This window comes from Bacillus sp. MHSD_36 (assembly GCF_030757775.1).
Classification (GTDB): Bacteria; Bacillota; Bacilli; order Bacillales; family Bacillaceae_G; genus Bacillus_A.
This window is the reverse complement of record NZ_JAVBIS010000002.1, coordinates 747,272-804,942: the sequence shown is the minus strand read 5'-3', so window position 1 is coordinate 804,942 and position 57,671 is coordinate 747,272. Positions and strand designations below refer to the sequence as shown.

The window sequence follows — 57,671 nt, the reverse complement described above, 5'->3', positions numbered from 1 at the left end:
ATTTATGCGCTTCGTCGTAAATTATTCCAAGGTATTCCGGTAATTGGAATGGCAATCGGGTCTACAGTAAATTATCGCTTAACAAGAAACGTAACGGAATTTGCAAATAGATTTTATCAAGTGCGCCATATAGTCGAGAAGGAAAAAAGAGCGTAAAAAAAGCGAGAGGCCGAAGCCTTTCGCTTTTTTAATTTGTTGCATGCTTTTTGGACATTGGAATAGATACTGGTTGCTTTTCTTCTGCTTTTTCTGTTTTTGGATAATAAATTAAATCCAATGTTTTTGCCTGTACGGCAATCGAAAGAATAGTAAAAGCAATTTCTGTCCAATTTAAATAATATAATGAAAGCGCAAGAACAATCGCGTCAAAGACGAAGAAAATTTGCCCAATTGTAAAACGTGTTTTTTTACTTAATACAATTGTTAAAATATCGTCTCCACCGGTTGCACCGCCAAATCGCAATATAAAACCGAGTCCAATACCAGCTAACGCACCGCCAACTACTGCAGCTATAAATAAATTGTTTGATAAATCGACCGTAAATGGAGAATAATTTTCCATAAGAGAATAAAATACTCCGAATGAAATTGAACCTAAGAATGAATAGCCAACCATTTTTCTACCTAACAATGAAGCACATAGTAGAATAATTGGGATATCCATCATTACAGTTGAAATAGATGGTGAAATATCATAAAAATTTTGGATGAATAGTGCGATACCTACAAAGCCACCTTCTGTTAAGTGGTTTTGGAAGTGAATGTGATATAGCGCTGCTGCTAAAATAAATGAACCGATTAAAACCATAAAAACTTCTTTAATAATTTGTCGACTTTGGATGTTCCTCATCGTTATTCCTTCTTTCCGTAGTTAGTAGTCCTTTTTGTGTTGTAAACTAACTACGAGCTCACATGTAGCTTCAGTTAGTTTACGAAAAAAACTAACTACGCTATATGTCGCTGAAGAAATAACGAATAATCCTCTCGTCCATCAATTCTCCCTACTTTCGTTTTAGTTTAAGTCTTAAAACGACTAAACAAAACGTGGAGTAGGATTCTTCATTTAGCAATCCTGCTCTTCTTTGTTTTGTTTAGCTAGTAACAATTAAGTCCTAAACAAAACGCTATGTGTAAGAAGAGTCTTTTTTTTGCCAAATTATCCTTCGGGCAATCATAATTTCCCCACTCTCGTATTTTTTTCGCTAGACTAAAGTATCTGAGCTGAAAAATACGCTACGTGTATGATTCGTCAATACGATGCCACATGCTCCTTCGAGCGATCATGATATCAAAATCCCTTCCTTCAAGATTTATATTATTATATCATACTTTCAAAAAATGTATGCGGATGGAAACCGACAATAAACGGAGGAAATCTACAAAAATTGTTATGTTTAAATATTTTTGTAGAAAAGCCTAAGTTATTTTGCAGAATTGGACAGTTTTTTAGTTTGTCCAATAAGTAAGAAAAGAAGAGTTTTTATTCAGTTGTATTCTTATCATCACTTTTATCTTTAAAAAACGCATCCCAGCTAATCACACTTAAAAAAGTTAAAGCGATAATAACGAAAGCACGCATAAGTTTGAACCTCCTTTTGTACATAGTATATGAATCGTTCACTTTGGAATGTGTCATTTTTTTACAAGTCTTAACTATTATGAGATTATATTAATATAGATGGATGAAAGGGGGAATGAGAATATGCTAAAAGACATGTTCAAAAGAAAAGAATTAACATGTGTTATATGTCAGAAAAGGATTGAATATGAAGAAGAGCTTGTTGCTTTTGTAAAGTTGCCGAAAGAAAGAAGGATATTAGTTGGCCCGTTTGATGTGTGCTTGGCGAAAACAGCACAAGAGATATATTGTAAATCGTGTTACGACAAAAAAGCATGACCCAAAATAATTGAGGGGCATGCTTTTTTTATTGGTGTGCTTTCCCCTCAGATACGTTTTGGGTGAGTCGATACCAAAGCCAAAGGTCATTAATGATGGAAGCGAGATCGGCAATTTCTGAATTCAGTTTGCAAGAAATTTCGAAGTCTTCTTCGTTATTTAAATGATGCTGTTTTGCATTAATATAATGTTCGAGTTCTTTTATACGATCAGGAATCTTTCCGCGAACTTGTTCCCATTTTAATAAAATTGCATGTTGCATTTTTTCGGGGATATCTTCCCAGTTTTCTTGTAAATGCGGAATTTCAATTCCTAGATGTTCATCGTATAAGAAATACTTTTTCATAAGTTCACCCCCGTTTTCTTGCTTATATTGTACATAAAAACAGAAAGAAGTTCGACGGAATTGTTTGAAAAAATTTGAAAATGACTCTTGATACATTTTGTAAAAGGTGTTAAAGTGTGAATTATTATAAAAGAAAATGAATATTTATTCTTTAGGGGGATGCAAAATGGAGAAGAAGAAAGTTGTATTAGCATATTCTGGGGGTCTTGATACTTCCGTTGCAATTAAATGGTTACAAGAGAAGAATTATGATATTATCGCGCTTTGTTTAGACTTAGGGGAAGGTAAAGACTTGGCATTTGTAAAAGAAAAGGCACTTTCAGTAGGTGCAATTAAATCATATATGATTGATGTTCAAGAAGAATTTGCAAATGAATATGCATTGATGGCGATGCAAGCGCACACGTTATACGAAGGGAAATACCCTCTCGTTTCAGCGTTATCACGTCCGCTTATCGCGAAGAAATTAGTAGAGATTGCAGAACAAGAAGGAGCGACTGCAGTTGCGCATGGATGTACAGGGAAAGGGAATGATCAAGTTCGTTTTGAAGTTTCTATTCAAGCGTTAAATCCTTACTTAGAAGTGATTGCGCCTGTACGTGAATGGAAATGGTCACGTGAAGAGGAAATTGCATATGCAAAAGAAAACAATGTACCAATTCCGATTAATTTAGATAGCCCATTTTCAATCGATCAAAACTTATGGGGACGCAGCAATGAATGTGGCATTTTAGAAGATCCATGGGCAGCGCCGCCAGAAGATGCATATGAGATGACATTGGCATTAGAAGATACACCGAATAAACCCGAGTTTGTAGAAATCGGTTTTGAAGCAGGCGTACCGACTACTTTAAATGGTACTGCCTATCCACTTTCAGAACTTATTAAAACGTTAAATGCACTTGCTGGAAAACATGGTGTTGGACGTATCGATCACGTTGAAAATCGCCTTGTTGGTATTAAATCACGTGAAGTATATGAATGCCCAGCTGCAATGACATTAATTACGGCTCATAAGGAACTGGAAGATTTAACACTCGTAAAAGAAGTAGCGCATTTTAAACCGATGATTGAGCAGAAAATAACAGAACTTATTTATAACGGTTTATGGTTCTCGCCTTTAAAACAAGCGCTTAACGCTTTCTTACAAGAAACGCAAAAGAATGTAACAGGTATAGTGCGTGTGAAATTATTTAAAGGCCATGCGATTGTAGAAGGACGTAAATCTGAGTACTCTTTATACGATGAAAAACTAGCAACATATACTGCCCAGGACGAGTTTAATCATGATGCAGCAGTTGGATTCATTTCATTATTCGGTTTACCAACAAAAGTATACAGCCAAGTGAATCAAAAGAAGGTGGAAGCGTGAGCAAACTTTGGGGCGGACGTTTTACAGAAGAAGCGGAAGCATGGGTTGAAGAGTTTGGAGCGTCTATCTCCTTCGATCAACAATTAGTAAATCAAGATATAAACGGGAGTATTGCACACGTAACGATGCTAGCAAAGCAAGGCATTGTTACGAAAGAAGAAGCCGAAAAAATAAAGATAGGTCTTCAATATTTATTAGAAGAAGCGAAACAAAATAAATTGCATTTTGCAGTTGAAGCGGAAGACATTCATTTAAATATCGAAAAGATGTTAATTGAACAAATCGGTGAAGTAGGAGGAAAACTTCATACTGGCCGAAGCCGTAATGATCAAGTGGCGACTGATATGCATTTATATTTAAAAGAAAAAGTAGAACATATTATAAAAGCTACAAAACAATTGCAAACTGTTCTTGTTCATCAAGCAGAAAATAATATTGAAACAATTATGCCTGGTTATACGCATTTGCAGCGTGCGCAGCCGATTTCATTTGCACATCATATTCTCGCTTACTTTTGGATGTTAGAGCGCGATGTGAACCGTTATGAAGATTCGTTAAAGCGTATTAACATTTCCCCATTAGGAGCAGGAGCGTTAGCTGGGACAACATTCCCGATTGACCGAGAATATAGCGCGGAGCTTCTTGGATTTAATGGAATCTATGAAAATAGTTTAGATGCAGTAAGCGATCGTGATTTCATACTGGAGTTCCTAAGTAATTCATCCATGCTCATGATGCACTTATCACGCTTTTGTGAAGAACTTATTTTATGGAGTAGCCAAGAGTTTCAATTTATTGAAATGAGCGACCAATACGCAACGGGAAGCAGCATTATGCCGCAAAAGAAAAATCCAGATATGGCGGAACTAATCCGCGGTAAAACAGGCAGAGTGTACGGTAATTTATTTAGTTTACTTACAGTCATGAAAGGATTACCGCTCGCTTACAATAAAGACTTGCAAGAAGATAAAGAAGGAATGTTTGATACAGTAAAAACAGTAGAAGGCTGCCTTCATATTATGGCAGGCATGCTAGAGACGATGACTGTAAACAAAGAAAAGATGGGGCAAGCTGTGACGCAAGATTTCTCTAACGCAACAGAAATTGCTGACTATTTAGCAAACAAAGGACTACCATTCCGTCAAGCTCATGAAATTGTTGGAAAGCTAGTGCTACACTGCACACAAAAAGGAATTTATTTAGTAGATGTACCACTTGAAACGTATAAAGAAATGAGCTTGTTATTTGAAGAAGATTTGTATGAAGTTCTTTCACCATATGCCGCTGTAAAGCGCCGTAATAGTGCTGGCGGGACTGGATTTGAACAGATTGAAAAAGCTTTGGAGAAGGCGAAGGGGTTAGTTGGAGAGTTTGTTGGAAGTTGATTGATAAGAAAGAAGGTACGCTAACCTTAGTAGAGGAAAGCGTACCTTCTTTGTGATTTTTACAGCTTAAAATGAATCATACTTATGTCGATCTTCCGTAATTCGAATATATTCAATATCCATTAAATCTCGTAGTAATGCACCATTACTTAGTTCCACACCATGTTTCTCTTTGAAATGTGTACGAATTGTATCTAACATTTCAATTTCTTTTCCGTTCACATCTAAAATAATACGTTCAGAATCATCCATATAGCATCCTCCTTTTTTAAACATATATATTTTGTCCGTCTATTTCTAAAAAATGTATGTTAATGTAATGTTAGGAAATAAGAAAGGAATGGAAAATGAGGCGTATTTATTTTATAGGGGTAATTTTGTACACGCTAATCGTATTACACGCTGCATTCCCAAACATCTTTTCATTTGAGGATGTAGAAACAGTACATGTTGGGATATTTATCTTTACTCTATTTATAGTAGATTGCTGTATTTCAATATGGCTTTCGAAAAGAAAACATGTACAAGATAAAAATGAAATGGAACGAAAAAAGAGAAAACGTTCCTTTTGGATGACGACGTATTGTTTTACTTTAGCGATTGCTGCTACTTTTTTTAGTGAGAATATCCCATTAGAAAGATTAAATATTGGATTTGGAGCGTTCGTATTTGCATATTATTTTTTCATGCATTTTCTTCCTTATATGAAAGAAAAGAGAGGAGAAGAGGAAGATCCACTTGTAGAAGAAGCGAGAGAACGAGAGCATAAGAGAATAGAAGAAGACATAAAGAAACTCGGAGAACAAAAATGGTATTTAAAATCTAAAATCATATATGTTCTTTGCTTTATCACACCGCCAATCGGTTATTTGTATGTATTCTTCCTTCGTAAAAAAATGACAAAAGATGCAAAGCAATCTTATTTAACGGTAGCGACGATTATGATGGCATTATGGTCTTTAAAATTTCTTCCACCTTATGTATTAGCAATTACTATTGTTATTGTGGCTTGTCTTGTGTTTATAGTAAAATATGTAAAATAAAAAACACCAAGCCCATGTAGACTTGGTGTTTTATTTATAAATTAAAGATCACCTTGCTCCTCATCACCACGAACAACAAGGACATCGCATTTCGCATAGCGAATAATATGTTCAGAGACGCTACCAATTAGGAAACGCTCAACAGCATTTAAACCAGTTGCACCACACATAATTAAATCTACTTTATGGTTTGGAGCGATTTCTTTTGAAATTTTAGATTTAGGATTACCAAATTCTAATACAGTCTCAATTTTTTCAAGGCCAGCTTCAAGCGCAGTTTTTTTGTAGTCTTCTAATAAGTCTTCTGCAAATAGATTTGCACGTTCAGCAATTGCACGGCTATAAGCTTCTACTGCTGAGTATGCTTTTACATCAACGATATGAGCAATTGTTAATGTTGCATTGTTGCGTTTTGCGACTTGAATTGCTTTTTTAAAGGCTTTTTCTGCTTCTTTAGAACCATCCACCGCGATTAAAATATTTGTATATGTATTATTCATAGTAAATTCCTCCCAATCATTTTTATTACCGTTTACAACTTTATTATAAAACAAATTTTGGTAATGTGCTTGCCAGAAACGTTACAGAATTTCGAAAACTCTGTTTCAATTCATTTTAGTTGTAATTGGTGAGAGAACTTGTTACATATGAACTATAGCAATTTAAAAGGAGGGCATGTTTGTGAGACACGCGCTCATTACAGCCGGTACGAAAGGTTTAGGAAAGCAAGTAACAGAAAAGTTATTGGCTAAAGGCTATTCAGTAACAGTAACATATCATAGCGATATAGCTGCTATGAAAAAGATGAAAGAAACATATAAAAATATGGAAGAGCGTCTACAATTCGTGCAAGCGGATGTCACGAAAAAAGAAGATTTACATAAAATAGTAGAAGAGGCGATAAGCCGTTTTGGCAAAATTGACTTTTTAATTAATAATGCTGGTCCATATGTATTTGAACGTAAAAAGTTAGTCGATTATGAAGAAGACGAATGGAATGAAATGATTCAGGGTAATTTAACAGCGGTGTTTCATTTGTTGAAACTTGTCGTTCCAATTATGAGAAAACAGAACTTTGGCCGTATTATTAATTACGGATTCCAAGGGGCAGATAGCGCACCGGGATGGATTTATCGTTCGGCTTTTGCAGCAGCGAAAGTAGGACTTGTTTCATTGACGAAAACAGTTGCTTATGAAGAAGCAGAATATGGTATTACTGCAAATATGGTATGTCCTGGTGATATTATTGGTGAAATGAAAGAAGCGACAATTCAAGAAGCACGTCAGTTGAAAGAACATAACACACCAATTGGTAGATCTGGAACGGGTGAAGATATCGCAAGAACGATTTCGTTTTTATGTGAAGACGATTCCGATATGATTACTGGCACAATTATTGAAGTAACTGGTGCAGTAGATGTTATTCATAGACATCGATAGAGCAAAATAAAGTGAAGTTTCTAATAATTGGACAGTTTATCCTGTATGCAAAGAGGTGCGGATAATACTGTCCTTTCATGTAAGATTAAATCTATCGGAAAACTTGTATTATTTTTTGTCAAATATTGAAATATTATGTTAAAATATAAGAGCGTAGAAAGCGCTTTAAAAAATGATTCAGGGGTCATTTCATAACTCAAGGGGGAACTAATAATGCGTATCGGTATTCCAACAGAAATTAAAAACAATGAAAACCGCGTGGCAATGACGCCAGCGGGAGCGGTACATTTAGTACAAAATGGTCATGAAGTTTTTGTTCAAAAAGGAGCAGGTTTAGGATCTGGCTTTACAGATGAAGAATACGTACAAGCTGGTGCGAAACTTGTTGAAACTGCTGAAGAAGCATGGAATCAAGATATGGTTATGAAGGTAAAAGAGCCAGTTGCAAGTGAATACGGCTATTTCCGTGAAGGTTTAATTTTATTCACATACTTACACTTAGCTCCAGAGCCAGAATTAACGAAAGCATTAATTGATAACAAAGTTGTATCAATTGCATATGAAACAGTACAATTAGACAATCGTTCACTACCATTACTTGCACCTATGAGTGAAGTAGCTGGTCGTATGTCTGCACAAATCGGTGCACAATTCCTTGAGAAAAACAAAGGTGGTAAAGGTATTTTACTTGCAGGCGTTCCAGGGGTAAAACGCGGCAAAGTAACAATTATTGGCGGTGGTCAAGCTGGTACAAACGCAGCGAAGATCGCAGTAGGTTTAGGTGCAGATGTAACAATCATCGACTTAAGTGCAGAACGTCTTCGTCAACTAGATGATATTTTCGGTAACCAAGTAAAAACGTTAATGTCTAATCCATACAACATTGCAGAAGCTGTAAAAGAATCTGACCTTGTAATTGGTGCAGTATTAATTCCAGGTGCAAAAGCGCCAAAACTTGTAACAGAAGAAATGATTCAATCAATGGAACCAGGTTCTGTCGTTGTAGATATCGCGATTGACCAAGGTGGTATTTTCGAAACAACTGACCGTATTACAACTCATGACAACCCAACTTACGAAAAACATGGTGTTGTTCATTATGCAGTTGCTAATATGCCAGGTGCGGTTCCACGTACATCAACTCTTGCATTAACAAACGTAACAGTACCATATGCAGTACAAATTGCGAACAAAGGCTACAAAGATGCTTGCCTAGGTAACACTGCATTACTAAAAGGTATTAACACATTAGACGGATATGTAACATTCGAAGCAGTTGCAGAAGCGCACGGCTTACAATACGCTGATGCGAAAGAACTTCTTGAAAAAGCTCCTGCTTTATCATAATAGAAATACATTCGAGACCTTCCTTTATGAGGAGGGTCTTTTTTTATGGAGAAATAACATGTGAATAATTGTTATTTATTGGTGTAAATCGATTTTTATTATGATAATTTAGAATTATATAACAAAAAGAGGAGATTCAATGGGGAGCAAAAAGAGGAAGAAAAAGCAAGTTAAGAGACAAAAGTATATGAAGAGAAAACAGGAACAGAACATACCTCTTTCAAAAAAAGTAGTCCTTATGATAGAAAAAGTATTTCGGTATATTTGTATGTTCTTGTATGTAATTTTTTGTGTGTTTTTATGTGGGATGGTTAAAAGTTTGGGGATAACCCCTAATGTTATTGAAGGTATTTTTGGCGTTATGCTTGTTATGGTAGAAGGAATCTTATTCTTTATATTATTTGATAAGGTTTGGCCTAGTCATGAAAGTAAAAAAGATAGAAAAAGAAGCGGAAAATCTTCATCCAATTCAAGCTCATCAAGTGGATTCGGTGACTACAGTAGCAACGATTGTAGCAGCTCAAGTGATGGTGGAGGAGATTGCGGAGGTGGTGGAGACTAAGTTAGTTTTTCAGAAGAACGACTAATGAAAGGGTGAGACGGAATATGGAAACTGTGAACTTAATAGAATTAACAAAGGACATTCAAGATCAACATAAAAACTTCGTCGTTTCAAATATAAATAGTCATTGCTTACGAATCGCTGTATTTACTGGTGAATATGATTGGCACTATCATTCTAATTCAGATGAATTATTTATTGTGTTAGAGGGAGAATTACTTATTGATTTTGAAGATGGAGAAACAGCGGTATTAAAGCCGAATGATTCTATCTTAATTCCAGCATGCAGGATTCATAGAACGAGAGCATTAAAGAGAACGGTAAATCTTTGTTTTGAACATATAGAGGCGGATACGATTAAAGTGGAGCAATTATGAAAAAATTATCTGTAGCCGAGTATAGAAAAATCCTTCCGATTTTAGAAAGCCATACAAAAACGACGACGTTTGCTTATGCGGTATGTGATCAAGTGATAGATGGTGATGTTTTTGTAAACGAGAAGTTAACAGCAGGAATAATTCGTACAGCGAATGGCATTTATTATTTATTTGGTCATACTGATGATCAAAATTACAACGAAGATTTATTTTCTTTTATAAAAAAGGCTATTGAAAAAACAGAGAAGAGATTTACATTGTTCTCTTCGAGTGACGAGTGGGAAATGATGGTTGAAGAGCGTTTTAGTAATGTGCTTCGGAACATTCCACGAATGAAGTTTCAAAGCGTAACCTTTGAAGAGAGAAAACGAGATGCAAACAAAAATACATATGAAGTGAAGCGTATTGATAAAAGTGATATAGAACGAAGTAATGAATTTACAGAGGCGTATTATAAAGAATATTGGGGATCAACTGAGGCATTTTTAAATAATGGCTTTGGGTTTTGTATAGAACAAGATGGGATGATTGTAGCTGAATGTGTTTCGATATTTAACGGGAATGGATTTGCTGAAATTGATATTGTGACGCATGAAGCATATCAAGGAAAAGGATTAGCCCAAGCTGTTGCAACACGGTTCATTGAACATTGCATGCAAAATGATATTACACCGTGCTGGGATTGTTATGTAGATAATATTTCTTCTCAAAAATTAGCTAACAAATTAAGTTTTCATAATCCGATAGAATATAGTTTATTTGTGCGTAAGAAAATGGGGGAATAAAAATGAATGTGGAATTAACGAGATTTAAAGTGAAGCCTGGTAAAAGTCATCGTGTAGATGAATGGATGCAGCTTCTTAATGACAATATGAAAGAAGTGCTTTTGACATTAAACGACGAAAAGATGTACGTTGAGACAATTTTCCGGGAAATAAGAGATGGAGAAGAGCACTTATATTGGTATTCTGTGCAAGGGGAAGGCGGGGCTCTTGTCGGAAATTCTCATCATGAAATTGATAAAAAGCATTTGGAGTTTTGGTATGAATGTATTGATGAAGAAGCACCGTCTGTTGATATGAAAACAGAAGTCGTTATGATTCAAGATGTTGTGAAAGAAGCGATGAAATAATAGAATAGTATTTTTGAGAGAAGCACATCAAAATGGATGTGCTTTTTTATTTTGAAAAAAATTATAGAAAAGCTGTATACATTTTACGCTCTCAAACGTTGAGTATATAGAAAGGAGAGCTAGATGAGCCATGATACATTTGAATCGTTATTAATAGAGAAGTCAAAAGCTGTGTTTGGATACTTAATTAAGATTGGAGCAAATAGAAAAGAAGCAGAAGATATTGTACAAGATACGTTGTATAAAGCTTTATTGCTTATGGAGGAAATACCGTTAGAGCATTTAACACCGTGGCTATTTAGAGTCGCAATCAATCAACACCGAGATTTACACCGGAAAGAAAAAAGACTAAATCCCATTGCGATTGAATCTGTCGTTCTTATTGGTCAAAAGTCATTAGATGAAGTGCTTTTAATAAGTGAATTACAAGGTGAGGTACAAGAAACATTGGAGACGATGACGGAGGATTATCGTCATATTTTACTGTTGAAATATGAATATGAACTATCTTATAAGGAAATTTCCATTTTATTAAGTATGAAAGAAGAAACAGTGAAAACAAGTTTGTACCGTGCAAGAAATCAATTTAAAAAAATGTATAGGAGGAGAAACGATGAGTCGGAAGGACTTTGATTTGAATATGGATGATAAGCAGATGAAAGTTTTGATGAAGAGAGCGAAGCGGAAGCAAATTTGGAGGAATTGGCTTATTTCTATTTGTGCGTCCATTATTGTTATAGTAAGTTTGTTTTTGGGAGCAGCTTACTTTTCTCAGCAAACGTTTAGAAAAATGGAAAGAGAAATGAATGCACTACATATGGTTCAAGGGCCTAATATCCGTTTCAGCGGAAGTATGTATTTAAGCCTTGGTATGACAGGAAGTACAGTAATATATAACTCTTATAAAAATATAGCCGGTCAACCAGTGAAATGGGTAAATGATATATACGAATCTGGTATATGGGATTATAGTATGAAACACTACAATGGTGAGCTTGTTAGTTTAGATGAGGAAAAAAGAGGTGAAGAGACTGTTACGATACCAGATTATAATGTGCAAACAATGCAAAGGGAAATGAGGTTTTATTTACCTTTCGTTACTTATAAAAATTATGTAGATGACCTGAAAAATATTGGGGATTTACAAAATAAAGTTGCAGAAGTAGCCTTATCTTTTGATAAATCGTATACAGCTGAACAAATTACTGAGATGCTTCCGAAAAGTGTACAGCCAGTTTGGTTTTGGGTAGATACATATAATGAACAGAAAAGTGATTCTTATGTAGGGTTAAAAGATCCTAAAAATGGCGCAATATTAAATGCGGAAATGGCTAAAAATGTTTTTGGATTTGAAGGAAGTTATGCAAAAGTAAAAGAAGATGTGAAAAACGATGTAACAATAAACTCAAAAGAGTTTCTATACCAAATGAAGTATTTAGCAAAAAATAGTGAAGGTATACCAAGTGATTATTTTGAACAATATTATAAAGAAATAAAAAATACCGAACCAAAAGACCTACCAATATACGGTGTAGTCGTAACAGGAAAAACAGAGGATTTACAAAGTTTACAAGGAGCACCATATATTAAGGCTGCTGTTAGAGGTGTAACAGTTGAGAAATATTAATTACAGTCTATTAATGTGAATAATCAGAAAATTTATGGTATACTATGTGAAAAGGAGGTTTATATGAGGCAAATACATGGAGCAATTTATATTTATATAACTATGTTTTTCGTGGCGATATCCTATGGATTAGGGCACGTGTATTCGCATCCTATACTAACTTTTTTAAGCGGAGCATGTATGGCGTTTGCGCTTCTTGTCCACCTTTTCTCAGTTTGGATCGTGAAATTTCAATTAAATATTAGTGAAATAGAAGAAGGCACTTTCTAAGTGGCCTTCTTTTTTTAATAATATTTTGGAAGGTCTTGCAGCAATTTTTCAATTTTGCGTTCTGTTTCTTTACATATAGACAGTGTACGTAATCTGAAAAATAGGCTACGTAAGAAAGATTTTATATTTCCGTATAGGTACTCGTACGATTCAGTATGTAATGTCTGTTTTTTGACGGGTAATTGAGCTACTAATTCATGAAGGGCTAATAGGAGTACCTCTTCCTTTAGACCATTTTGTAGCATTGCGACAATCGGATAAACGAGGCGTTCGTCTTCTTTATATTTGTAGTAAATAGAATGGACACAAACTTTGTTTAATAAAGTTTGTAATATTTCTTCGTAATATAAAGTTTCCAGTTTAGGACTACGAACAAGCGCCTCAAATGTATCAGAAGCGTGAGCGATACTATGTGCCCAGCCATGGTCTTGCACATATCCGCGGAAATCATGCTCGTTGTTCATATATAGAACTAATTGATCTTTTGCATATAAAAGATCAGCCTGTGATAAGAAATTATGATTTGTATCGGCATCAATAATGAGTGCAATTAATAATGTTGTAAATGCGCGGGTAAATACCGCATCTTCGTCATCCGAATGAATCTTATACAATAAATATTTGTCACTGATACTTTCTAATAATAGTTTCCGTAAGTGTGTGTGTGAAATATAGTCCTTCTTGATTAGGTGATAAAAAGTAGAGTAGATAAGTTTATCCCTTAAATAGCTATCAGTATCCCCGATATGCTCCAGCATACTGGAACTTAGAGAATCGATATTGAGGACATTATTGATTACGTAATTATTATTACGAATTTCTTCTAACTGTTCTTGTAACATATAAACCTCCTATTTTAGAAAATTCTGTATTTTAATAGTATAATAAGAGGAAGAAATAGACAATAAATAAGCGCTTTTGAATGGAGGGCATGATGAAGAGAGCATTATTCTTTTTCATTAGTATTTTCTTTTTAGGGAGTTGTTCGATTTGGTATGTTACTTTTTCTAGCGAGAGCAAAAGTTGGACGGGACAATATAAGGGGCATATTAAGGACGACAGTGAAGATGGAGTGTTTACGTTTCAGTATAAGGGCGGAGATGGGAATACAGAATTTAAAAATTTAGAGATTACTATTAATGGAGCCTTTAGCACAATGACACAAACGTTAGAAAATCATAAAGGAGCAAAGATTGAAATGAAATCATCTTGTGTAAGTTGTGCGCCTTTATCTAAAGATGAACCGATAGAGGTTGTGATTAAACGGGATGATAAGTATGAGGAGAAGATGGTGTTAAATTTGAAATAGCCTAGAGTAAGGAGTTAAAAATGAATAGGCATATGAAAAAATTAATGTTTTTAAGTGTATTTTTGATCATATTATCAGCGTGCACTACAAAACAAGTAGAGCAAGTAGTAGTAAAAAAAGTACCTGAAGAAGGGTATGTCATAGTAAAAAATGATACGGTATTTTTCGTCAGTGATAAAACGTTTGAAACGAAAGTAGAGTTACAAAATTATATAGAACAACAAATGAATAAAGAGTATCCATCACATATAGTTCTGAGTTTTAAGGTTAAAGATGCATATAATAAACTAAAAACAGGGGATAAAATAAAAGTATGGTCTTCTCAAACACTTGAAAGTTATCCAGCAAAAATGATGGTAGAGAAGTTTGAAGTAGTAGAGAAATAGAAAAAGGCAGCCATCACGCTGCCTTTTTTCTTATTTCACAAATTGTAATTCTTTCGGGAACTTCGTTAAAATTTCTGATCCGTCTTTTGTGATATAAATATCATCTTCAATACGAACGCCACCTACGTTTGGTACGTAAATACCTGGCTCGATTGTGAAGACCATACCTTCTTTTAATGGAGACTCGTTACCAGCTTTTACATCTGGATATTCGTGTACGCTAATTCCAAGTCCGTGACCAAGGCGGTGCGGGAAGAAATCGCCGTAACCTGCATCTGCGATAACAGAACGAGCAGCTTTGTCGATTGCGCCAAGTGTAACACCTGGTTTACATGCTTCAACTGCTTGTAGTTGTCCAGCAAGTACAGTGTTATAAATACGAGTTTGTTCTTCAGAAATGTCGCCGAATGCTACTGTACGTGTAATGTCAGAGCAATAACCATCAATGATTACGCCTAAATCAAATAGTACGAAATCGCCGCGTTTCATTTTGTTTGCACCTGGAATACCGTGTGGAAGAGCAGAGTTTGCACCTGCTAATACCATCGTATCAAATGACATTTTATGTATGCCTTTTGTTTTTAATTCGTGTTCAATAATTGCTAATACTTCTAGTTCGCTACGATCTTCTTTAATTGCATTTACACCAACTTCAACAGCATAGTCTGCCATTTTTGCTGCTTCGCGTAAAATAGAAAGTTCTTTTTCATCTTTAATTAAACGAAGTTCACGAACTTTTTCCTCGGCTGATGTGAAAGCTGCATTTGGGAATAGTTTTGCTAATTCTTCGTAACGCTCTACGTTTAAATGTTCTTTTTCAATTGCAACTGCATTTGCATTAATACCGCGGTCTTTAATTGCTTTTGCAATCATATCCCATGGTCTGTCAGTATCAGTAAATCCGATGATTTCATGTGCCCAGCCAGCGTTACGTGCTTGGCCTTCTTCCATTTTAGGGCAAATTAAAATAGGCTCTTTTTCTTGGAATACAAACATACCAAGAAGTCTTTCATGTGGTTCACAGTGGAAGTTTGTCATGTAGAAGACGTTTGGTGTAGAAGTTAAGAACGCAGCCTCTACGTTTTTTTCTTTTAGCCATTGCATTAAATTTTCTAATCTAGCATTCATCGATTGGCACCCCCGAGATATTTAATTACAAATATAACTTTAACTCGGAAGAAAGCGTTATGACAAGTAAATAGATGTTAGAAAAGACAGGAAATTGAAAAATCATGTAGAATAAAAAGTGAGAATGTGAATAGGGAGGAATGTAATAATGAAAGTATCTTATCATGGGCATTCAGTTGTAAAGATTGAAACGAATGGAAAAGTTATTTTAATTGATCCGTTTTTAACAGGAAATCCAAAAACAGATTTAAAGGCTGAAGATGTAAAAGTAGATGCGATTCTTTTATCGCATGGTCATGGCGATCATGTTGGAGATACAGTGGAGCTTGCGAAGAAAAATAATGCAGTTGTTGTAGCACCATTTGAACTAGCGACATTTTTAAGTTGGCAAGGTGTAAAAACACATCCGATGCATATTGGTGGTTCCCATGAATTTGACTTCGGAAAAGTGAAGTTTACACAAGCATTCCACGGCTCTAGTTATATTGATGAAGAAAATAAGACGATTACATATACAGGTATGCCAGCGGGTATTTTATTTACAGCAGAAGAAAAAACTGTGTATCATGCAGGGGATACTGCTCTATTCTCTGATATGAAATTAATTGGGGAACTAAATAATATTGATGTAGCATTTTTACCAATTGGTGATAATTTCACAATGGGACCAGAAGATGCTGTTTTAGCAGCAAAATGGGTTCAGGCGAAAACTGTTGTACCGATGCATTACAATACGTTCCCAGTAATTGAACAAGATCCATATCAATTTGTAGAAAAGCTACAAAATTGTACAGGGAAAGTATTAGAAGCTGGAGAAAGTATTACACTATAGAAAAGAAACCCTTCATTTGAAAAGACAAGTGAAGGGTTTTTTACGTGTGTAGGACAGCCTTTAAAGGTTGTACTTGTTTTGATGATTCTTTTCTTTTTGGAAGTGGCTGTTCAGGTGTTTCATTCAATTCCATTGCAACCTTTTTCCCGTCTACGAAAGCTAAAAATACAGCACCTACAACTTCTAATAATTTTTTCATCATGTATCCGCTCCTTTGTTTCATTTCTTGTCTTCATTGTATATGGAAGTGGCTGGACAAACTATCGAACGAGATGACAATACCATTACATTGTTGTAATAGAAGAAGTAGTATAATGTAAGGCGTATTTTGTTATAAAAAAAATAGTACAGATATACAAAGAGAGAGTGTAACAGTTTTGAAAATATAGTATACTGAAAATACAACACATGAAGAATTTAGGGAAAAGAAAGTATGGTGAAACCATTTGGCTACCAAGCATAACCAAATTTTAGAACATATTAATAGCCTGCCAGTAGGCCATAAAATTTCTGTAAGGCAAATTGCAAAAGATTTGAGTGTAAGTGAAGGTACAGCTTACCGTGCAATTAAAGATGCAGAAAATAAAGGGTATGTTAGTACGATTGAACGTGTCGGAACAATTCGAATTGAACAAAAGAAGAAAGAGAATATTGAAAAGCTGACATATGCAGAAGTCGTTAACATTGTCGATGGTCAAGTACTTGGAGGCAGAGAAGGACTACATAAAACGTTAAATAAATTTGTAATCGGGGCAATGAAATTAGAAGCGATGATGCGCTATACAGAAGCTGGAAACTTACTTATTGTCGGTAATCGTACGAACGCACATCAATTAGCGTTAGAAACTGGAGCTGCGGTGTTAATTACGGGCGGATTTGATACGGAAGATCATGTGAAGAAATTAGCAGATGAATTAAAACTGCCGATTATTTCAAGTAGTTACGATACATTTACAGTTGCAACGTTAATTAACCGTGCAATTTACGATCAGCTGATTAAGAAAGAAATTGTACTCGTTGAAGATATTTTAACGCCAATTGAAGAAACGTTATATTTAAAACCAAATGATACAGTGCAGCAATGGCATGCATATAACGAAGAGACGATGCACGGAAGGTATCCAATTGTTGATGAAAATAAAAAGGTATTAGGTATTGTGACTTCTAAGGATATGATTGGTGTTGCAAAAGAAACACCAATTGATAAAGTAATGACAAGGCATCCAATTACGGTAAATGGAAAAATGTCTGTCGCAGCTGCGGCACGTATGATGGTATGGGAAGGTATTGAGTTACTTCCTGTTGTTGATGAAGGAAATAAGTTGCAAGGTATTATTAGCCGTCAAGATGTACTTCAGGCGTTGCAAATGATTCAGCGTCAACCGCAAGTCGGTGAAACAATCGATGATATTGTAACGAATCAATTTATGACGCCGAAAGAAGCGAAAAATGAACACTTATATCAATTTTCAGTGACACCGCAAATGACGAATTCAATCGGAACGCTATCTTACGGTGTATTTGCAACGATTGTGACGGAAGCAACGAATCGCGTTATTCGTGCGCAAAAGAAGAGCGATTTAATTGTTGAGAATTTAACAATTTATTTCGTAAAACCAGTTCAAATTGACAACGTTGTATCTGTTCATCCGAAAGTATTAGAAATTGGACGTAAATTTGGTAAGGTTGATGTAGAAGTACATCATGAAGGTAATGTTGTTGGGAAAGCATTACTTATGGTGCAATTGATCGATAAATAAAAAGATGGAGCAAGCCGCTTTGGTTTGTTCCATTTTTTTTTAGAAGATACAGTAGGGCTTTTTAAAATTTAGTTATCAATTGAATCTATTATGTTTTGAATTGCAAAAGAAAAAGTTAAATTACGTTCTGTTTCATATTTATAAATAGAAGGGCGCAATCATTTGAAGATGCTTGAACAATAATTGTGGAGGTGTCGAATGGGAGTAATAGTTCTCTTTTTAGGGGTAGTATTTGCAATAACTCTTCATGTGTTAACACATAGAAGAATGGATGCAAATAAAAAGAAATTGTATGTAGTAAGTTTGATTTTCGCTATTATTTGTTCCGCTATCCCTACAACTGGAGAAAATGATAGCGATTTTCTTTACTTCGGTATACCGGCAGAAAACTTCATTTATTATGGCGGATGGGAAATTTCGTTTCATCCATTAGGTTTTCTCTTTAACTTTATTTTGTTTTATCTTGTTTTGAAGTTATTATTTAAGCTACGTAAGAGTTCGGATAGAGAAGTGAACAAATAGCAGGATATATGTTTCAGAACCAGCCATTCGACTTGGAACTGCTTCAAGAATCTTTTATATGGCAGGGAAAATACCATTAAGACTTGATATTGAACCTATTAAAAAGAATCCTGATCATTTCATTCGCCGATATATTCAGTATGCGGAAGAGGAATTATGCGGAGAGACAATTGTTTGATAAAAAAACAGAATATTAATTCATTTGGATTCTAGACTATGTTATAATTTAATTGTAAGAAAATGGATTTCTGAAAGGTGGTATGCATTATGTCATCAACAGTATTCTTTTTTGGTAGTATCGCACTCTTTTACTTTCTTGTGATGATACCGATTCAATATTTATACTTACAAGGTTTACATGAAAAAAAGAAAAAAACAGGATTATCTCAGCGAGAGCTATATGAAAAAATGTCTTTTGGGGAAGAACAATTACACCTCCATGTGCAAGGTAACCCATTCAATATCCCTTCTGCTTTTGTTGCATATATGATTTTAAAAGTTAGGGGACGTAAAAAAGCATCACAATATTGATGCTTTTTTTACGTTGCTTCATAAGATTCAGCTTCTTCCACTGCTAATGGTAAGAAATGTTTATATTGGCGAAATCCATTAAATACACTTGCACTACCAAATAGAACAAATAAAACACCAACGATAATACGAGCGGTTGAAAGTTCTAAAAAGAATTGGTTTATCCCGAAGAATAAGACGAATGAACCGAGTGCCATTGCGGATTTTCCAGAGAGCCAACCTTTTTCCATTGGGCGGTTTGTACGAAAGTATTTTGTTTTGTAGAAGAGATACAACATAAATGAGACGATAATACAGAAGACTAATACTGGCATAATGCACACTCCCATCGCTTTATGAAAAATAATAGTGGAGAAAAAAGAAATATCTAAACTTTCTAACTTTTATTATAAAGCAATTGTTCGCATGTATGAAATACTTTCCGTTATAATGGAGGATAAAGTGAGACTTTCATTAGTGTGGGGATGTTTCCGCGCGCTAATGATTAGCCCCCATTCATTGGGCTGTTACTGCACGTTAAAGTGAAGAAGTTGAATAAAAAGGAGATTATACATATGCATGAGGAAATTTTAGGAGCAATTAAAGAGTTTGATACAATTATTATTCATCGTCATGTGCGTCCGGATCCAGATGCGTTAGGTTCACAGGGCGGTCTTAGTAACATTCTACAAGAATCGTTTCCAGAGAAAAATATTTATACGGTTGGCTACAATGAACCGTCATTAGCATATTTACGAGTAATGGATGATATTGAAGATAGTGTATACGAAAATGCGCTTGTTATCGTTTGTGATACAGCAAACCAAGAACGTGTTGACGATCAACGCTATACAAAAGGGAAGATGTTAATTAAAATTGATCATCATCCAAATGAAGATCCATACGGAGACATTACGTGGGTAGATACGACAGCGAGTTCTACAAGTGAAATGATTTATGAGTTTTATGATTATGGAAAAGATAAAGGATTACAAATAACAAAAGAAGCAGCTCGTCTTATTTTAGCGGGTATTGTTGGGGATACAGGTCGTTTCTTATTCCCGAATACAACAGCAAAAACACTTCGTTACGTAAGTGAGCTTGTTGACATGGGTGTGAAATTCACAGATTTATACAATGAAATGTATAAGACAAAAGAAAAAATCGCTCGTTTAAACGGTTATATTTTACAAAACTTTACGATGGTAGAAGAAGGAGCAGCTTACATTAAATTAACGAAAGAAGTATTAGAAGAATTTGATGTACTTCCTTCTGAGGCATCTGGCGTTGTTGGAGCACTTGGTAATATTGATGGATTAAAGGCATGGGTTCTATTTTTAGAGGAAGACGATGTAATTCGCGTTCGTCTTCGTTCAAAAGGACCAGTTATAAATAAATTAGCAATGCAATATAACGGCGGAGGACATCCGATGGCTTCTGGTGCAAAAGCATCTTCTTGGGAAGAAGCGGATCGTCTATTTGCTGATTTACGTGAGATTTGTAAATAAGAAATTATATGTTAGAACGAAAAGAAGGAGTGGCGCTAAAGCCCTCCTTCTTTATTTTTCTTTCTCTATCGTAATGCTAATTTCAAGCACGGTATCAAAAGATATTGTATCGACTTTAAAACGGTATAGCCGATCGTAATGTTTGTACGTCTTGTTTTCGATTACCTTTTTGAGTAGGTCTTTATTTTTTGCGATACTTTGTATGTTTTTCGTTAAAAGATGCTGGAGGTCATTATGGATAGATGTAGTCATATTTTCGAGTGTAAGGTTGTCTAAATCGTATTTTTCTCGATTTATAAGTTTTATTTTAATCTCTTGAATGGTTAAGAGCCGTTTATTTTCAGTATTCAATTTTTCTTGATCTTCGAGAAGGACGTGGAGCTTTGCTTCTTGTTTTTCTATAATTTCTCTTTGTTCTGCTATTTTACTAGCTTGCTCTTCTTGAAAAACACCGTATATGTACAAAAAAATAAACCAGCTCAACACGCCTCCAACAGCAGCGCCAGCTAAAACTAAATACCATCTTTTTGCTGTATTGGCACTTGGTACTCTCATACATGCTCCTGCGTTAGCCATTTAATAATAATAAGACCAGTTTGCATACCACCCGTTGCGAAAAAAATAAGGAGAATTTGTTTTACGATATCTTTCATATCCCCGCCAAAGAAACTTCTTTCAAAACTATAAAAAGTATCAAATGTTCCGCCAATCGCTGCAACGAGTGCCCAAATTCTTAAATTTTGGGCGAATTGATTAATGTAAGTTAGAGTTGGTTTTCCGATAAGAAACGCACCAAATCCACCAATTAATGAACCACCAAGTATAACCCCAAAGGCAATAAAATAACTAATAATAAGCAGAGAGAAAAAAGTATGTTCTCTTACATCCATCGTCATTCCCCTTTCTTCTTCATATATATGGACAAAGTATAAGAAGTATGTTTTGATTTCCGCTTTCCTCTTCACCTATAATAAAAGTAGTCAAATAGGTAAAGAGAGGGTACAACAGTGAAGTTTGTGCATTTACAATGTCAAACCGTTTTTAGTTTATTAAAAAGTGCTTGTAAAATTGATGAACTTGTAGTTAGGGCGAAAGAGCTCGGTTATTCATCACTTGCTATTACGGATGAAAATGTTATGTATGGCGTTATTCCGTTTTATAAAGCATGTAAGAAACATGGTATACATCCTATTATCGGCTTAACAGCTTCTATTTTTAGTGAAGAAGAAGAAAAGTCTTATCCGCTTGTCTTACTTGCTGAAAATGAAATAGGTTATCAAAATTTATTAAAGATCTCTAGTAGCATTATGACGAAGTCAAAAGAAGGTATTCCTAAGAAATGGCTTGCACATTATGCGAAAGGATTAATTGCTATTTCACCAGGTAAAGATGGGGAAATTGAACAATTATTATTAGAAGACAAAGAGAGTCAGGCTGAAGAAGTAGCTCGTGCATATCAAAATATGTTCGGCAATTTTTATATGAGTTTACAGCATCATGCAATTCAAGATGAACTGCTTCTGCAAGAAAAATTACCTGAATTTACGAGTAGGATAAATATTCCAGTCGTTGCAACAAACGATGTACGCTACATCAATCAAAGTGACGCACTTGTTCATGAATGCTTATTATCTGTTGAAAGTGGAACGAAAATGACGGATCCAGATAGGCCGAGGCTGAAAACAGATCAATATTATTTAAAATCATCAGATGAAATGGAAGCACTATTTTCTCACGTAGAAGAAGCGATTTATAACACAGTAGAAATTGCAGAACGTTGCAGAGTAGAAATACCGTTTCATGTAAATCAATTACCGAAATTCCCTGTTCCAGCTAACGAGACGAATGATATGTATTTACGCCGCGTTTGTGAAGAAGGATTGCAGAAACGTTATGGTACGCCGAAAGAAGTACATATAAAGCGTTTGAATCATGAATTAAACGTGATTTCTAGTATGGGGTTTAGTGATTATTTCCTCATTGTCTGGGATTTTATGAAGTACGCGCATGAAAATCATATTTTAACAGGACCAGGTCGTGGGTCAGCGGCTGGCTCACTCGTTTCTTACGTATTAGAAATTACAGATATTGATCCAATTGAATACGATCTATTATTTGAAAGATTTTTAAACCCCGAACGTGTGACACTTCCAGATATTGATATCGATTTTCCAGATATAAGACGTGATGAGATGATTCGATATGTGAAAGATAAATATGGTCAGCTTCGTGTTGCTCAAATTGTAACGTTCGGGACGCTGGCAGCGAAAGCGGCAATTAGAGATATTGCGCGTGTAATGGGGCTTCCGCCGCGAGATATCGATATATTCTCAAAACTTATCCCATCAAAGCTTGGTATAACGTTAAAAGATGCATATGAGGAATCGCAATCACTCCGTGAGTTTATACAAGGAAACCTTCTGCATGAGCGTGTGTTTGAAATTGCAAAACGTGTAGAAGGTTTACCACGTCATACGTCTATTCATGCAGCTGGCGTTATTATGAGCCAAGAGCCATTAACGGCAAGTGTAGCCATTCAAGAAGGGCATAATGATGTGTATGTTACGCAATACCCGGCGGATGCATTAGAAGAACTTGGGTTGCTCAAGATGGACTTTTTAGGACTACGTAATTTAACATTACTTGAAAATATTATAAAGTTTATCGTGCAAAAAACAGGAAAAGAAATCGATATAAGAAATTTACCACTTCAAGATGAAAAGACGTTCCAATTGTTAGGTAGAGGGGATACAACAGGTGTATTCCAGCTTGAATCAGGTGGTATGCGAAATGTACTTCGCGGGTTAAAGCCGAATGAATTTGAAGATATTGTCGCTGTTAACTCGTTATATAGACCGGGACCGATGGAACAAATTCCAACCTTTATTGAATCAAAGCATGGAAAAAGAAAAATTGAATATTTACATCCGGACTTAAAACCGATTTTAGAAAGAACATACGGTGTAATTGTATACCAAGAACAAATTATGCAAATTGCGTCGAAGTTGGCGGGCTTCTCGCTCGGAGAAGCAGATTTATTACGTCGTGCAGTGAGTAAAAAAAATCGTGATATTTTAGATCAGGAACGTAAGCATTTTGTGCAAGGTTGTTTACAAAATGGTTATGATGAGACATCTGCAGAGAAAATTTATGACTTAATTGTAAGATTCGCAAATTACGGTTTTAACCGAAGTCACGCTGTAGCCTACAGTATGATTGGATATCAGCTTGCCTATTTAAAAGCGAATTATACGTTGGAATTTATGACGGCGCTATTATCGAGTGCAATTGGAAATGAAGATAAGATTGTGCAGTATATACGAGAAACGAAGCGAAAAGGTTTTCATGTTTTGCCGCCGTCTCTTCAGAGAAGTGGTTACAATTTCCAAATAGAAGGAAATGCGATACGTTACAGCTTACTTTCCATTCGAAACATCGGAATGGCTACAGTGACAGCATTACTCGAAGAACGAGAGAAAAAAATGTTTGAAGATTTATTTGAATTTTGTCTGCGCATGCCAGCAAAGTTTGTAACAGAGCGAAATTTAGAGGCGTTCGTCTGGTCTGGATGTTTTGACGATTTTGGTATTTCGAGAACGAATTTATGGAAAAGTCTTAAAGGAGCTTTAGAGTATGCAAATCTTGCACGTGATTTAGGAGATGCTGTTCCAAAATCAAAATACGTACAAGGAGAAGAGCTCTCTTTTATTGAACAGTTAAATAAAGAGAAGGAAGTACTAGGTTTTTATTTATCAAGCTATCCGACAGCGCAGTATGTGAAGTTAGCGAAAGAATTAGAAATTCCATCTCTCGCTCAGGCGATGCGACATAAGAAAAAAGTACAAAGAGCTATCGTGTATATAACAAGTGTGAGAGTGATTCGTACGAAAAAGTTGCAAAAGATGGCGTTTATTACATTTTGTGATCAAAATGATGAAATGGAAGCAGTTCTTTTCCCCGAAACGTATATACATTTCTCAGATAAGTTACAAGAAGGAGCAATTGTTTTAGTTGACGGCATGATTGAGCTTAGAAATCATAAGTTGCAATGGATAGTAAATGGGCTATATCCGTTAGAAGAAATGGATGTGTATGAAGAAAAGAAAGACGCATCAGTTTACGTGAAATTGCCGTCTCAATATGAGAAAAAGCTGTTAAATCAGGTTACTAAAATATTGTTTGACTATTCGGGTTTTGCGAAAGTACTAATTTATTATGAAAAGGAACATAAAATGGTACAATTATCTCGGAGTTTATCGATCCATCCAAGTGAAGAATGTTTAGGAGCACTTCGTGAAATTGTCGGGGAAGAAAATGTAGTTGTGAAAATATAATGGACAATTTCCCTACACTTCGATTATTATAGTAGTAGTGTTCGTGGTCAGACCACTTGGAGAAATTGATATCAGCAAGAATAATTTGAGGAGAGTGGATAGTTTGTCAACACTTCGTGAAGAAGCACTTCACATGCATAAAGTGCATCAAGGAAAATTAGAAACTGTATCAAAAGTAAAAGTAGAAAATGCAAAAGATTTAAGTCTTGCATATTCTCCAGGGGTTGCAGAACCTTGTAAGGAAATTTATGACGATAAAAGTAAGGTATATGAATATACAATGAAGGGAAATATGGTAGCAGTTGTGACTGATGGAACGGCTGTACTTGGTCTTGGTAACATTGGACCTGAAGCATCTCTTCCGGTAATGGAAGGTAAAGCTGTATTATTCAAGAGCTTTGCTGGTGTAGATGCATTCCCAATTGCCTTAAATACAAACGATGTAGATAAAATTGTTGAAACTGTAAAATTAATGGAGCCAACTTTTGGCGGCGTTAACTTAGAGGATATCGCAGCACCAAACTGCTTCATTATTGAAGAACGTTTGAAAAAAGAAACAAATATTCCTATCTTCCATGATGATCAACACGGAACAGCTATTGTAACAGTAGCGGGTCTTGTGAACGCGCTAAAACTAGTTGGAAAGAAAATGTCTGACATTAAAGTTGTCGCAAATGGCGCAGGTGCAGCAGGTATTGCAATTATTAAACTTTTATATCGCTATGGTGTACGCGACATTATTATGTGTGACCGTAAAGGGGCAATCTATGAAGGTCGTCCTACAGGTATGAATCCGGTGAAGGATGAAGTTGCAAAATATACAAATAAGAATCGTATCGAAGGTTCTTTAGCTGATGTTGTACAAGGTGCGGACGTATTCATTGGTGTATCTGCAGAAGGTGCATTAACAGAAGAAATGGTTCGTACAATGAATGACAATGCAATTATTTTTGCAATGGCGAATCCAGTTCCAGAAATTATGCCAGAATTGGCAAAAGCAGCGGGCGCAGCTGTTGTTGGAACAGGTCGTTCTGACTTCGCAAACCAAGTAAATAATGTACTAGCGTTCCCTGGTATTTTCCGCGGTGCACTTGACGTACATGCGACACAAATTAACGAAGAAATGAAGATGGCAGCTGTACAAGCTATTGCTGAGCTTGTAGCAGAAGATGAGTTAAATGCAGACTATATCATTCCAGCGCCATTTGACGCGCGTGTAGCGCCTCAAGTAGCGGCTTACGTTGCGAAAGCTGCAATGGAGACAGGAGTAGCTCGCCGTCAAGTAGATCCAAATGAAGTTGCTGAGAAAACAAAACAATTAGCGCTGATTGGTAAAGAATAAGCGAGGAATTTCCATTGACATCATCAAATACAAAAGTATATCTCGAAATTGTAAAGAAAATCCGTTCCATTATGGAAGAAGATGGATTGGTAGCGGGGGATCGTTTGCCGTCTGAGCGTGAGTTAAGTTCACGTTTAAATGTAGGTCGTTCCTCTGTAAGAGAGGCATTGCGTGCTTTAGAACTGGTAGGATTAATTGAAACGAGACGTGGTGAAGGGACGTTTATTCGAAACTTTTATGATAACGGTCTTGTACAATTAATTGCTCCGTTCTTGCTGCAAGATGAGAAAACAATTCGTGATTTGTTACAAACAAAACGATTGCTTGAGAAAGATATGATTCGAATTGTATGTAATTTACCGAAAGAAACGTTTTCTAAAGTGCTAAGTAAACTACATCAAGTGCTTGAAGGAAATGAAAACTCAATTCCAATGCTTCACCAAACGTTCTTTAAAACACTTATTGAACAAGTCGATAATTATTTACTATATCGCATTTGGATGATCGTAAATGATTACGTATCAACTCTTTCTTGTAAAGTTTCAGGAGATTCTATCGATATGTATAGAAAGCTTTACGCTACTTTGGAAGAAAAACAAGAAACTGATGCACTAAAAATTTACGATGAATTAGTAGAGAATATACAGTTTCACTCGTAATGTATAAAATTTGTCGAAATGACCATGACACGTTATGACAAACATTCTATCGCGTAGCGGTTAAAGTTAAACGTAAAGAGTGAGGTTATTAGACAGATTGAGAAGATAAGGCTAACATCAAACTTTGGTGTTAGCCCAATTTTCTTCTTACGCTAACCTTAGCTCTCAACGAAGGGGGTCAAATTGTGCTAAGAGATTTATTCGTGAAAAAGAAAAAGTACGCTGCAATACCTTCAGAACAAGTACGAAAAGACGTACCAGATGGCGTTATGACAAAATGTCCGAAATGTAAAAAAATCATGTATACGAAAGAGCTTCTAAAAAATTTAAAAGTATGTGTGAATTGTGGATATCATCATCCTATGAATGCATGGGAACGTCTTGATAGTATATTGGACGAGGGGTCATTCCGTGAGTATGACAAAGAAATGGTTTCATTAAATCCACTCGAGTTTCCAGGGTATGAAGAGAAACTAGAGAGCGATCGTAAGAAGACTGAATTGAACGAAGCGGTTGTAACTGGTGAAGGAACAATTGATGACATGCTTGTTGTTGTTGCAGTAATGGATTCTCGTTTTCGAATGGGGAGCATGGGCTCTGTTGTAGGAGAAAAAATTGCCCGTGCGGTTGAAAAGGCATACGACTTACAAGTTCCATTTATTATCTTTACTGCTTCGGGTGGTGCCCGTATGCAAGAAGGGATATTAAGTTTAATGCAAATGGCAAAAACAAGCGTAGCTTTGAAAAAGCATAGTAATGCAGGAGGATTATTTATTTCTGTTATGACTCATCCGACGACGGGCGGGGTTTCAGCGAGTTTCGCTTCACTTGGTGATTATAATCTTGCAGAACCAGGAGCACTGATCGGATTTGCTGGTAGACGTGTAATTGAACAAACCGTGCGTGAGAAGCTACCGGAAGATTTCCAAACGGCAGAATTCTTACTAGAACATGGTCAATTAGATGCGGTGGTACATCGCGATGATATGAGAGAATCGCTTCGCAAGATTTTAGAAGTTCATCAGGGAGGGGAAATGGCTGTATGGCAGAGCTAGAATTTGAGAAACCAGTTGTTGAGCTAAGAAATAAGATTCGTGAACTGAAAGACTATACGAAAAACAGCCAGATGGACTTCAGTGAGGAGATTCGTATTTTGGAAGAAAAGCTAGAAAATTTAGAGGAAGATATATACGGCAATATGAAAGTGTGGGACCGTGTTCAAATTGCTCGTCATGCGGAACGACCGACAACGCTCGATTATATTGAGCACTTATTTACTGATTTTTTCGAATGTCATGGAGATCGTCTATTTGGCGATGATGCAGCGATTGTCGGCGGCATTGCGAAATATAAAGGGATGCCTGTAACTGTAATTGGGCATCAACGCGGAAAAGATACGAAAGAAAATATTCGCCGTAATTTTGGAATGCCTCATCCAGAAGGATATCGAAAAGCATTACGTTTAATGAAGCAGGCGGAAAAGTTCAATCGTCCCATTATTTGTTTTATTGATACGAAGGGAGCTTATCCTGGTAAAGCTGCTGAAGAACGTGGTCAAAGTGAAGCTATCGCCCGCAATTTATTTGAAATGGCAGGCTTAACAGTACCTGTTATTTGCATCGTTATCGGCGAAGGTGGTAGTGGTGGCGCGCTAGGTCTTGGAGTAGGGGATTACATTCATATGCTAGAAAATTCCACTTATTCTGTTATTACACCAGAGGGTGCAGCGGCAATTCTTTGGAAAGATGCAGGAAAAGCGAAGGAAGCTGCAGAAGCGATGAGAATTACAGCAGCAGATTTGAAAGAATTAGGTGTAATTGACGAAATTATTCCAGAGACAAAAGGTGGAGCGCACCGTAATGTTTTGAAACAGTCAGAAAATATAGATTTAATGCTCGGAAAAACTTTTGAACAATTAAACGGAATTTCGAAAGATGAATTAATCGAAAAACGTTATGAAAAATATATGAAAATTGGGCAAGTTTCGTTTTCAAACGCTTCCATTTGGATAAAATAAGAAAAGCGTGCGTTCCACTTCGCGAATGCACGTTTTTATTATGAAAAGACACATCTTCTCCATTGTATTTTTATATTTTTTCGTGTTATTTTATTATAAGGCAAATAATCTTTATGAGGTGAGTACAAATGAAACGTATTGGTGTATTAACAAGTGGTGGAGATTCACCTGGTATGAATGCTGCCATTCGTGCAGTTGTTCGTAAAGCGATTTTCCATGATATTGAAGTATATGGTATTTACCATGGATACGCTGGATTAATTTCTGGTCATATTGAAAAATTAGAACTTGGTTCTGTTGGCGATATTATCCACCGCGGTGGTACAAAATTATATACAGCAAGATGTCCTGAGTTTAAAGACCCAGAAGTACGACTAAAAGGTATCGAGCAATTAAAGAAACACGGTATCGAAGGGCTTGTTGTTATTGGTGGAGATGGTTCTTACCAAGGCGCTAAAAAATTAACTGAACAAGGATTCCCATGTGTTGGTGTACCAGGTACAATCGACAATGATATCCCTGGAACAGACTTCACAATTGGTTTCGATACAGCTTTAAACACTGTTATTGATGCAATTGATAAAATTCGTGACACAGCTACATCTCATGAACGTACATATGTTATCGAAGTAATGGGACGTCACGCTGGTGATATCGCATTATGGGCTGGTTTAGCTGATGGTGCGGAAACAATCTTAATTCCAGAAGAAGAGTATGACATGGAAGATGTTATCGCTCGTCTGAAGCGTGGTAGTGAGCGTGGTAAAAAACACAGTATTATCATTGTTGCTGAAGGTGTTGGAAGTGCAATTGATATCGGTAAGCACATTGAAGAAGCAACAAACTTTGATACTCGCGTAACTGTATTAGGTCACGTACAACGTGGTGGATCACCAAGTGCACAAGACCGTGTATTAGCAAGCCGTCTTGGCGCAAGAGCAGTTGAATTATTAATTGCTGGTAAAGGTGGACGTTGTGTAGGTATTCAAGATAACAAACTTGTTGATCATGACATTATCGAAGCGTTAGCTCAAAAGCATACAATCGATAAAGATATGTATCAATTATCTAAAGAATTATCCATCTAATCGGCGTAATGTCGGATATTTGGGAACGGTTTCATAATTTTCGGAGGTGCAATATGCGTAAAACTAAAATTGTATGTACTATAGGTCCTGCTAGTGAAAGTATTGAAAAATTAGAGCAATTAATCGAAGCAGGTATGAACGTTGCTCGTTTAAACTTCTCTCATGGTAGCCATGAAGAGCACGGCGCTCGTATTAAAAACATTCGTGAAGCTTCAAAGAAAACTGGTAAAACAGTTGGTATCTTACTTGATACAAAAGGTCCAGAAATCCGTACTCACGACTTCGTAGACGGACAAGCTGAGCTTGTAACAGGTGCAGAAGTAGTTCTTTCTACTGAGCAAGTATTAGGTACTGCAGAGAAGTTCTCTGTATCTTATGCTGGTCTTTATGACGATGTAGACCCAGGTTCTCGTATTCTAATCGATGACGGTCTTATCGAACTAGAAGTAATCGAAAAAGCTGACGGAAACATCCGTACAAAAGTTCTTAACAGCGGAACTGTAAAAAATAAAAAAGGTGTTAACGTACCAAACGTAAGCATTAAGCTTCCTGGTATCACTGAAAAAGACGTAAAAGATATCATCTTCGGTATCGAGCAAAAAGTTGATTTCATCGCAGCTTCATTCGTACGTAAAGCAGCTGACGTATTAGAAATCCGTGAATTATTAGAAGAGCATAACGCTCAATACATCCAAATCGTACCAAAAATCGAAAACCAAGAGGGTATCGACAACATCGATTCAATCTTAGAAGTTTCTGACGGTTTAATGGTAGCTCGTGGTGATATGGGTGTAGAAATTCCACCAGAAGAAGTACCATTAGTACAAAAACGTCTAATCAAAAAATGTAACGTGTTAGGTAAACCAGTTATTACTGCAACACAAATGTTAGATTCTATGCAACGCAACCCACGTCCAACTCGTGCGGAAGCAAGTGACGTAGCTAACGCAATCTTCGATGGTACAGATGCAATCATGCTTTCAGGTGAAACAGCTGCTGGACAATACCCAGTAGAAGCAGTAACAATGATGGCTAACATTGCTGTACGTGTTGAAAAATCATTACAATACGAAGATATGTTCAAAAAACGTATTAAAGAGTTCACTCCAACAATTACAGATGCAATTAGCCAATCTGTTGCACATACAGCACTTGCTCTTGATGTAGCTGCAATCGTAGCTCCAACAGAAAGTGGATATACTGCGAAAATGATCTCTAAATACCGTCCAAAATCTCCAATCGTAGCTGTAACATCTGACGAGCAGGTAGGACGTCGTCTTGCACTTGTTTGGGGTGTACAAGCATTTATGGCTGAGAAGCGCGCAGCTTCAACTGACGAAATGTTAGATACAGCAATTCAAACAGGTATGGATGCAGGTCTAATCGGACTTGGAGACACTGTAGTAATCACTGCTGGCGTTCCAGTTGCTGAAACTGGTACAACAAACTTAATGAAAATCCACGTTGTTGGTGAAGAAGTTGCTAAAGGACAAGGGATCGGTCGTAAAGCTGCAAAAGGTAAAGTGGTTGTAGCGAAAACAGCTGCTGAAGCTGTAGCGAACGTAAACGAAGGTGATATCCTTGTTACAACAAGCACTGATAAAGATATGATTCCTGCAATCGAAAAAGCTGCTGCTCTAGTTGTAGAAGAAGGCGGTTTAACAAGCCATGCGGCTGTTGTAGGTGTATCAATCGGTATTCCTGTTATCGTTGGTGTAAACGGCGTAACAGCAACTTTAAAAAATGGCCAAGAAGTAACAGTTGATGCAGCACGCGGAATTGTTTATAATGGACATGCGGAAGTGCTATAAGTAATACGGAGAGAAGGATCGGAGTCCTTCTCTTTTTTTTACACAAAAATGAGGTGAAACTAGCTTGAGACGTCTGAAATTGCTTTTAAAAGCTGTTTATTATGAAGTTTGATAAGGAAGTGTATTAGATTTTTGTATGATGTATATGGACGTTGTAAGGGCGTTAAAAGTGATGGTATGTGAGAGGAGTGTAGAACTATGAAGTGGTTACTATTCTTGTTTATATTAATACCGGCGATTGAGATTACGGTCTTAATTGGATCAAGTCATGTAATAGGTTTATGGTCTACGTTCGCTATGATTGTATTTACAGGTGTTGTAGGTGTGTATTTAGCGAAAAGGCAAGGTTTTAAAGTGCTTAGAGAGATTCAATCTAAGCTGAATAGAGGAGAAATGCCAGGAGGAGCGGTCCTAGATGGTATTTTTATCTTTATAGGAGGTATTCTTTTGGTGCTTCCTGGATATGTAACGGATATAATGGGTTTAATCTTTGTTATCCCTATGACGAGGGCCTTATTGAAGCCGTTTGTTATGAAGTGGATAGAATGGAAGTTTAGAAAGAACTCTACTATTATTGTGCAGAAATAGTGCTTAGATTATAGCGATCTAAGCACTATTTTTTTGTCTGTAAAAGGGTGAGAGGGATGGTTAAAGGTCCGTTAATTAAAATTTGGTGAGTGTGCAGACGAAATTCAAAGGTTAAAGTTTTATTTGTTGTATATGTTTCGATTGGATCTGTGATTTGAGGAGTTAGTAATTTTTGGTGAGTCTGTTTTAGAATAATTCCTTTGAACTCAAGTTTGATTTGTATATAAAAAGAACGAATTGATGTGGAAATGTTAAAAGTGAGCGATGAAACACTTAGTTTAAGTCTAATTCTATGCATTTTTGTATATTTATTCATTTACATAAAAAGTAATAAATGTAAGTAATAATTATAGAATTTGTAGAATAAATATGTAAAAATACTTCGAAATATACGTTTTTTATGCAAAAAACAAGAGAATTATCCTCTTTTAGGGCAATTCTCTTGTTGTGTGTAATGAGTGTGAAAAATAAGTACAATGAATAATCAGTGGGGATTTCCCACTGATTACATGTAAGTGTTTGTTGTATATGAATTAGAAACTATTATTTTGAAGGCGAGCCTTTAATATATTTCCACAAATCATGGAATACACGAGCTTTGTGCAATGTATTAAGTAGTACTAAGGTGACTGGACCGATGATTAATCCTAAAAAGCCAAAGAGTTTAAAGCCGACAAATAGAGCAATCAGTGTTGCTAATGGATCGAGACCGATATTAGAAGAAAGTACTTTAGGCTCCATAATTTGTCTTTGGACAATCACGACGATGTATAAAATGAGAAGACCAATGGCGAAAGCAGTGTCGCCAGTGAAAAATACGTATATAACCCAAGGAACGAAGACAGCTCCTGTTCCTAAATACGGGAGTAAATCTACAACCCCTGTAATAATCGCGATAGTAATGGCGTATGGTACGCGTAATATTAAAAGTCCGATTAGTACAATAATAGTTGTCATAGATACGAGTGTAAGTTGCGCTTTAACAAAACCGAATAAAGCTTTTCTTAAATCGACAAAAATCGTTTTTCCATAGCCATGAACACGGTTGGGTAAAAATTTTCTTACTTTCTGAGCAAGACGATGCCAATCGTAACTAATGAAGAAAGTGGCTAATAAAACGAATACAAGCACAGTTAAAGTCGTTGGTAATGCACTAATGAAATTTGTTAATCCGCTTATAATAGCAGTTAAAAGTTCTTTCATTTGCGTCGTTGCTTCTGTTCCTAGGTTTTGAATGTTTTGTGTAATCGTATTGCGCTGTGGTTCCCCAAGATGATTAAATTTAGAAATTAAATCATCATAGAGAGGCATAATATGATTAAGTGCAAATTGCTGAGCGAATGCAACGATATCTGGAAACTTTACTGTAACAAGTTGTAGTAAGTATGTAGTGGCAGATATTGCCTCTGTTACAAGGTATGTAACGAGTCCGACGATAGCTCCGAATACGAGAATTAAGCTAACGAGTACTGCGAGTGCGCGAGGAAATTGTAGTTTTTGATTAAGGAAATTGACGACAGGATTAATCAAATAAGCAAATGCGAAAGCGATAATGAAAGGGTAGATAAGTCCTGACATATATAGTAATGCATAGAACCCGGCTACCGTCGCTACGATGACAAATATGAGTCGCAATATCATATATAGTAAGTTTCGATTCAAAGATGTATACCTCCCATTCCAATTTGGATTATCCTAATTCGTTCAACTTATAACGAGTATGCCCCACTGATTAAAGTTTCACTTTATGTTATAGTGGAATGATGGATTTTTCCTGCTTTTTCAGTACGTGAGTGACTGTGAAAGCTTGGTGTTGATGCTTCTACTACATGGTAAAAACTTCATTTTCTCTTCTTTTTATTTTACCTGTTTCTTTTTAGAAAAGAAAGGAGAGACGACCGTTTTTAAAAATGTATACATGCTTCTATTTTGATGGTGAAAGTCTCAGGTTATCGTTTTAAAATACATAAAAAAATGAAGTAATTCATGTTGAATAGGCATCGATATAGCATGTATAACGATAGGTTTAAAGGTATTTTTGTTTGGAAATGAGTTCATTATTTTCAGAAAGGAAGTGCAAACATGATTAGTCAGTCAACGTTATTTTTATTCATACTACTTATTATAGGACTTATTGCGAAAAACCAATCGCTAACTGTAGCTATTGGTGTGTTATTTTTATTGAAATTTACGTTTCTAGGAGATAAAGTCTTTCCATATTTACAAACGAAAGGAATTAATCTCGGTGTTACGGTTATTACAATAGCAGTACTCGTCCCGATTGCGACAGGGGAGATAGGTTTTAAACAACTCGGAGAAGCAGCGAAATCGTATTATGCATGGATTGCTTTAGCTTCAGGGGTAGCGGTTGCCTTGTTAGCAAAAGGCGGCGTGCAATTATTAACGACGGATCCTCACATTACAACTGCTCTCGTTTTCGGGACAATTATAGCGGTTGCTTTATTTAATGGAGTTGCTGTAGGTCCATTAATTGGGGCTGGAATTGCCTATGCAGTTATGAGTATTATACAGATGTTTAAATAAGGAATTTTATAGTAATATAAAAATTTTGAATTCTTTCTGTTCACAAAAGTCAGATAATTGTTTATAATAGGATTAGAAACTTTGAAAAGTTACATAGCAGCAGAGACTTTACACCAGATAAAATAAAAACAACATAAAACAATTTTATAATGATATTGTTTTATGTTGTTTTTATCATAAAACTCTTCGGAATTAATTTTCCTCACTAACTTGTTGTTTTGAGCGTGAGGATTCGGGGAGATATTCACGCTCATGCTTTCCATGTAAACAATGGACAATAAGAGGGGAACATCGCAACAAATTTGCATGATCGTGCATTTTGCTTGCCTAAAGAGTGAACGGGCGTTCATAATTCAAAAGGGAAGCAAATAGATATAAGGAGCAAGGTTGGGAGAATTTTCAGGAAAAGGAGAGAATGTCATGACTGTTATTCGAGGTTTAGAAGGGGTAGTAGCAACAACATCATCTGTGAGCTCTATTATTGATGATACATTAACTTATGTTGGGTATAATATTGATGATTTAGCGGAGAATGCTACATTTGAAGAAGTAGTATACTTATTATGGCATCGCAAGCTTCCTAACGAACAAGAACTAGAGAAATTTAAAGGGACTGTATCGGAATACTATAAAGTGCCAGGTGAGATTTTAACATATTTGAAACAAGTAGATTTAAAAATCGCACATCCGATGTCGGTTTTACGAACTGCAATTTCCATGCTATCATTATACGATGAGAGCGCTGAAATTATGGATGAAAAGTCCAATTATTTGAAAGCGGTTAAATTACAGGCCCAAGTGGGAACTTTAGTTGCTGCTTATGCAAGAATTCGTAAAGGGTTAGATGTTGTTGAGCCTAGAAACGATTTATCATTAGCTGCAAACTTCTTGTACATGTTAAATGATCGCGAGCCAAATGAAGTTGAAATTGAAGCTTTTGATAAGGCGCTTGTACTTCACGCAGATCATGAGTTAAACGCTTCTACATTTACTGCACGCGTTTGTGTAGCTACACTTTCAGATGTATATTCTGGTATTACAGCAGCAATCGGTGCGTTAAAAGGTCCTCTTCACGGTGGGGCAAATGAAAATGTAATGAAGATGTTAACTGAAATTGGCGAAGAAGAAAATGTAGAATCATATATTCATAATGCGCTTCAAAATAAAGTGAAAATCATGGGCTTTGGCCATCGTGTATATGAGCAAGGTGATCCACGTGCAAAACATTTACGTGAAATGTCCAAGAGATTATGCGTGCTTTTAGGAGAAGACAAATGGTATAATATGTCTATCAAAATTGAAGACATTGTAACAAAAGAAAAAGGTCTTCCACCAAATGTTGATTTCTATTCAGCTTCTGTATACCATTGTTTAGGAATTGACCATGACTTATTTACACCTATCTTTGCAATTAGCCGTATGTCAGGCTGGTTAGCTCATATTCTAGAACAATATGAAAACAACCGTTTAATCCGTCCGCGTGCTGACTATAATGGACCAACACATCAAGTGTATGTTCCAATTGCACAACGATAAGCGAAAAACACTATTTCGATAGTGAAAATACGCTTTCAAAAGTCTGATTTTTTCGGAAAGATGTAATGATTAGAATATTTTAATTTGACTAACGGTTTGAACTGAGGGGTTATTCCCTCAGTTTCATACATATGAAATTTCAAACATGGGGGTTATCACATTGACAACAGGTGAAAAAATTACTGTAACTAATGGTGTTATGAATGTACCAAACAATCCGATTATTCCATTTATCGAAGGAGATGGAATTGGTCCTGATATTTGGGCAGCTGCATCTCGTGTACTAGAAGCAGCAGTTGAAAAAGCTTATGATGGTGAGAAGAAAATCGTTTGGAAAGAAGTGCTTGCAGGGGAAAAAGCATTCAACCAAACAGGCGAGTGGTTACCAGAAGAAACTTTAAACTTAATCCGTGAGTATTTAATCGCGATTAAAGGTCCACTTACAACTCCAGTTGGCGGTGGTATTCGTTCTCTAAACGTAGCGCTTCGTCAAGAATTAGATTTATATGTATGTCTACGTCCAGTTCGTTATTTTGAAGGCGTTCCTTCACCTGTAAAACGTCCGGAAGATACTGATATGGTTATTTTCCGTGAAAATACAGAAGACATTTATGCTGGAATTGAATATGCACAAGGATCTCCAGAAGCAGAAAAAGTTCTTGCTTTCTTAAAAGAAGCAATGGGTGTTAATAAAATCCGATTCCCAGAAACATCTGGTATCGGTATTAAACCAATCTCAGAAGAAGGGACAAAGCGTCTTGTTCGTGCTGCAATTCAATATGCAATTAACGAAAAACGCTCTTCTGTTACATTAGTTCATAAAGGAAACATTATGAAATTTACAGAAGGTGCTTTCAAAAACTGGGGTTACGAAGTAGCGGAACAAGAATTCGGCGACAAAGTATTTACTTGGGCTGAATATGATCGTATCGTTGAGAAAGATGGTAAAGATGCAGCGAATAAAGCGATGGCAGATGCTGAAGCGGCTGGAAAAATCATCGTAAAAGATTCTATTGCAGACATCTTCTTACAACAAATTTTAACTCGTCCACGTGAGTTCGATGTTGTTGCAACAATGAACTTAAACGGAGACTACATCTCTGATGCACTTGCTGCACAAGTAGGTGGAATTGGTATTGCACCTGGTGCAAACATTAACTATGTAACTGGACATGCTATCTTTGAAGCTACACATGGTACAGCTCCAAAATATGCAGGTTTAGATAAAGTAAACCCATCTTCAGTTCTTCTTTCTGGTGTATTATTATTAGAACACTTAGGATGGAACGAAGCTGCGAAATTAGTAACTGCTTCTGTTGAGAAAACAATTGCTTCAAAAGTAGTAACTTATGATTTCGCACGCTTAATGGAAGGTGCAACAGAAGTGAAATGTTCTGAGTTCGCTAATGAACTTATTAAAAACATGGATGTAGCGATAATCAAAAACGCATAATTAAAGCGGGGGGTAAATTATGACAATCAAACGCAAGAAAGTTTCAGTCATCGGTGCAGGATTTACAGGAGCAACAACAGCATTCTTATTAGCACAAAAAGAACTTGCAGATGTTGTATTAGTGGACATTCCACAACTGGAAAATCCAACAAAAGGGAAAGCGTTAGATATGTTAGAAGCGAGCCCAGTACAAGGTTTTGATGCTAATATTATCGGAACATCTGATTACGCAGATACTGCTGATTCTGACGTTGTCGTGATTACAGCAGGTATTGCGCGTAAGCCTGGTATGAGCCGTGATGACTTAGTAGCAACAAACTCTAAAATTATGAAAAGTATTACGCGCGACATTGCAAAACATTCACCAAATGCAATTATTGTTGTATTAACAAATCCAGTTGATGCAATGACATATTCTGTATTTAAAGAAGCAGGATTCCCGAAAGAGCGTGTTATCGGTCAATCGGGCGTATTAGATACAGCTCGTTTCCGTACATTCATCGCGCAAGAATTGAATCTTTCTGTGAAAGACATTACAGGATTTGTTCTTGGTGGACACGGTGACGATATGGTACCTCTTGTACGTTATTCTTATGCAGGTGGCATTCCGTTAGAAACGTTAATTCCGAAAGAGCGTTTAGAAGCAATCGTAGAACGTACCCGTAAAGGTGGCGGCGAGATTGTAGGCTTATTAGGAAACGGTAGTGCATACTACGCACCAGCAGCTTCTTTAGTTGAAATGACAGAAGCAATCTTAAAAGATCAACGCCGTGTATTACCGGCTATTGCGTACCTTGAAGGTGAATATGGTTATAGTGACCTTTACTTAGGGGTACCAGTAATTCTAGGTGGTAACGGAATTGAAAAAATTATTGAATTAGAACTTCTTGCAGATGAAAAAGAAGCGCTAGATCGCTCTGTGGAATCTGTACGTAATGTTATGAAGGTTCTTGTTTAATAATTAAATATAAGTAGAAAAAGATTCGGGGCCCCGAATCTTTTTCTACTATATATGCAAATGTTTTTTTGAAATAATATGAAACCGCTATCATTTGGTGTGTCCTATAATGAAACTATAGATTTATACTATACATTGCCCTCATCATAGTAAATTTCGGATCAAGTATCGCTTTTAGTAGGATAATAAGGTGAAAAAATCGGAGGGGGTTGTAACATGTTAAAGAAAAAAGTTCAAATTGGTCGTAAAATGGATGAAATTACAGTAGGAGAGAAGTTATCTATCACTGAAAAAATTGAGGATAAAGATTTGTTATTGTACTTAGGTTTAACGAATGATGCCAATCCATTATATATTCAGCATGATTACGCATCCCAAACTCCGTATGAAAAGCCGATTGTACCAAGCATTATGCTAACTGGAATGATTACAACGGCAGTTACGAAATATTTACCAGGTCCAGGTAGTCATATTACGAGAAAGGACCTTACGTTCGTGAAGCATGTTCACCATTATGAAACGTTACAAATCCACTTTGAAGTTGTGGCTGTTTCTGAAGAGGAGCATACAATTGATATGCTTGTATCTGCTCATGATGAAAAAGGAGAAACGGTTGTAAAAGGTTCGTTAACAGTAACGCCGCCTTTCAAATCAGTTTCTATTATGGAAAAAGCATTAGATAATTTTTAAAAAATGAAAATATAAATAGCGCTAGCATACCTTACTATAAGGGGGCTAGCGCTATTTTTAGTTGAAGAATCCTTGTGTGAATCCCTCGGCGAAATCGGAGCAACCTGTTTTAATCGTATCCCAGCTTGGGGCGTTGAATGAAAGAATGCACGTTACTATTAAAGATAGAATAGGTAGAACTAGTCGCATAATAGACAATTATATTGAGAGGGACCTTGTTTTCTAGTATGATGAGAATAACGGGGAAAATACTAGGATGAAGAAGGTTTCAAGTCTATAACTTGGAGGAAAAGAATGAACAATCGTATTTTAGTAGTTGATGATGAGGAGTTTATCTTAACTTTAATTGAATTTAATCTACAACAAGCTGGGTTTGAGGTTATAACAGCGATGGATGGAGAAATGGCGCTTCAAAAAGCGACAACAGAACGCCCAGATTTAATTATATTAGATTTAATGCTTCCAAAAATGGATGGTATGGAAGTATGTAAAGAATTACGATTGCAGCGCGTTATGACGCCGATTTTAATGTTAACAGCAAAAGATGATGAATTTGATAAGGTGCTAGGTCTTGAACTTGGGGCGGATGATTATATGACGAAGCCATTTAGCCCAAGGGAAGTTGTTGCACGTGTGAAGGCGATTTTACGCCGTACGAAATTGCAACAGGAAGAACAAGTTACAGAATCATCAGATGAAGAGAGCATCACAATTGCTGACCTTAAAATTTTGCCAGAGTTTTATGAGGCTTATTTCCAAGGAAGAAAGCTTGAACTAACACCAAAAGAATTTGAACTACTTGTTTATCTTGCGAAAAATAAGAGCCGTGTGTTGACGCGTGATCAATTATTAAGTGCTGTATGGAACTATGATTTTGCTGGTGATACACGAATTGTAGACGTTCATATTAGTCATTTGCGCGATAAAATTGAACAAAATACGAAAAAACCGACGTACATTAAAACGATACGTGGTTTAGGATATAAATTAGAGGAGCCAAAAGGGGATGAATAAATTTCGTTCCAGGCTTCTTTTTACATTTGTTTCTCTTATTGTTTTTATTTTAGTCGGACTAGGTTTACTGCTGGAAACTGTGTTTGAAAACTACTATATAGATCATGCAAAAGAGAGAATGGTAAAAGAGACAGAATATGTTGCTGTACTAGCAGAAGAACAAGGTTTTGATAATGTTTTAAAAAATCCGTACGTTTTTGAAAAGTTAGAAGAAAAAATACAGGCGTCTATTGCATTTGTAGATGAAAAAAAGAAAGTTCAATATAGCGGAGGAGAACATTCTGCGTTTAGCCAAGGGATAATTAAAGAACTTTCTTCAGAAACAACGAAACAAAGAAATAAAGTCATTACGAAAGAAACCGATCAAAATAATGAATTTTACCATGCGGTGTTCGTGCAAGATGTAGCAGGGAAACAAGGATACATTTTGGTGAAAAGCACAATTGAGCCTTTGAAAGCTGTTCATCAAAAAACGTGGGGATTATTAATTATCGGATTTGTTATTGCGTGTCTTGTCGTTGTATTTTTAGGTATGAAAATTACAGGGCAATATATTAGGCCGATTGAATCCGTTACGAAAGTTGCTATCGAATTAGCGAAGGGCAATTATAAAGCGCGCGCTTATGAAAGTCATTCAGATGAAACGGGAATGTTAAGTAAGGCGATTAATATTTTAGCTCGTAATTTACAAGAGATGACACTTGAACAAGAAATGCAACAAGATCGTCTGCATACGTTAATTGAAAATATGGGAAGTGGAATGATTTTAATTGATAGTCGCGGTTATATAAACCTTGTAAACCGTTCATATAAGGAAACTTTCCACGTAACAGATGAAGAATATTTAGATCGTTTATATTATGAATCGTTTCATCATCCAGAAATTATAGAGCTTGTGGAAGAAATCTTTATGACAGAAGTGAAAGTGCGTAAACAAATGCTATTGCCGCTTGGAATTGAGCGAAAGCATTTTGAAGTATATGGAGCACCGATTATTGGGACGAATCATGAATGGAAAGGGATTGTACTTGTATTCCATGACATTACTGAGTTAAAGAAATTAGAACAAATGAGAAAAGACTTTTTAGCGAATGTTTCTCATGAACTAAAGACACCGATTACTTCTATTAAAGGTTTTTCGGAAACGCTCTTGGACGGTGCTATGGATAATAAAAAATACTGCGAACATTTCTTGCACATTATTTTAAAAGAAAGTGAACGCATGCAAGGGTTAATTGAAGATTTATTAGATTTATCAAAGATTGAACAACAAGGATTTAAATTGAGTATGGGGACCGTTGATATGAAGGGACTTCTTGAAGACATTCATATGGTGCTTGATAATAAAGCGGGAGAGAAAGAAATCTCTCTACAAGTAAATACGCTAAAACGAGTCTCTGTCATTGGAGATCCAAGTCGTTTGAAACAAATCTTTATTAATTTAATTAATAACGCAATCGTATATACGCCGGCTGGAGGCGTTGTTTCTGTAGAGTTAGCAGAAGATAAATACAATGCTTATATAAAAGTTTCGGATACTGGAATTGGTATTAGTAAAGATGAAATTCCACGTATTTTTGAACGCTTTTACCGAGTGGATAAGGCGAGAAGTCGGAATACTGGTGGTACAGGCCTTGGATTATCGATCGTAAAGCATTTAGTTGAGGCGCATCACGGTACGATTACAGTTGATAGTGAAGTTGGGGAAGGGACAACATTTACAGTTGTTTTACCAAAATCAGCAACTGAAAAATAGGATGAAGGATGTTTACAATATATTAACAATGGCTTAATTAAATATTAATAAAGCTCTGTTAATATAATACATGAAAACCCCTTCATCCAAGGAGTAATTTTGGACGAGAATAGTTATGCTGTTCTCGTCACTTCCCTTTTATATTAGTAAACGTTTTTATATATGATAGAAAATAGCCGTTATTTTTCTTCTCTCTATTAGTCATGTTAATATAGAGAGAGGAAAGGAACGGTTTTTTTCTGTGAAAAAAATCATTTCAAATTTGTATGGGGAGGTTTCTGATTTGGAAAAAAAGGTCGTATTAGTAGATGGTAATAATATCGCGTATCGTGCTTTCTTTGCACTACCGCTTTTAAATAACGACAAAGGTATACATACGAACGCAATTTACGGTTTTACAATGATGTTGATGAGAATATTAGAGGAAGAAAAACCAACGCATATGTTAGTAGCATTTGATGCGGGGAAAACGACATTCCGTCATAAAACATATAGTGAGTATAAAGGAGGGCGCCAAAAGACTCCACCTGAATTATCAGAGCAATTCCCGTTTATTCGTGAGATGCTTGATGCATTCAACGTACCGCGCTATGAATTAGAAAATTATGAAGCGGACGACATTATGGGAACGCTAGCGAAAGAAGCGAGTGAACAAGGAGCAAATGTAAAGGTTATTTCGGGAGATAAAGATTTACTTCAACTTGTTTCTGATAACACGCTTGTATGTATTCCTAGAAAAGGGATTACGGAAGTAGATGAATATACGAAAGAAGCTTTATTTGAGAAATATAGCTTATCACCAAAGCAAATTATCGATATGAAAGGTTTAATGGGAGACCAATCAGATAATATTCCAGGTGTACCAGGAGTTGGTGAAAAAACTGCGATTAAATTGTTAACACAGTTTGGAACAGTTGAAGAAGTGTATGAAAATATAGATCAAGTAAGCGGGAAGAAATTAAAAGAAAAACTGGAAGCAAATAAAGATCAAGCTCTTATGAGTAAAGATCTAGCAACGATTATTACAGATGCGCCGATTACAGTGCATGTGGATGATATGGAGTATAAAGGGTATGAAGCAAGTGATGTCATTCCGATGTTTGAGAATTTAGGATTTACATCTCTTTTAAATAAATTAGGTGTTACGCCAGGAGAAACAGCTCCAGCTGAATTAGATGATATTACATTTGATATTGTGGAAGAAGTTACAGATGAGATGCTGCAGCAAGATAGTGCGCTTATTGTTGAAGTACAAGAAGATAACTATCATAAAGCAGATATTCAAGGCTTCGGTATTCAAAATGAAAATGGTTGCTACTTTATTCAGACAGACACTGCACTTAAGTCAGACGCTTTTAAAGAGTGGCTTGCAGATGGAGAAATGAGGAAGCATACATTTGATGCGAAGCGTGCAATTGTTGCATTGAAATGGAACGGTATAGATATGCAAGGGATCGACTTTGATCTATTAATCGCTGCTTATTTACTTGATCCGGCTGATACGGATAAAGATTTCCGTACTGTAGCGAAAATGAAAGAAACGCATGCTGTGAAATCCGATGAAGAAGTTTACGGAAAAGGTGCGAAACGTGCTGTGCCAGAGCTAGAAGTAGTAGCGGAGCATGTAGCTCGTAAAGTGCATGTATTATATGATGTAAAGCAAACTTTCGTTGAAGAATTAGAGAAGAATGAGCAATATGAACTGTTTACAGAGTTAGAATTACCGCTTGCACGTGTATTAGCTGATATGGAAGTAAAAGGTGTAAAAGTTGATACAGAGCGCCTTCGTAATATGGGAGAAGAACTTGCAGGTAGATTAAAGGAAATGGAACAGGAAATTTATAAGCTTGCGGGAACAGAATTTAATATTAATTCACCGAAGCAGTTAGGTGTTATTCTGTTTGAGAACTTAAACTTACCAGTTATTAAAAAGACGAAAACAGGTTATTCTACGTCAGCAGATGTATTAGACAAGCTTATGAATCACCATGAAATTATTCCAAACATTTTACATTACCGTCAATTAGGGAAACTAAATTCAACTTATATTGAAGGGTTATTAAAAGTTGTGCATGAAGACACATCTAAAATTCATACTCGTTTCAATCAAGTATTAACGCAAACGGGCCGATTAAGTTCAACGGATCCAAACTTGCAAAATATCCCGATTCGATTAGAAGAAGGAAGAAAGATTCGTCAGGCATTCGTTCCATCTGAAGAAGGATGGATTATGTACGCAGCGGATTATTCGCAAATTGAACTTCGTGTATTAGCTCATATTGCAAAGGATAAAGGGCTAGTTGACGCATTCCAACATGATATGGATATTCATACGAAAACAGCTATGGATGTATTTGGCGTTGAAAAAGATGAAGTAACTTCAAATATGAGAAGACAAGCGAAGGCTGTTAACTTCGGAATTGTGTATGGTATTAGTGATTATGGTCTTTCACAAAACTTAGGGATTACAAGAAAAGCAGCAGCGGAATTTATTGAAAAGTATTTAGAAAGTTTCCCTGGTGTACAAGAATACATGGATGACATTGTAAAAGATGCGAAGCAAAAAGGATATGTGGCTACACTATTAAATCGCCGTCGTTACATTCCGGAAATTACGAGTCGTAATTTCAATTTACGCAGCTTTGCTGAGCGTACAGCTATGAATACACCAATTCAAGGTACTGCAGCAGATATTATTAAAAAAGCGATGATTATTATGGCAGATCGTTTAGAAGAAGAAGGATTACAAGCGCGTCTTCTTCTGCAAGTACACGATGAATTAATATTTGAAGCACCAAAAGAAGAAATTGAAAAATTAGAGAAGCTTGTACCAGAAGTAATGGAGCATGCAATTGAACTTGCAGTTCCGCTAAAAGTTGATTATTCTTACGGTCCAACTTGGTACGACGCAAAATAAGGAAGTGATGAAATGCCTGAATTACCAGAGGTTGAAAACGTCAGACGGACACTTGAAAATCTTGTAACAGGAAAAACGATTGAAGATATTGTTGTTACGTATCCAAAAATAGTAAAACGACCGGATGATGTAGAAATCTTTAAAGAAATGCTTAGAGGCGAGAAGATTGAAAATATAAAGCGAAGAGGAAAGTTTTTGCTTTTATATGTAACGAATTATGTTATTGTTTCACATTTGCGTATGGAAGGTAAGTTTTTACTGCATCAAGGGGATGAGCCAATTGATAAGCATACGCACGTCCGTTTCTTATTTACAGATGGAACTGAATTACATTATAAAGATGTGAGAAAGTTTGGTACGATGCATCTCTTTAAAAAAGGTGAAGAGTTGAATCAAATGCCTCTTGCTGACTTAGGTCCGGAGCCATTTGATGCGGAATTGACACCGCAGTATTTACAAGAAAGATTGCAAAAGACGAATCGTAAAATAAAAGTTGTATTATTAGACCAGCGCCTTTTAGTAGGGCTTGGAAATATATATGTAGATGAAGTTTTATTCCGATCTCAAATTCATCCGGAACGAGAAGCGTCGTCTTTAACAACAGAAGAAATTGAACGAATTTACGAGGCGACTGTTACAACGTTAGGCGAAGCGGTGAAGCGTGGCGGAAGTACAATTCGAACGTATATTAACTCGCAAGGGCAAATTGGTTCGTTCCAGGAACTTCTAAATGTATACGGAAAAAAAGGAGAACCGTGTGTGACTTGCGGTACGATATTAGAAAAAACAGTTGTTGGCGGAAGAGGAACGCATTACTGCCCGATTTGTCAGCCGAGAATATAGAAAAGAGATAACATCGGATAGGCATTTATCATATACATACAGCAGAGCTATGTATAAGGGAGGAGCTTACCGATGTACCTTTATTTATCTCTTATTTTATTAGCTTTTACATTAAGCTTAGATAGCTGTAGTGTAGGGCTAACATATGGGTTAAGAAGTGTAAGAATTCCACTAAGATCAATTATAATTATCGGAATGTGTTCAGCGGCTGTTATGCTTGTTTCAATGGGAATTGGACATATGATCGCAAAAATATTTTCACCTGTTATCGCAACGCGTATCGGTGGGCTTGTTCTTATTGGAATAGGAATTTGGGTATTATACCAATTTTTTCGAAGTGAGAAAAAAGAAGAACCGAAGCAAGAGGAGAAGGTTTGGAAATTAGAAATTGCTTCACTCGGGCTAGTGATCCAAATTTTACGGAAACCGACTGTCGCAGATTTCGATAAATCAGGCACCATTTCTGCAGGAGAAGCATTGCTTCTTGGTATCGCTCTTTCTGTAGATTCGTTCGGTGCTGGAATTGGTGCATCTTTATTAGGGTATGCACCTGCAATGATGGCAATATTAGTTGCGGTTATGAGTTCTTTGTTTTTATTTATCGGAATGAAACTTGGAACGGTTTTATCAAATATGAAATGGTTACAAAAATTTACATTCCTGCCTGGGGTATTACTCATTATTATTGGAATTTGGAAAATGTAAGTATGGGCGTGGAACATTAGTTTCGCGCCTTTTATATTGTGAGGAGGATTACGATGACAGTAGTAATTGGATTAACGGGAGGCATTGCAAGCGGGAAAAGTACGGTATCAGAAATGTTTCGCGAGCTAAATATACCGGTTATTGATGCGGATATTATTGCAAGAGAAGTTGTAGAGCAAGGAAAACCAGCATATAACAAAATAGTAGAAGTGTTTGGAGCGGAAATATTACAAGAAGATGGAGAACTGGATCGGCCGAAATTAGGAAGTGTCGTTTTCTATAATGAAGAAAAACGATTGCAGTTAAATAAAATTGTTCATCCTGCAGTGCGTGAGGAAATGAATAGGCAAAAGGAAATGTACATAAAAGAAGGTGCGCAAGCGGTTGTGTTAGATATTCCTCTCTTATTTGAAAGTAAATTAACGAGTCTCGTTGAACGCGTTTTAGTTGTAGCGGTTAAGCCGCAGACGCAATTAGAACGTTTAATGAAGCGCAATAATTTTTCAGAAGAAGAAGCAACAGCGCGTATTCAATCTCAAATGCCGTTAGAGGAAAAAGTGAAACATGCAGATGAAGTGATAAATAATGATGGCACAATTATGGAAACGAAAACACAATTGCAGGTAATTTTAAAGAATTGGAACATTATTGACTAAAAAATTGTGAAATTAGTGAAAATGCTTAGTGACATATCCCCTTTTTGTGTTATACTATTATTGGGATTGGAGATAAATAGTATAACGCATTCAAGGGGGATAACATATTATGACTCGTGTGGCAATTAATGGATTTGGACGTATTGGGAGAATGGTATTTCGTCAGGCAATAAAAGAAAGCGCATTCGAAATTGTAGCAATCAATGCAAGCTATCCATCTGAAACGTTAGCACATTTAATTAAATATGATACAGTTCACGGCAAGTTTGACGGAACAGTAGAAGCATTTGAAGATCACTTATTAGTTGATGGGAAAATGATTCGCCTTTTAAACAACCGCGATCCAAAGGAATTGCCTTGGACAGATCTAGGTGTTGAAGTTGTAATTGAAGCAACTGGTAAATTTAATTCAAAAGAAAAAGCAATTCTTCATGTTGAAGCTGGAGCGAAAAAAGTTATTTTAACAGCGCCTGGTAAAAATGAAGATGTAACAATTGTAGTTGGTGTGAACGAAGACCAATTAGATATTACAAAACATACTGTTATTTCAAATGCATCTTGTACAACAAACTGTTTAGCGCCTGTTGTTAAGGTGTTAGATGAGCAGTTTGGAATTGAAAACGGTTTAATGACGACAGTTCACGCTTATACAAATGACCAAAAAAATATTGATAACCCACATAAAGATTTAAGAAGAGCACGTGCTTGCGGACAATCGATTATTCCGACAACGACAGGTGCTGCGAAAGCGCTAGCAAAAGTTCTTCCACATTTAAATGGAAAACTTCATGGTATGGCACTTCGTGTACCAACACCAAACGTGTCTCTTGTTGACTTAGTAGTAGATGTAAAACGTGATGTGACAGTTGAAGCTATTAACGATGCATTCAAAACTGTTGCAAACGGCGCGCTTAAAGGCATTGTAGAATTCAGCGAAGAGCCTTTAGTATCTATTGACTTTAATACAAATACACACTCAGCTATCATTGATGGTTTATCTACAATGGTAATGGGTGATCGTAAAGTAAAAGTACTTGCTTGGTATGATAACGAGTGGGGCTACTCTCGTCGTGTTGTAGATCTTGTAACGTTAGTTGTTGAAGAATTAGCGAAACAAGAAAATGTACAACATATTTAAGTGAATATGGGAGAGGGCAAGTGAATATTTGCCCTCTTTTTTTATTTTTTTCTGAAAAAGGAAAAATTATAGGGGTATATTTTCGAAAGTGGACATACCACGAAACGTTGTGATTACTGTATTTGTGAATCATTTATTTTTTTTAGGGAAAAGTAAAGAGGAAAATATGACAGAAAATCGAAAAAACTGTTGTTGCAAAATGAAAATAAACAAAGTATACTAACACTCGTAAACTTAAGAGCTGAGGTACGTAGTCACTACTTAAAGGGTTAGGACCTCTCTGGACTAACTTTCCCCCGTGGTAGTGGAGCAAGCCAAATTGCAAATTAGTTTTCAATTCGAACAGTTAGAATAAATTTACAAGGGGGAACTGTAGAATGGATACTATGGATACGATGGGTCGTCACGTGATCGCTGAACTTTGGGATTGTGATTTCGACAAACTTAATGACATGCCGTATATTGAACAATTATTTGTGGATGCAGCACTAAGAGCTGGTGCTGAAGTGCGTGAGGTAGCTTTCCATAAATTTGCACCACAAGGTGTAAGTGGAGTAGTAATTATCTCAGAATCACATTTAACAATTCATAGCTTTCCGGAGCACGGTTACGCAAGTATTGATGTTTATACTTGTGGGGATCGTATTGATCCAAATGTTGCTGCAGAATATATTGCAGAAGGTTTAAACGCGAAAACGCGTGAGAGCATCGAGCTTCCTCGAGGCACTGGTAGCTTCGAAATTAAGCAGAGAGAAACAAAAGCTCTTTAAAAAAGAACATAATTGATTTAAAATGTAAAGAGGTGTATAATGCACCTCTTTTTTAGTTTATAAAAAGGGAAAATATAACGTACTCGTTAGGTAAATAAATGGAGCTCTTACGAATAAGTTAGCATTCCATCTACCATCTTATTTTCGAAAACGAGATGATAACATAACGTGCTTTAACTTAAAGTGGTAAGAGAGTTAGAATGAGTTATATAATAATGTATATATATTGTCAGATGAAGTAAGTAGAGGAAAAATAAAGAGTATAGTGTAAAGGAGTGAATATATTGCGTTGTCCATCCTGTTCTCATAATGGTACAAGAGTGTTAGATTCGCGTCCGGTAGACGAGGGGCGCTCTATTCGAAGAAGGAGAGAGTGTGAAAGCTGTTTAAGCCGCTTTACGACATTTGAAAGAGTGGAAGAGTCACCTCTTATCGTTGTAAAAAAAGAAGGTACACGAGAAGAGTTTAACAAAGAAAAGATTTTACGCGGCTTAATTAAAGCGTGCGAAAAAAGACCAGTATCTTTAAGACAATTAGAAGAAGTAACTCAAAGTGTGGAACGTGAACTTCGTAATTTAGGTATATCAGAAGTGAAAAGTGATATGATTGGTGAAATTGTTATGGAAGAACTGCGTGATATTGACGATGTTGCTTACGTGCGTTTTGCTTCTGTATATCGCCAATTTAAAGATTTAAATGTATTTATTGAAGAACTAAAAGATATACTGCAAAAAGAAAGAGAGTAGAATCTGTTTTGTATTCTCTTTACATACGGCAAGTAATGAGATAAGAGAGCTAGAAGCGAAAGCTAATAGCTCTTTTTCGCTAAGGAATTATATAATGAAGATAGAACGAATGAAGTAGAGGATAGATTGGATGAGAGAAAGGAAAAGCAAGAATGGAAAAACAGTCATGGATGGAGCTATTGCCGATTGATCGTTATAAAGTAAGTGCGAAAGGGTTACTGCATAATTATGACCGAAAAGTGTTGACGATGTTGTACCAACCGTTAATAGGTAGCAGAGCTTTTAGCTTGTACATGACGCTATGGGGAGAGTTAGAGCAAGATCGTGTGTTTGGAAAAGAGAATACGCATCATTCCCTTATGGTGACCATGCAAATGCAACTTCCCGAAATATATGAGGAACGAGTAAAGTTAGAGGCAATTGGGCTTTTGAAAGTATATATTAAGAAAGAAAAAGATATTCGAATGTTTATATATGAGTTGCAACCACCTTTATCTCCAAAGCAGTTTTTTGATGATATTGTTTTAAGTATCTTTTTATACAATCGATTGAGTCGGACAAAATATAATCAAGTAAAGCAATATTTCTTAGAAGAAGAATTTGATTTTGTATCTTATGAAAATGTTACGCGTTCTTTCAATGATGTATTTGGTTCGTTTAATCCAGGGCAGCTTGAGCATGCACAAGAAGACCTTCGTATTCCGAAAACGACAGCTATGCCAAGTCGCGAGAAGGGAGACGCTCCAAAAGTTTGGAATGATTTCTTTGATTTCTCCTTATTTGTAGATGGATTGTCCGCTCTTGTCCCTAAAAAGGCAATTACAGATCAAGTGCGAGAATGTGTCATTACACTTGCTTACGTGTATGATGTAGATGTGTTATCGATGCAAAATATCGTTCTTGGTGCGGTGACAGAGATGCAGACAATTGATATTGAAAGGCTTAGAAAAGGAGCGCGTGATTGGTATCAGTTTGAAAACGGTCAAGCGTTACCTGTATTGAGTGAAAGAGTACAGCCTCATGCGGCACGTATGATGAAAGAGAAAGAGCCTTCTACGCAAGAAGAGATGTTAATCAAACAGTTAGAGGAAATCTCACCAAAGCAGTTATTGAAAGAAATCTCTGGCGGTGCAGAGGCGACGAAGGCGGACTTGCAAATCGTTGAAGATGTAATGATCAATCAAAAGTTAACGCCAGGTGTTGTGAATGTACTTATTTATTACGTTATGCTACGCTCAGATATGAAACTTGCGAAAACGTACGTGGAAAAGATTGCTGGGCATTGGGCGCGTAAAAAGGTCGGTACAGTAGCTGAAGCAATGGCGTTAGCGAAAGAAGAAAACCGTCAATATCAAGAATGGGCTGAGACGAAGAAAAAAGGTCGTACGTCGAAGAAAACGGTACGAAAAGAAATGGTACCAGATTGGCTGAAAGAAGAACCGAAAGAACAAGCGAAAGAAACTGTGAAAAAAGATGTAAGTGCTGAAAAAGGTGCAAGTACGTTAGAGGATGAACGAAAACGACTAGAAGAAGTGTTGAAAAAATATAAGCGTGATTAATAGAAGAGAATGAACGCTCTTTGAGGTGAGGAAATGGAGCATATTCAAAATTCATTTGCAAAGTTAATGGAAAATGAAAATTTTAAAAATAGATATGAAGTATTAAAGGCGGAAGTAATGGCACATCCGCGTGTGAAAGAATTTATAGACGCACATCAAGGTGAAGTAACAACTTCTATGATTGAGCGTAGCCTTGTGAAGTTATACGAATATATTGGACAAAGTGTAGGTTGCGCGGATTGTCCGGATTTAGGCTCGTGTAAAAACATGTTGCAAGGATATGAGCCAAAGCTCGTTATCCAAGGGAAGATGATCGATATTCAATACGATCGTTGCGTTAGAAAAGTAGCATATGACGAGAGAAAGAAATATGAAAAACTCGTTCAAAGTGTATATATGCCATCTGATATTTTACAGGCAACGATGGAAAACTTGGATCCATCAGATTTAGATGCACGTATTGATGCAATTGGTGCAGCTAATGAATTTTTAAGTACATATGAACCTGGTAAAAAAGTACAAGGTTTATATTTGTACGGTAAATTTGGTGTAGGGAAAACGTATTTGCTAGGGGCAATTGCGAATGAGCTTGCTCGAAAGAAAATAAGTTCGATGCTCGTATACTTCCCTGAATTTTTACGTGAAATTAAAAGTTCAATTCAAGATAATTCGATTGGAGAAAAGATTGATGCGGTGAAACGCGTACAAGTTTTAATGTTAGATGATATTGGAGCAGAAGCGATGTCAAGCTTTGTGCGTGATGATGTGCTTGGTGCAATTTTACAATTCCGTATGTTAGAAAACTTACCGACGTTCTTTACGTCTAACTTTGATTTCAAAGAGTTGGAACATCATTTAACGTATACACAGCGCGGTGAAGCGGAAGAAATGAAAGCAGCTCGTATTATGGAACGAATTAAATATTTAGCGAAACCAATTCCAATTGGCGGGAAAAACCGTCGTCATAAGTAAAGAGTAAGCTGAGAAGCTTGCTCTTTTTTTCGTATGAAGTACTTTTCAAGGTAGTCCAATTGGAAAATGAAAAGTTCTTATTGAAAATTCGTAGTAGCTTGTATCATTTTTTTCTCCCTCCCTTAATATATATAAAATTAGCAAGCCATATTGAGTGGATTTTCTAACGATAGGAAATGTAATTCTACTAAGAGTGAACTTCACGCGGGACGGACTCTTATAGGATTTGTAACGTATAGATACAGTCCTTTAGAGCAGGGATAAAAGGGGGGACAAAAGTGATTGAAATTTGCTTCGAAGAAAAAAATGATGCTATGCACGTATATAGACAACTATTGAAAAGAGCGGAACTGTTATATGAGGAAACGAGTGTGTATTTACAGGAACAAAAAGTGGTGATTCACATACCAGTAGGTGAATCGAATTATATTGAAAAGATTTTATTGCCAGTGATGGTATATTTCATTGTGAATGTGAAACAAAATGAGTGGATATATACAATCTTAAAAGAAAAGTTTTTTTATGAAGAAGAGGAAGAGTGTCATCAAATATTGCATATGGCACATGAGATTTTAAAGGGAAGAAGAAAAGGGATTACCCGTGAATTAACGCGTCACACATTTGAATCATATATTAAATCTTCTTTAAATAACTGGCTTTGTGATCCACTTTCATTCTCGTTTTCATCATATGTTCGTTTTCGTCTTCGTACATATAGGGAAATGGTAGCTAAGCTTGCCGAAGTGGCGATTGATGAGTATAAGTTGGAACAAGAATATCAAATGTTTATTGAGTCGCTAAGGCAACAAGTGCGTAGCCGGAAATCACGTTTGTCCTGTGTGCATCTTATTTTTGATGAGAGTTTTATTTTCTACGATGATAAAGGTAGACGTTTAAAACAGGAGAAATTGGTTCAATATATAGATGAGGAATTATTGAAGCAAAAGGATGTATATATTGATACGAAAGTAATTGCGCCACTTCTTTCTATTTCGCCGAAAAAAATTTATTTATATACGAAAGAACAAGACCATAATATGATTATTACTTTGCGAAATGTATTTCAAGAACGGGTACAATTACATGGATTACATGAGTTTGAGCGCAATGTGAAAAATTTAAAAAATAAAGGTAACGCCCTTGATTTTCTAAGTTTTTGAGCATATAATTACCTACATAAATGAAATATATTGAAATGTCATGATGAGGACATGAGTAGTTTTCTACGATTTTCAGAGAGGGAAGCCTTAGGGTGTGAGCTTCCTAGTACGGGATTATTACTTACCACCTCTAAACTTTAGCAGTGAACGATTTTTCTAGTAATTGCTAACGGACAACACCGTTATGTTGAACTTGAGCAATTAACAATAAGGTTAATTGGAACAAGGGTGGAACCACGAATTCAACACTCGTCCCTTTTTACGGGATGAGTGTTTTTTATTTTGAGAAAAAGAGGAGTGACCAGTGATGGCAGATGTAGTTAAAATTACTTTCCCTGATGGAGCTGTGAAGGAGTTTCCAAAAGGCGTAACAACTGAAGAAATCGCAGCTTCTATTAGCCCAGGCTTAAAGAAAAAAGCTGTGGCTGGAAAATTAAACGATGAGATGATCGATCTTGTTACACCAATCGAAGAAGATGGTGCAGTTTCTATCATTACATTAGATTCTGAAGATGGCTTATATATTTTACGCCACTCAACAGCTCACCTTTTAGCACAAGCGTTAAAACGTTTATATAAAGATGTTAAGGTTGAGCTTGGCATTGGCCCAGTAATCGAAAATGGCTTCTACTACGATATTGATATGGAAGAAGCAATTACAGTTGAAGACTTCAAGAAAATCGAAAAAGAAATGCAAAAAATTGTGAACGAGAACTTAGAAATCGTTCGTCATGAAGTACCACGTGCAGAAGCGATTCGTCGTTTTGAAGAAATCGGCGATGAGTTAAAATTAGATTTAATTAACGATCTTCCAGAAGATGCTGTTATTTCAATCTATGAGCAAGGCGAATTCTTCGACCTTTGCCGTGGTGTTCACCTTCCATCTACAGGGAAAATTAAAGTATTTAAATTATTAAGCGTTGCGGGTGCTTACTGGCGCGGCGATAGCAATAATAAAATGCTACAACGTATTTACGGTACTGCATTCGTTAAGAAAGCAGAATTAGATGAGCACTTACGTATGCTTGAAGAAGCGAAAGAGCGCGATCACCGTAAATTAGGTAAAGAATTAAAATTATTTACTAATAGCCAAAAAGTAGGACAAGGTTTACCACTTTGGTTACCAAAGGGTGCAACAATTCGCCGCATTATCGAGCGTTACATCGTTGATAAAGAAGCAAGCTTAGGCTATGATCACGTATACACTCCAGTACTAGGAAGCAGAGAGCTTTATGAAACTTCTGGACACTGGAACCACTACCGTGATGGTATGTTCCCATCAATGGAAATGGATAATGAAGAGTTAGTTCTTCGTCCAATGAACTGCCCTCACCACATGATGGTTTATAAAAATGATATTCACAGCTATCGTGAATTACCAATCCGTATTGCGGAACTTGGAACAATGCACCGTTATGAAATGTCAGGCGCGTTATCTGGATTACAACGTGTACGCGGAATGACTTTAAACGATGCGCACATTTTCGTTCGCCCAGATCAAATTAAAGAAGAGTTAAAACGTGTTGTAAACTTAACTCTAGAAGTGTACAAAGATTTCGGTTTAGAGAACTATTCATTCCGTCTATCTTATCGTGACCCAGCTGATACTAAAAAGTATTATGCTGATGATGAGATGTGGGAAAAAGCACAAGGTATGTTAAAAGAAGCTATGGATGAAATGGGTCTTGATTACTATGAAGCTGAAGGTGAAGCGGCATTCTACGGTCCGAAACTTGACGTTCAAGTTCGTACTGCTCTTGGAAAAGACGAAACACTTTCAACTGTACAATTAGACTTCTTACTTCCAGAACGCTTTGAATTAGCTTACGTTGGTGAAGACGGTAAACAACATCGTCCGGTTGTAATTCACCGTGGTGTTGTATCAACTATGGAACGTTTCGTAGCCTTCTTAATTGAAGAATACAAAGGTGCATTCCCAACTTGGTTAGCTCCAGTTCAAGCACAAGTAATTCCAGTTTCGCCGCAAGTACATTTAGACTATGCGAAGAAAGTACAAGATGAATTACGTCGTGCTGGTATCCGCGTTGAATTAGATACTCGTGAAGAGAAAATTGGTTACAAAATCCGTGAAGCGCAAATGCAAAAAATTCCGTACATGCTTGTAGTAGGTGACAACGAAGTAACTGAAAACGGCGTAAACGTACGTAAATACGGTGAACAAAAATCAGAAACAATTGCATTAGATGCTTTTGTTGATATGATTAAAGTAGAAGGAAAACGATAAGAAATTGCCGCGGTATACCGCGGCTTTTCTATGTAATATAAGTGAGAGAAATTAGAAAAAATAACCATGTAGCACTTATCATAAAAAAGTATTGCAAGTATGTTAGTTGTTTGTTACAATATTTCTTGTTGTTAGTAAAACACATCGCGTCTTCTTGACAGACGTCATGTCCTATGATAAACTCATCAAGGATAATAGAATATTGTTTTGTGGAACAAGTAGAAGCACCCGCTTCTCACCTGATGGACGCATTCGCAGTTTACAGGTAAATGTATTTCTTACTTAAGATTTTACAAGTGTGGGTGTCGTATGCCCGCACTTTTTTTGTCGGGTTCTATGACTACAAACTATGTTCTGAGAAAACCTTGGAGGTGGCTTACTATTAGCAAGGATATGATGATTAACGAGCAAATTCGTGCACGTGAAGTACGTTTAGTTGGTGCAAATGGCGATCAACTTGGAATCAAGTCTCGTAATGACGCTTTAGACTTAGCTGCAAATCTTAATCTTGATTTAGTATTAGTTGCTCCAAATGCGAAACCGCCAGTATGCCGCATTATGGACTACGGTAAATTCCGCTTTGAGCAACAGAAGAAAGAAAAAGAACAGCGCAAAAATCAAAAAGTAATTAGCATGAAAGAAGTTCGTTTAAGTCCAACAATTGATGAACACGACTTTAACACAAAACTTCGTAATGCTATCAAGTTTTTAGAGAAAGGCGACAAGGTTAAAGCGTCAATTCGCTTTAAAGGACGTGCCATTACTCATAAAGAAATCGGTCAACGTGTTTTAGATCGCTTCTCAGAAGCTTGTGCTGAAGTTAGTACAATTGAATCTAAGCCTAAAATGGAAGGACGCAGTATGTTCTTAGTTTTAGCACCGAAAAACGATAAGTAATAGATAGAGGAGGAAATACCTATGCCTAAACAAAAAACTCATCGCGGCGCTGCAAAGCGTTTCAAAAAGACTGGATCAGGTAAACTGAAACGTTCTCACGCTTACACAAGCCATTTATTCGCTAACAAATCTACAAAAGCTAAACGTAAACTACGTAAAGCTGGTGTAGTAAGCGCTGGTGACTTCAAACGCATTCGTCAAATGCTTGACAACTTAAAATAAGTTCGGCTGATATATAGAACAATTAGGAGGTAATATTATGCCAAGAGTAAAAGGTGGTACAGTTACTCGTCAACGTCGTAAAAAAGTAATTAAATTAGCAAAAGGTTACTACGGTTCAAAAAATACATTATTCAAGGTTGCTAACCAACAGGTTATGAAATCTCTAATGTATGCATTCCGTGACCGCCGTCAAAAGAAACGTGACTTCCGTAAATTATGGATTACACGTATCAACGCAGCAGCTCGTATGAATGGTCTTTCTTACAGCCGCTTAATGCACGGTCTTAAAAATGCTGGC

General features: G+C 36.4%; 61 protein-coding genes, 1 pseudogene and 2 other annotated features (2 of these 64 running past the window's edge). Of the genes and pseudogenes, 51 read left to right on the top strand and 11 right to left on the bottom strand.

Annotated features, from left to right (window positions below; all coding sequences use genetic code 11):
* Positions 1–156, top strand: the 3' portion of a protein-coding gene (locus tag Q9B79_RS12305) for an EcsC family protein (RefSeq protein WP_306184543.1). The gene continues 678 nt to the left of window position 1, outside the view; only the last 156 of its 834 coding nucleotides appear in the window; the start codon falls outside the window, past its left edge; the stop codon is at positions 154–156.
* Between the two features lie 31 nt (positions 157–187).
* Here Q9B79_RS12305 and Q9B79_RS12300 read toward each other — a convergent pair whose 3' ends face one another.
* Positions 188–850, bottom strand: a complete 663-nt coding sequence (locus Q9B79_RS12300) for a YitT family protein (protein ID WP_001244531.1) — start codon at positions 848–850, stop codon at positions 188–190.
* An 852-nt stretch (positions 851–1,702) separates the two neighbouring features.
* Here Q9B79_RS12300 and Q9B79_RS12295 point away from each other — a divergent pair.
* Positions 1,703–1,897: a hypothetical protein gene (locus tag Q9B79_RS12295; RefSeq protein ID WP_306184541.1), complete on the top strand. Its 195-nt coding sequence runs from the start codon at positions 1,703–1,705 to the stop codon at positions 1,895–1,897.
* A 28-nt stretch (positions 1,898–1,925) separates the two neighbouring features.
* Here Q9B79_RS12295 and Q9B79_RS12290 read toward each other — a convergent pair whose 3' ends face one another.
* Positions 1,926–2,243 carry a radical SAM protein gene (locus Q9B79_RS12290; RefSeq protein ID WP_306184539.1) on the bottom strand — a complete coding sequence of 106 codons (318 nt, stop codon included), beginning with the start codon at positions 2,241–2,243 and terminating at the stop codon, positions 1,926–1,928.
* 166 nt (positions 2,244–2,409) lie between these two features.
* Between Q9B79_RS12290 and Q9B79_RS12285 the strand changes: the two genes are divergently transcribed.
* Both Q9B79_RS12285 and argH read left to right on the top strand, forming a co-directional pair.
* The gene (locus tag Q9B79_RS12285) at positions 2,410–3,615 is read left to right on the top strand and encodes an argininosuccinate synthase (RefSeq protein WP_306184538.1); all 1,206 of its coding nucleotides are present in this window, start codon (positions 2,410–2,412) and stop codon (positions 3,613–3,615) included.
* Complete coding sequence (gene argH / locus Q9B79_RS12280; protein ID WP_306184536.1) at positions 3,612–5,000, top strand: argininosuccinate lyase; 1,389 nt, start codon at positions 3,612–3,614, stop codon at positions 4,998–5,000. Before Q9B79_RS12285 ends, argH begins: the two co-directional genes overlap by 4 nt.
* A 66-nt stretch (positions 5,001–5,066) precedes the next feature.
* On the opposite strand, the gene Q9B79_RS12275 is transcribed toward argH, so the two are convergent.
* Positions 5,067–5,252 carry a ProA domain protein gene (locus Q9B79_RS12275; RefSeq protein WP_139365286.1) on the bottom strand — a complete coding sequence of 62 codons (186 nt, stop codon included), beginning with the start codon at positions 5,250–5,252 and terminating at the stop codon, positions 5,067–5,069.
* 95 nt (positions 5,253–5,347) lie between these two features.
* On the opposite strand from Q9B79_RS12275, the gene Q9B79_RS12270 reads away from it, so the two are divergent.
* Complete coding sequence (locus Q9B79_RS12270) at positions 5,348–6,043, top strand: hypothetical protein (protein WP_306184533.1); 696 nt, start codon at positions 5,348–5,350, stop codon at positions 6,041–6,043.
* A 41-nt stretch (positions 6,044–6,084) separates the two neighbouring features.
* Here Q9B79_RS12270 and Q9B79_RS12265 read toward each other — a convergent pair whose 3' ends face one another.
* Positions 6,085–6,543, bottom strand: a complete 459-nt coding sequence (locus Q9B79_RS12265; RefSeq protein ID WP_001066672.1) for a universal stress protein — start codon at positions 6,541–6,543, stop codon at positions 6,085–6,087.
* 181 nt (positions 6,544–6,724) lie between these two features.
* On the opposite strand from Q9B79_RS12265, the gene Q9B79_RS12260 reads away from it, so the two are divergent.
* From Q9B79_RS12260 to Q9B79_RS12220, 9 genes are all read left to right on the top strand, one after another.
* A complete protein-coding gene (locus Q9B79_RS12260; protein ID WP_306184530.1) occupies positions 6,725–7,483 on the top strand; it encodes an SDR family oxidoreductase in 759 nt (252 codons plus the stop codon).
* 213 nt (positions 7,484–7,696) lie between these two features.
* Positions 7,697–8,830, top strand: a complete 1,134-nt coding sequence (gene ald / locus Q9B79_RS12255; protein WP_001219405.1) for an alanine dehydrogenase — start codon at positions 7,697–7,699, stop codon at positions 8,828–8,830.
* 139 nt (positions 8,831–8,969) lie between these two features.
* The gene (locus Q9B79_RS12250) at positions 8,970–9,392 is read left to right on the top strand and encodes a hypothetical protein (RefSeq protein ID WP_306184528.1); all 423 of its coding nucleotides are present in this window, start codon (positions 8,970–8,972) and stop codon (positions 9,390–9,392) included.
* Positions 9,393–9,436: 44 nt separating this feature from the next.
* The gene (locus Q9B79_RS12245) at positions 9,437–9,769 is read left to right on the top strand and encodes a cupin domain-containing protein (protein WP_306184526.1); all 333 of its coding nucleotides are present in this window, start codon (positions 9,437–9,439) and stop codon (positions 9,767–9,769) included.
* Positions 9,766–10,554 (top strand): GNAT family N-acetyltransferase, encoded by a 789-nt coding sequence (locus tag Q9B79_RS12240; RefSeq protein WP_306184524.1) that lies wholly within the window; start codon positions 9,766–9,768, stop codon positions 10,552–10,554. The genes Q9B79_RS12245 and Q9B79_RS12240 overlap by 4 nt, the downstream gene beginning before the upstream one ends.
* Positions 10,555–10,556: 2 nt before the next feature.
* Positions 10,557–10,901, top strand: coding sequence for a DUF6176 family protein (locus Q9B79_RS12235; protein WP_306184522.1), 345 nt, complete (start codon positions 10,557–10,559; stop codon positions 10,899–10,901).
* 123 nt (positions 10,902–11,024) lie between these two features.
* Positions 11,025–11,534 carry an RNA polymerase sigma factor gene (locus Q9B79_RS12230; protein ID WP_306184520.1) on the top strand — a complete coding sequence of 170 codons (510 nt, stop codon included), beginning with the start codon at positions 11,025–11,027 and terminating at the stop codon, positions 11,532–11,534.
* Positions 11,515–12,528, top strand: a complete 1,014-nt coding sequence (locus Q9B79_RS12225; protein ID WP_306184518.1) for an anti sigma factor C-terminal domain-containing protein — start codon at positions 11,515–11,517, stop codon at positions 12,526–12,528. The genes Q9B79_RS12230 and Q9B79_RS12225 overlap by 20 nt, the downstream gene beginning before the upstream one ends.
* A 63-nt stretch (positions 12,529–12,591) precedes the next feature.
* Entirely contained in the window at positions 12,592–12,798 is a 207-nt protein-coding gene (locus tag Q9B79_RS12220; protein WP_001248905.1) for a hypothetical protein, read from the top strand.
* A 14-nt stretch (positions 12,799–12,812) separates the two neighbouring features.
* Here the strand turns inward: Q9B79_RS12220 and Q9B79_RS12215 are convergent, their stop codons facing one another.
* On the bottom strand, positions 12,813–13,640 hold the full coding sequence (locus Q9B79_RS12215) for a DUF2785 domain-containing protein (RefSeq protein ID WP_306184514.1): 828 nt from the start codon (positions 13,638–13,640) through the stop codon (positions 12,813–12,815).
* Positions 13,641–13,732: 92 nt separating this feature from the next.
* Between Q9B79_RS12215 and Q9B79_RS12210 the strand changes: the two genes are divergently transcribed.
* On the top strand, positions 13,733–14,107 hold the full coding sequence (locus Q9B79_RS12210; RefSeq protein WP_306184513.1) for a hypothetical protein: 375 nt from the start codon (positions 13,733–13,735) through the stop codon (positions 14,105–14,107).
* Positions 14,108–14,127: 20 nt separating this feature from the next.
* Positions 14,128–14,493: a DUF3221 domain-containing protein gene (locus Q9B79_RS12205; RefSeq protein WP_306184512.1), complete on the top strand. Its 366-nt coding sequence runs from the start codon at positions 14,128–14,130 to the stop codon at positions 14,491–14,493.
* 30 nt (positions 14,494–14,523) lie between these two features.
* On the opposite strand, the gene pepQ is transcribed toward Q9B79_RS12205, so the two are convergent.
* Positions 14,524–15,621, bottom strand: coding sequence for a Xaa-Pro dipeptidase (gene pepQ, locus Q9B79_RS12200; protein ID WP_306184511.1), 1,098 nt, complete (start codon positions 15,619–15,621; stop codon positions 14,524–14,526).
* Between the two features lie 148 nt (positions 15,622–15,769).
* Between pepQ and Q9B79_RS12195 the strand changes: the two genes are divergently transcribed.
* Positions 15,770–16,453, top strand: coding sequence for a metal-dependent hydrolase (locus Q9B79_RS12195; RefSeq protein ID WP_098200059.1), 684 nt, complete (start codon positions 15,770–15,772; stop codon positions 16,451–16,453).
* A 40-nt stretch (positions 16,454–16,493) separates the two neighbouring features.
* On the opposite strand, the gene Q9B79_RS12190 is transcribed toward Q9B79_RS12195, so the two are convergent.
* On the bottom strand, positions 16,494–16,655 hold the full coding sequence (locus Q9B79_RS12190; protein WP_000976301.1) for a hypothetical protein: 162 nt from the start codon (positions 16,653–16,655) through the stop codon (positions 16,494–16,496).
* A gap of 244 nt (positions 16,656–16,899) precedes the next feature.
* Between Q9B79_RS12190 and Q9B79_RS12185 the strand changes: the two genes are divergently transcribed.
* The 4 genes and pseudogenes from Q9B79_RS12185 (at position 16,900) to Q9B79_RS12170 (ending at position 19,266) form a co-directional block, all read left to right on the top strand.
* Positions 16,900–18,213 (top strand): CBS domain-containing protein, encoded by a 1,314-nt coding sequence (locus tag Q9B79_RS12185; RefSeq protein ID WP_000201587.1) that lies wholly within the window; start codon positions 16,900–16,902, stop codon positions 18,211–18,213.
* 198 nt (positions 18,214–18,411) lie between these two features.
* Positions 18,412–18,735: a hypothetical protein gene (locus Q9B79_RS12180; protein WP_306184506.1), complete on the top strand. Its 324-nt coding sequence runs from the start codon at positions 18,412–18,414 to the stop codon at positions 18,733–18,735.
* A gap of 10 nt (positions 18,736–18,745) precedes the next feature.
* Positions 18,746–18,913: pseudogene (locus tag Q9B79_RS12175) on the top strand (phosphotransferase enzyme family protein); the annotation flags it as partial.
* Between the two features lie 89 nt (positions 18,914–19,002).
* Complete coding sequence (locus Q9B79_RS12170) at positions 19,003–19,266, top strand: DUF3949 domain-containing protein (RefSeq protein ID WP_306184504.1); 264 nt, start codon at positions 19,003–19,005, stop codon at positions 19,264–19,266.
* 8 nt (positions 19,267–19,274) lie between these two features.
* On the opposite strand, the gene Q9B79_RS12165 is transcribed toward Q9B79_RS12170, so the two are convergent.
* Complete coding sequence (locus Q9B79_RS12165) at positions 19,275–19,580, bottom strand: YtpI family protein (RefSeq protein ID WP_098668042.1); 306 nt, start codon at positions 19,578–19,580, stop codon at positions 19,275–19,277.
* A 240-nt stretch (positions 19,581–19,820) separates the two neighbouring features.
* On the opposite strand from Q9B79_RS12165, the gene Q9B79_RS12160 reads away from it, so the two are divergent.
* Positions 19,821–20,753 carry a DHH family phosphoesterase gene (locus tag Q9B79_RS12160; RefSeq protein ID WP_306184502.1) on the top strand — a complete coding sequence of 311 codons (933 nt, stop codon included), beginning with the start codon at positions 19,821–19,823 and terminating at the stop codon, positions 20,751–20,753.
* A 51-nt stretch (positions 20,754–20,804) separates the two neighbouring features.
* Here Q9B79_RS12160 and ytrI read toward each other — a convergent pair whose 3' ends face one another.
* Both ytrI and Q9B79_RS12150 read right to left on the bottom strand, forming a co-directional pair.
* Positions 20,805–21,308, bottom strand: coding sequence for a sporulation membrane protein YtrI (ytrI, locus tag Q9B79_RS12155; RefSeq protein WP_001265736.1), 504 nt, complete (start codon positions 21,306–21,308; stop codon positions 20,805–20,807).
* On the bottom strand, positions 21,305–21,718 hold the full coding sequence (locus tag Q9B79_RS12150) for a YtrH family sporulation protein (RefSeq protein WP_002003648.1): 414 nt from the start codon (positions 21,716–21,718) through the stop codon (positions 21,305–21,307). Before Q9B79_RS12150 ends, ytrI begins: the two co-directional genes overlap by 4 nt.
* Before the next feature lie 42 nt (positions 21,719–21,760).
* Between Q9B79_RS12150 and dnaE the strand changes: the two genes are divergently transcribed.
* The 8 genes from dnaE to Q9B79_RS12110 all read left to right on the top strand — a co-directional run bounded on the left by dnaE (position 21,761) and on the right by Q9B79_RS12110 (position 32,592).
* The gene (gene dnaE, locus Q9B79_RS12145; protein ID WP_306184497.1) at positions 21,761–25,087 is read left to right on the top strand and encodes a DNA polymerase III subunit alpha; all 3,327 of its coding nucleotides are present in this window, start codon (positions 21,761–21,763) and stop codon (positions 25,085–25,087) included.
* Positions 25,088–25,220: 133 nt separating this feature from the next.
* Entirely contained in the window at positions 25,221–26,429 is a 1,209-nt protein-coding gene (gene ystJ, locus Q9B79_RS12140) for an NADP-dependent malic enzyme (RefSeq protein ID WP_162014308.1), read from the top strand.
* A 14-nt stretch (positions 26,430–26,443) separates the two neighbouring features.
* Positions 26,444–27,088 (top strand): FadR/GntR family transcriptional regulator, encoded by a 645-nt coding sequence (locus tag Q9B79_RS12135; RefSeq protein WP_306184494.1) that lies wholly within the window; start codon positions 26,444–26,446, stop codon positions 27,086–27,088.
* Positions 27,089–27,273: 185 nt separating this feature from the next.
* Positions 27,274–28,143, top strand: a complete 870-nt coding sequence (gene accD / locus Q9B79_RS12130) for an acetyl-CoA carboxylase, carboxyltransferase subunit beta (RefSeq protein ID WP_000942865.1) — start codon at positions 27,274–27,276, stop codon at positions 28,141–28,143.
* A complete protein-coding gene (gene accA / locus Q9B79_RS12125) occupies positions 28,131–29,105 on the top strand; it encodes an acetyl-CoA carboxylase carboxyl transferase subunit alpha (RefSeq protein WP_306184491.1) in 975 nt (324 codons plus the stop codon). The genes accD and accA overlap by 13 nt, the downstream gene beginning before the upstream one ends.
* A gap of 128 nt (positions 29,106–29,233) precedes the next feature.
* Positions 29,234–30,193 carry a 6-phosphofructokinase gene (gene pfkA / locus Q9B79_RS12120; RefSeq protein WP_000821161.1) on the top strand — a complete coding sequence of 320 codons (960 nt, stop codon included), beginning with the start codon at positions 29,234–29,236 and terminating at the stop codon, positions 30,191–30,193.
* A 53-nt stretch (positions 30,194–30,246) separates the two neighbouring features.
* Positions 30,247–32,004 carry a pyruvate kinase gene (pyk, locus tag Q9B79_RS12115; RefSeq protein WP_001232664.1) on the top strand — a complete coding sequence of 586 codons (1,758 nt, stop codon included), beginning with the start codon at positions 30,247–30,249 and terminating at the stop codon, positions 32,002–32,004.
* 198 nt (positions 32,005–32,202) lie between these two features.
* Positions 32,203–32,592: an FxsA family protein gene (locus Q9B79_RS12110; protein ID WP_306184487.1), complete on the top strand. Its 390-nt coding sequence runs from the start codon at positions 32,203–32,205 to the stop codon at positions 32,590–32,592.
* 543 nt (positions 32,593–33,135) lie between these two features.
* Here the strand turns inward: Q9B79_RS12110 and ytvI are convergent.
* A complete protein-coding gene (ytvI, locus tag Q9B79_RS12105) occupies positions 33,136–34,254 on the bottom strand; it encodes a sporulation integral membrane protein YtvI (protein ID WP_306184485.1) in 1,119 nt (372 codons plus the stop codon).
* 420 nt (positions 34,255–34,674) lie between these two features.
* Between ytvI and Q9B79_RS12100 the strand changes: the two genes are divergently transcribed.
* From Q9B79_RS12100 to rplT, 21 genes are all read left to right on the top strand, one after another.
* On the top strand, positions 34,675–35,136 hold the full coding sequence (locus tag Q9B79_RS12100; RefSeq protein WP_000625507.1) for a DUF441 domain-containing protein: 462 nt from the start codon (positions 34,675–34,677) through the stop codon (positions 35,134–35,136).
* Positions 35,137–35,523: 387 nt separating this feature from the next.
* Positions 35,524–36,672: a citrate synthase gene (gene citZ, locus Q9B79_RS12095; protein WP_116746257.1), complete on the top strand. Its 1,149-nt coding sequence runs from the start codon at positions 35,524–35,526 to the stop codon at positions 36,670–36,672.
* Positions 36,673–36,832: 160 nt separating this feature from the next.
* Complete coding sequence (gene icd, locus Q9B79_RS12090) at positions 36,833–38,125, top strand: NADP-dependent isocitrate dehydrogenase (RefSeq protein ID WP_071715229.1); 1,293 nt, start codon at positions 36,833–36,835, stop codon at positions 38,123–38,125.
* Between the two features lie 19 nt (positions 38,126–38,144).
* Positions 38,145–39,083 (top strand): malate dehydrogenase, encoded by a 939-nt coding sequence (mdh, locus tag Q9B79_RS12085; protein ID WP_000153232.1) that lies wholly within the window; start codon positions 38,145–38,147, stop codon positions 39,081–39,083.
* A gap of 216 nt (positions 39,084–39,299) precedes the next feature.
* Positions 39,300–39,773, top strand: coding sequence for a MaoC family dehydratase (locus Q9B79_RS12080; RefSeq protein ID WP_000914180.1), 474 nt, complete (start codon positions 39,300–39,302; stop codon positions 39,771–39,773).
* A 294-nt stretch (positions 39,774–40,067) separates the two neighbouring features.
* Complete coding sequence (gene phoP, locus Q9B79_RS12075; protein ID WP_098668052.1) at positions 40,068–40,787, top strand: two-component system response regulator PhoP; 720 nt, start codon at positions 40,068–40,070, stop codon at positions 40,785–40,787.
* Positions 40,780–42,543 (top strand): sensory box histidine kinase PhoR, encoded by a 1,764-nt coding sequence (phoR, locus tag Q9B79_RS12070; RefSeq protein WP_306184478.1) that lies wholly within the window; start codon positions 40,780–40,782, stop codon positions 42,541–42,543. Before phoP ends, phoR begins: the two co-directional genes overlap by 8 nt.
* Before the next feature lie 283 nt (positions 42,544–42,826).
* Positions 42,827–45,460: a DNA polymerase I gene (gene polA, locus Q9B79_RS12065; RefSeq protein WP_306184475.1), complete on the top strand. Its 2,634-nt coding sequence runs from the start codon at positions 42,827–42,829 to the stop codon at positions 45,458–45,460.
* Positions 45,461–45,472: 12 nt separating this feature from the next.
* Positions 45,473–46,303, top strand: coding sequence for a DNA-formamidopyrimidine glycosylase (gene mutM / locus Q9B79_RS12060; RefSeq protein WP_306184473.1), 831 nt, complete (start codon positions 45,473–45,475; stop codon positions 46,301–46,303).
* A 72-nt stretch (positions 46,304–46,375) separates the two neighbouring features.
* Entirely contained in the window at positions 46,376–47,008 is a 633-nt protein-coding gene (gene ytaF / locus Q9B79_RS12055; RefSeq protein WP_000281740.1) for a sporulation membrane protein YtaF, read from the top strand.
* A gap of 53 nt (positions 47,009–47,061) precedes the next feature.
* Positions 47,062–47,664, top strand: coding sequence for a dephospho-CoA kinase (gene coaE / locus Q9B79_RS12050; protein WP_306184471.1), 603 nt, complete (start codon positions 47,062–47,064; stop codon positions 47,662–47,664).
* 109 nt (positions 47,665–47,773) lie between these two features.
* Positions 47,774–48,802, top strand: a complete 1,029-nt coding sequence (locus Q9B79_RS12045) for a glyceraldehyde-3-phosphate dehydrogenase (RefSeq protein WP_000198974.1) — start codon at positions 47,774–47,776, stop codon at positions 48,800–48,802.
* Positions 48,803–49,188: 386 nt separating this feature from the next.
* Complete coding sequence (gene speD / locus Q9B79_RS12040) at positions 49,189–49,572, top strand: adenosylmethionine decarboxylase (RefSeq protein ID WP_002003660.1); 384 nt, start codon at positions 49,189–49,191, stop codon at positions 49,570–49,572.
* Between the two features lie 284 nt (positions 49,573–49,856).
* A complete protein-coding gene (nrdR, locus tag Q9B79_RS12035; protein ID WP_001203687.1) occupies positions 49,857–50,318 on the top strand; it encodes a transcriptional regulator NrdR in 462 nt (153 codons plus the stop codon).
* Positions 50,319–50,470: 152 nt separating this feature from the next.
* Positions 50,471–51,877 (top strand): replication initiation and membrane attachment family protein, encoded by a 1,407-nt coding sequence (locus tag Q9B79_RS12030; RefSeq protein WP_306184465.1) that lies wholly within the window; start codon positions 50,471–50,473, stop codon positions 51,875–51,877.
* 33 nt (positions 51,878–51,910) lie between these two features.
* Complete coding sequence (gene dnaI / locus Q9B79_RS12025) at positions 51,911–52,849, top strand: primosomal protein DnaI (RefSeq protein ID WP_306184463.1); 939 nt, start codon at positions 51,911–51,913, stop codon at positions 52,847–52,849.
* Positions 52,850–53,127: 278 nt separating this feature from the next.
* Complete coding sequence (ytxC, locus tag Q9B79_RS12020) at positions 53,128–54,009, top strand: putative sporulation protein YtxC (protein ID WP_306184461.1); 882 nt, start codon at positions 53,128–53,130, stop codon at positions 54,007–54,009.
* A gap of 31 nt (positions 54,010–54,040) precedes the next feature.
* Positions 54,041–54,269 (top strand) — a binding site (T-box leader).
* A 47-nt stretch (positions 54,270–54,316) separates the two neighbouring features.
* Positions 54,317–56,254, top strand: a complete 1,938-nt coding sequence (thrS, locus tag Q9B79_RS12015; protein ID WP_000786081.1) for a threonine--tRNA ligase — start codon at positions 54,317–54,319, stop codon at positions 56,252–56,254.
* A 210-nt stretch (positions 56,255–56,464) separates the two neighbouring features.
* Positions 56,465–56,585: a sequence feature (ribosomal protein L20 leader region), on the top strand.
* 62 nt (positions 56,586–56,647) lie between these two features.
* Positions 56,648–57,151, top strand: coding sequence for a translation initiation factor IF-3 (infC, locus tag Q9B79_RS12010; protein ID WP_000973214.1), 504 nt, complete (start codon positions 56,648–56,650; stop codon positions 57,149–57,151).
* A gap of 21 nt (positions 57,152–57,172) precedes the next feature.
* Positions 57,173–57,373 carry a 50S ribosomal protein L35 gene (gene rpmI / locus Q9B79_RS12005; RefSeq protein WP_001125945.1) on the top strand — a complete coding sequence of 67 codons (201 nt, stop codon included), beginning with the start codon at positions 57,173–57,175 and terminating at the stop codon, positions 57,371–57,373.
* A gap of 37 nt (positions 57,374–57,410) precedes the next feature.
* Positions 57,411–57,671, top strand: the 5' portion of a protein-coding gene (gene rplT, locus Q9B79_RS12000; protein WP_001138362.1) for a 50S ribosomal protein L20. It continues 96 nt past the right edge of the window; the window shows 261 of its 357 coding nt (coding positions 1–261); its start codon is at positions 57,411–57,413; the stop codon falls past the right edge of the window.

What these genes read in the sequence shown, in the direction of transcription:
- Q9B79_RS12300 (WP_001244531.1), bottom strand. Translation starts at nt 850, where the DNA reads ATGAGGAACATCCAAAGTCGACAAATTATTAAAGAAGTTTTTATGGTT.
- Q9B79_RS12295 (WP_306184541.1), top strand. Translation starts at nt 1,703, where the DNA reads ATGCTAAAAGACATGTTCAAAAGAAAAGAATTAACATGTGTTATATGT.
- Q9B79_RS12290 (WP_306184539.1), bottom strand. Translation starts at nt 2,243, where the DNA reads ATGAAAAAGTATTTCTTATACGATGAACATCTAGGAATTGAAATTCCG.
- Q9B79_RS12285 (WP_306184538.1), top strand. Translation starts at nt 2,410, where the DNA reads ATGGAGAAGAAGAAAGTTGTATTAGCATATTCTGGGGGTCTTGATACT.
- Q9B79_RS12275 (WP_139365286.1), bottom strand. Translation starts at nt 5,252, where the DNA reads ATGGATGATTCTGAACGTATTATTTTAGATGTGAACGGAAAAGAAATT.
- Q9B79_RS12270 (WP_306184533.1), top strand. Translation starts at nt 5,348, where the DNA reads ATGAGGCGTATTTATTTTATAGGGGTAATTTTGTACACGCTAATCGTA.
- Q9B79_RS12265 (WP_001066672.1), bottom strand. Translation starts at nt 6,543, where the DNA reads ATGAATAATACATATACAAATATTTTAATCGCGGTGGATGGTTCTAAA.
- ald (WP_001219405.1), top strand. Translation starts at nt 7,697, where the DNA reads ATGCGTATCGGTATTCCAACAGAAATTAAAAACAATGAAAACCGCGTG.
- Q9B79_RS12250 (WP_306184528.1), top strand. Translation starts at nt 8,970, where the DNA reads ATGGGGAGCAAAAAGAGGAAGAAAAAGCAAGTTAAGAGACAAAAGTAT.
- Q9B79_RS12245 (WP_306184526.1), top strand. Translation starts at nt 9,437, where the DNA reads ATGGAAACTGTGAACTTAATAGAATTAACAAAGGACATTCAAGATCAA.
- Q9B79_RS12240 (WP_306184524.1), top strand. Translation starts at nt 9,766, where the DNA reads ATGAAAAAATTATCTGTAGCCGAGTATAGAAAAATCCTTCCGATTTTA.
- Q9B79_RS12235 (WP_306184522.1), top strand. Translation starts at nt 10,557, where the DNA reads ATGAATGTGGAATTAACGAGATTTAAAGTGAAGCCTGGTAAAAGTCAT.
- Q9B79_RS12230 (WP_306184520.1), top strand. Translation starts at nt 11,025, where the DNA reads ATGAGCCATGATACATTTGAATCGTTATTAATAGAGAAGTCAAAAGCT.
- Q9B79_RS12225 (WP_306184518.1), top strand. Translation starts at nt 11,515, where the DNA reads ATGAGTCGGAAGGACTTTGATTTGAATATGGATGATAAGCAGATGAAA.
- Q9B79_RS12220 (WP_001248905.1), top strand. Translation starts at nt 12,592, where the DNA reads ATGAGGCAAATACATGGAGCAATTTATATTTATATAACTATGTTTTTC.
- Q9B79_RS12215 (WP_306184514.1), bottom strand. Translation starts at nt 13,640, where the DNA reads ATGTTACAAGAACAGTTAGAAGAAATTCGTAATAATAATTACGTAATC.
- Q9B79_RS12210 (WP_306184513.1), top strand. Translation starts at nt 13,733, where the DNA reads ATGAAGAGAGCATTATTCTTTTTCATTAGTATTTTCTTTTTAGGGAGT.
- Q9B79_RS12205 (WP_306184512.1), top strand. Translation starts at nt 14,128, where the DNA reads ATGAATAGGCATATGAAAAAATTAATGTTTTTAAGTGTATTTTTGATC.
- pepQ (WP_306184511.1), bottom strand. Translation starts at nt 15,621, where the DNA reads ATGAATGCTAGATTAGAAAATTTAATGCAATGGCTAAAAGAAAAAAAC.
- Q9B79_RS12195 (WP_098200059.1), top strand. Translation starts at nt 15,770, where the DNA reads ATGAAAGTATCTTATCATGGGCATTCAGTTGTAAAGATTGAAACGAAT.
- Q9B79_RS12190 (WP_000976301.1), bottom strand. Translation starts at nt 16,655, where the DNA reads ATGATGAAAAAATTATTAGAAGTTGTAGGTGCTGTATTTTTAGCTTTC.
- Q9B79_RS12180 (WP_306184506.1), top strand. Translation starts at nt 18,412, where the DNA reads ATGGGAGTAATAGTTCTCTTTTTAGGGGTAGTATTTGCAATAACTCTT.
- Q9B79_RS12170 (WP_306184504.1), top strand. Translation starts at nt 19,003, where the DNA reads ATGTCATCAACAGTATTCTTTTTTGGTAGTATCGCACTCTTTTACTTT.
- Q9B79_RS12165 (WP_098668042.1), bottom strand. Translation starts at nt 19,580, where the DNA reads ATGCCAGTATTAGTCTTCTGTATTATCGTCTCATTTATGTTGTATCTC.
- Q9B79_RS12160 (WP_306184502.1), top strand. Translation starts at nt 19,821, where the DNA reads ATGCATGAGGAAATTTTAGGAGCAATTAAAGAGTTTGATACAATTATT.
- ytrI (WP_001265736.1), bottom strand. Translation starts at nt 21,308, where the DNA reads ATGAGAGTACCAAGTGCCAATACAGCAAAAAGATGGTATTTAGTTTTA.
- ystJ (WP_162014308.1), top strand. Translation starts at nt 25,221, where the DNA reads ATGCATAAAGTGCATCAAGGAAAATTAGAAACTGTATCAAAAGTAAAA.
- accA (WP_306184491.1), top strand. Translation starts at nt 28,131, where the DNA reads ATGGCAGAGCTAGAATTTGAGAAACCAGTTGTTGAGCTAAGAAATAAG.
- pfkA (WP_000821161.1), top strand. Translation starts at nt 29,234, where the DNA reads ATGAAACGTATTGGTGTATTAACAAGTGGTGGAGATTCACCTGGTATG.
- pyk (WP_001232664.1), top strand. Translation starts at nt 30,247, where the DNA reads ATGCGTAAAACTAAAATTGTATGTACTATAGGTCCTGCTAGTGAAAGT.
- Q9B79_RS12110 (WP_306184487.1), top strand. Translation starts at nt 32,203, where the DNA reads ATGAAGTGGTTACTATTCTTGTTTATATTAATACCGGCGATTGAGATT.
- Q9B79_RS12100 (WP_000625507.1), top strand. Translation starts at nt 34,675, where the DNA reads ATGATTAGTCAGTCAACGTTATTTTTATTCATACTACTTATTATAGGA.
- mdh (WP_000153232.1), top strand. Translation starts at nt 38,145, where the DNA reads ATGACAATCAAACGCAAGAAAGTTTCAGTCATCGGTGCAGGATTTACA.
- Q9B79_RS12080 (WP_000914180.1), top strand. Translation starts at nt 39,300, where the DNA reads ATGTTAAAGAAAAAAGTTCAAATTGGTCGTAAAATGGATGAAATTACA.
- phoP (WP_098668052.1), top strand. Translation starts at nt 40,068, where the DNA reads ATGAACAATCGTATTTTAGTAGTTGATGATGAGGAGTTTATCTTAACT.
- phoR (WP_306184478.1), top strand. Translation starts at nt 40,780, where the DNA reads ATGAATAAATTTCGTTCCAGGCTTCTTTTTACATTTGTTTCTCTTATT.
- mutM (WP_306184473.1), top strand. Translation starts at nt 45,473, where the DNA reads ATGCCTGAATTACCAGAGGTTGAAAACGTCAGACGGACACTTGAAAAT.
- ytaF (WP_000281740.1), top strand. Translation starts at nt 46,376, where the DNA reads ATGTACCTTTATTTATCTCTTATTTTATTAGCTTTTACATTAAGCTTA.
- coaE (WP_306184471.1), top strand. Translation starts at nt 47,062, where the DNA reads ATGACAGTAGTAATTGGATTAACGGGAGGCATTGCAAGCGGGAAAAGT.
- Q9B79_RS12045 (WP_000198974.1), top strand. Translation starts at nt 47,774, where the DNA reads ATGACTCGTGTGGCAATTAATGGATTTGGACGTATTGGGAGAATGGTA.
- speD (WP_002003660.1), top strand. Translation starts at nt 49,189, where the DNA reads ATGGATACGATGGGTCGTCACGTGATCGCTGAACTTTGGGATTGTGAT.
- Q9B79_RS12030 (WP_306184465.1), top strand. Translation starts at nt 50,471, where the DNA reads ATGGAAAAACAGTCATGGATGGAGCTATTGCCGATTGATCGTTATAAA.
- dnaI (WP_306184463.1), top strand. Translation starts at nt 51,911, where the DNA reads ATGGAGCATATTCAAAATTCATTTGCAAAGTTAATGGAAAATGAAAAT.
- thrS (WP_000786081.1), top strand. Translation starts at nt 54,317, where the DNA reads ATGGCAGATGTAGTTAAAATTACTTTCCCTGATGGAGCTGTGAAGGAG.
- infC (WP_000973214.1), top strand. Translation starts at nt 56,648, where the DNA reads ATGATGATTAACGAGCAAATTCGTGCACGTGAAGTACGTTTAGTTGGT.
- rpmI (WP_001125945.1), top strand. Translation starts at nt 57,173, where the DNA reads ATGCCTAAACAAAAAACTCATCGCGGCGCTGCAAAGCGTTTCAAAAAG.